This is a genomic window from Photobacterium swingsii (assembly GCF_024346715.1).
Taxonomy (GTDB): Bacteria; Pseudomonadota; Gammaproteobacteria; order Enterobacterales; family Vibrionaceae; genus Photobacterium; species Photobacterium swingsii.
Genome location: NZ_AP024853.1, coordinates 980,262 through 1,037,932, shown reverse-complemented (window position 1 = coordinate 1,037,932; position 57,671 = coordinate 980,262). Strand labels below are relative to the sequence as shown.

Sequence of the window (57,671 nt, the reverse complement as noted above, 5' to 3'; positions counted from 1 at the left end):
CACGTATTGATGGGGCTGGTGAGTTAAAAATTCTTTGGAAGATCATTCTTCCTCAGTGTAAAGCCGCCTTAGCAACCTTATTCCTGATCACCTTCATTACTAACTACAACAGCTACATGTGGCCGAGCTTGGTGATCACCTCACAAGAGCTGAACCTTATCGCCACAGGTATACGCCAATTTTTTATCGCAGAAGGTAACTATGGCCTGAATTGGTCACAGATTATGGCAGCCAGCACGATTGCTGTTTTACCCCTGCTTGTGTTGTTCATCTTATGTCAGAAAACGATTCTAACGGGAATCACCAACGATAACGGTGTTAAAGAGTAATATGGATATGAAACTAAAAACCTTAGCAGTTATATGTTCGTCATTGGCTTTCACAGGCAACGTGTTGGCGAAAACAGAAGTAGATTTTTGGTATTCGGGTGGTGTGAAGCCTCAAAAAATGATGACTAAGCTGATTGATGAGTTTAATGCTAGTCAAGATGAGTACCAGATCAAAGGTGCGCTTCAAGGTAACTACGCGGAAACTTATCAGAAGTTGCAAGCAGGTATGGCCTCGCGCACGGCTCCTGAGTTTGTATTGCTAAAAGCCGAGCAAGCCTCTGCCATGTCAAAGCGTAACTTAGTGCGTGATATGTCGGTGTACATGGACGATGCTTTTAACTTCAATGACTTTCTGGGGGCTTTCCGTCAGCAAGTGACCAAAGCCAATGGTGAGGTCTACGGCCTACCGGCATATGGTACAACACAGGTGTTCTACTATAACAAGCAGGTGTTAGCCGATCATGGCTTTACGGCAGATGACCTAAAAACCTGGCAAGGTGTGGCGAAAGTATCGAAAGCGGTTCGTAAAACCGATGCGAACGGCAACGTCTCATTTTACGGTTGGGAGCCGATGTGGGGCAAAGACAATATGATTGATGCTGCTTTCTCAAATGGCGCTAAAGTCATAAGTGATGATGGTAAAACCGTCATGGTCGACTCAAAAGAGTGGGTTGAAGTGTGGGATGGGTTCCGTCAATGGATCCACGATGACGATGTGATGCGTATCCACCACGGTGGTCAAGGGTGGGAGTACTGGTACAAAACCATTGACGATGTTATGAAAAACCGCGCATTGGGCTACACAGGCTCATCGGGTGACCAAGGTGATCTCGACTTCACCCGTTTAGCGGCAACGACCCAACCAGGTTGGGGATCGAACCCTTCTAAACCTCAAGCGGCGGCACAGATCTTCGTGATGCCGACAGGGACAGATAACAAAGCGGCGCAAGGTGCATTTGAGTTTATGCGTTTTTACACCAACGCAAAGAATACAGCGCGTTGGTCAATGTTTACGGGGTATATCCCTGTCCGTAAGAGTGTAGAAGACGTCGAAGAATACCAAACTTATACCAAAGAAAACCCTCATGCGCTTATTCCATTACAGCAAGCGGGCTTTGCACAAATGAACTTCTTTGACCCAACCAACGGTAAGATATTGGATGCGCTTGCGATTGCAGCAGACCAAGTTCAAATCGAAAATATTCCTGCGGAAAAAGCCCTGAAACAAGCGGCGAAACGCGCCCAGCGTGCATTAGATCGTGCAAATCGTTCGTAACCTTTAATTTTTAGTATTAACCCGCTATTCAGCAATAACTTACTCAGGTACGCCTTGAATTTGGCGTACTTGGGTAGATTTTTGCGAGTGAGATTGAGAAGCAAGATGTTGAAATTGAATGGTGAACTCCCCTTTGGTCACCGAAAGTTAGTGATTGATGTGCCTGCGAATACTCAAGCGATAACCTTATCGGGTACGACAGTCAAAAAAGGCTTTATGTACGCATATTTGTTTGATGCGAACCAGCGTTTACGCGGCTGTCAGTTATGGCAAAAAGCGCAAAAGCATTTAACACTCACAGCGCATAACGCATCACTTGGTGGTATTGCTGGTGAGCTGCCAGCAGGGGAATGGCAACTCCATCTCTATAATCTAGAAGGTGAAGATAGAACGCCAAAAGCCATGCAGTACCTGTGTGAAGTTGAATGCGAAGTGGAATGTGAAGGAGCTTTCGAGCCGCAACCTGAGCCGAATGATTTGATGGGGCTAAAATCGTTAACCCCCTCGTTAACCGCAGACAATACAATAGCGTTCGATTACAGCAAAATGAAACGAACGGAGTCGGCTTGGTATAGCGGTGATTTGCATGCCCATACCTGTTTATCTGATGGTCATAATAGCCTTGCCGCCGCGACCGAGATCATTAAACAGCAAGGGCTCGACTTCTTCTTTTTGACTGAACACAACATCTGCCATCCAATGCTACCTGATCTCGATAATGTGCTGATGTTACCCGCTGTGGAAGTCACGACAGATAAAGGCCACTTTAATGTGCATGGGCCTAAGCGTGGCCTTGATATGCGTGATGCTGACTACTCAAGCGCAGCCTTGATCCATCAAGGGCTTAGCTTAATTGATGAGGATCAGAAAGCGGGCGGTGTACAAGGTTCAATAAGCATTAACCACCCCATGATGAAGCCTTGGCATTGGCACTATAACGAGATGGAACTGGCAAAGGTGAATACTCTTGAAGTTTGCTGCGATCCTACATGGGCAACCTCCCCTCAAGCGACGGAAGAAGCCTTAACCGTGTTAAGCGCCATGTGGAATGCTGGCCATCGTATCGCGGGGGGGGGGTGGCAGTGACTCACATTTAGCCCCGCATGAACGTAATCCACAAGCGCACGAGCCTTCGCTTTACGGCGATCCAACGACCTATGTGTATGCACATGGTTTAAGTGGAGAAAGTATTTTGGCAGGACTTCGTGCAGGGCAAGTGTATGTTGAACGAGGCTGTGGGTTAGCGTTTGAGATCAATCAGGGAGACATGCTACCCGGTCAAGCTATTACTAGCCCGATGGTGACATACCGTTTGTCGGTCGAGGATGAGTTCCATGACTATTTCGTTGAGCTAATCGCGGATGGCAAGGTCATTGGCCGTCACCCACTGAAAGCCCATTGTGATGGGGTTACTGAGTTGAATATTGATATGACAGAGCACGCATGGCTTCGTCTTGATATTCGTCGCGCAGGCCGACAGCAAAATGAAAGGGAATTTATAGGCTTAATTAACCCTGTTTTTAATCCTGCTTTTCCTCAATTTTCAAAACCAACCCTCGCAACGTGGGGGGAGCTGGTAGACACATTAAGCACCTAGAATTTTAAAAAATAGCATTCAAAAAATAGAAGTTAAAAACAGATGGATAATAAAGTAATGGATATTAAAGGCTTACTGTTTGATAAAGATGGCACCTTGTTAGAGTTTCATCAAATGTGGCTGAAGGTGTCTCAAGGTGTTGTTACTGCACTCTCGCACCGTTATCGCACTGAAATGCAGATGCATTTACTCACGGAAGAACACCTATTAGAAGCGATAGGGATCCACGGTGAATATGTGGATAACCATGGTTTATTGGCTGCGAACCCTGTCGAAGATACCGCGGAGGCTTGGTTTAAAATGCTCACACCAAGCTGCGAGTTAGTTGCTTTTACTACTCAAGTTAAAGCGCTTTTCAATCAACAGGTTGAAGATAATCCATCCTTGATTCAGCCATTGCCTGGGGTTAAAGCCACCCTCATTAAACTGAAACAAAAAGGCTTTAGACTCGGTATCGCAACGGCAGACACCAAAGATTCAACGATTTATAGCTTAGAGAAAGCGGGGCTAATTGGTTTGTTTGATTACCTCGGTTACTCCGATGGCGATATCGCGCCTAAGCCAGCCCCTGCATTGTTGCAAGGCTTTTGCGAACGTTGCGATTTAACACCTGCTCAAGTGGTGATGTTTGGTGACACCGTTTCTGATATGGCGTTTGGCTTGAACGCGGGGGCAGGGAAGGTTGGCGTATTAACAGGCACGGCAACACAGGATGAGCTTGCCCCTCACGCCGATTTCATCTTGGCCTCAGTGGCTGATTTTGAACCAGAATGTTTAGCGAGATAAAGCAATGGCTGAAGTAGTGCTTCGACAAGTAGAAAAAGTGTATCCCAACGGCTTTAAAGCGGTACAAGGTGTTGATCTGACCATCAAAGAAGGCGAGTTCATGGTCTTTGTTGGCCCGTCTGGTTGTGCCAAATCAACCACGTTACGCATGATAGCGGGCTTGGAAGAGGTGTCGGGTGGCGATATTTATATTGGCGACAAACGCGTGAATGATTTACCGCCCAAAGATCGTGGTATTTCTATGGTGTTCCAAAATTACGCCCTTTATCCGCACATGAGTGTGTACGACAACATGGCATTTGGGCTACGTCAGCAAAAGCTGGATCAGCATAAGATAGATCGTCGCATTCGTGATGCAGCTGAAACATTAGAAATTAGCCACTTATTAGCCTCTAAACCTGGCGAGATGTCGGGTGGACAGCGTCAGCGTGTGGCGCTGGGCCGTGCTATGGTGCGAAAACCTGATGTGTTCTTGTTTGATGAGCCCTTGTCTAATCTGGATGCCAAACTTCGCGTAACAACCCGTGTCAGCATTGCGCAATTACACAATGAGCTCAAAGACGAAGGGCAAAATGCGACCATGATTTACGTGACGCACGATCAAGTTGAAGCCATGACACTGGGCGATCGCATTTGCGTACTGAATCAAGGGCAAATAATGCAAGTCGATACGCCAATGAACTTGTATCAACGACCAGCCAATAAGTTTGTCGCAGGCTTTATTGGTTCGCCAGCCATGAATTTAATTAAAGCGAATATTGTGCTGGATAATAATCAGTATTTTGTCGAGCCTAAAAGCGGTTCTCGATTCTTATTGCCGGCAGATAAAGCACGCCAAGTTGCCGAGAAGGTCGGGCAAGAAGTGTGGTTTGGTTTGCGTCCTGAGCACATCAGTATGGTTGATCTTGAGCCGCCAACGCCAACACGGCAAGACATCGAAATGTCACCTATCAACGTAGTTGAGTCGATGGGAAATGAAGTGTATTTGTATTTCAATGTGGGTGATGACCAACTCATCGCCCGTGTGCCTTACCAAGCGGATAAAGCAATTCAGCATGGTGATATCCAGCCGTTGCATTTTGATATGTCACACTGTCATTTATTTGATGTTGAAACTGAAGCGTCACTGCTGGTGGATTAGCACCACCATCATCTCGAACTGAGGTGGTAGCTACAGATAAAATAAAACCGTGGTCAGTGTTCTGCCACGGTTTTATTGTGAGGTTTTGTTAGGTGGATGCCTGCTGTTGGTCGCGGTGAGTCAGCGTGTTAATTCAAGTTCAATGCAGACTATTCAATAACAGCAATATCGTAAGTGATCTTTTTACCCGCAATCATGATTTCCACTTCATCATCAACCTGACGGTTTAACAATTCTTCGCCTAATGGCGAGGTGGGGGTAATGATCACGACTTCGCTCTCTTGCTGGCTTTCCTCGCAACGCATCATGATTTTCATCCCGCCCGCAGAAGGCCCAAAGAACACCCAGCGTGTGTTGTCGTCTTCGTCAATTAACTGCACTAAGCTACCTAATACAACTTGTTCACTTGCTTGTTCATTGTGAAGATCCAGTGCAGTAAAGGCTTGGATGTCTGCTAAGCATTCCGCTACGCGTTGCGATTGACCATGGGCAAGGTAAGAGGCTTCTAATGCCAATGTGTCATATTGGTTTTCTGCTACATTTTCATCGTTAGTTGCTGTGTCGTACGCACGTTGAGCGGCTTCTACCGCCCCTTGGTGGACGATCTGCAGTTGTTGCAAAATACGAGTATGAAGTAATTGTTTATCCATTGGGTGTCGCGGGTCCAAAACAGGTGAATACAGGGCTATCCTAACTGAAAATGCATGAAAGCGGCAGAGGCTTTATTGTTGTGATAGAACACAAAGAATAGTTAGCCGCTGGCTTTACGTGCGGTTTTAAAAGATTGCGTGGGTTGCCCATCACGTAGCTGTTGTAACACATTGTCCTTCGGACCGTCAGTAATGACACGGCCTTGCTCTAAAATAATAATTCGATCAACTACATCAAGCATGCTGGTTTTATGGGTGATCAAGATGAGCGTCTCGTGATCTTGCAGGTTAGCGAGTTGTGCTTTAATACCACTTTCAGAGCGGTTATCCATACTGCTGGTGGGTTCGTCCATTAATAGCACTGGTGGCTCGCCTAACAAGGCGCGAGCAATGGTAATAGCTTGGCGCTGTCCTCCTGATAATGCATTGCCGCCTTCACCCACTTGTTTCTCTAGCCCTGCACTGTCGCTTTGACTAAATTGCGTAACGCCTGCACGCTGCGCTGCACGCAGAATATCACTGTCACTGGCCAGTGGTCGACCTAAGGTAATGTTGTCGCGAATTGAGCCGAAAAACAGTAAATTTTCTTGGGGTACGCAACCTATATTTTTTCTGACATCGATGTGATGGAGCTGATTAATATCGGTATCGTCTATCAGTACAGAACCTTCTTGCGCTTGATACAGTCCCATAATTAAACGTTCTATGGTGGTTTTTCCTGAGCCAATCCGACCGATTATCGCCACTTTTTCACCCGGGTTTATAGTGAAACTCACGTTACGCAACGCGGGTTGTGCTGTTTTAGTGTCGTCTGTTGTACTGTTATTGGGGTAAGCAAAACTGACATTATCAAAGGTAATTTTACCTTGTAGGACAGGGCGATGAATGTAGCGTTTATCGTTATCTTGCTCAGAGGGCATTGCCATTAACTGTTCTAAAATCGTCATGGCGGATTTGGCTTGGTTATAACGGGTTGAGAGTAATGATAGTTGTACCAGAGGACCGACAGCGCGACCACTAAGCATAGTGGCTGCAATTAATCCGCCCATGGTTAATTGTCCTGCTGCAATCAGGTAGACACCAAAAACGATCATGGCAACAGAGACAAATTGCTGTAAGAAGCCAGCACTGTTTTGGACTGAGTCGGTTAGCCGACGAGACTTAATCCCCCAATTTGCCAAGTGTGCGACCGCTTCTTCCCAGCGGTATTGGAACTGATGTTGTGCGCCGAATAATTTCACGGTTTCTAAGCCATGTAGGCTTTCAATTAAGTTGGCGTGTTTTTGCGAAGCTAAGCGAGAACCTTCTTCGATACTCTCTTTGAGAGGCTTTTGGATGAACCAGCTATACAGCGCCAATAGAATGACCGCTACCAGCGGTACATAAGCCAGAGGCCCTGCGACGAGGGCGATGACCACGAGAAAAAGGATCGCAAAGGGCAGGTCGATCAAGGTTGAAACTGTGGCTGAAGTGAAAAACTCTCGGATGGATTCAAATTCTTGCAGGTGGCGAGCAAAAGCACCAACGGATGGCGGCTTAGCTTCCATTTTGATACCGAGCACCTTGCTAAATATCTTAGCGGATAGCAGTAAGTCCGATTTTTTTCCTGCGATGTCGATAAAAAAGCTACGCATAAGCTTCAAAATAAGATCGAAGATGAAGATGATCGCCATGCCACTGGCCAATACCCAGAGTGAATCAAACGCTAAATTCGGCACAATCTTGTCGTAGACCAAGCGGGTAAAAAGGGGCGTTGCAATCGCAAAGACATTGATCAAAATGGATGCGATGAGTACGTCACGGTAAATAGATCGCGATTCCCACAAGGTGCTCCAAAACCAATGCCCTTTGCGGGTTTTTAATAACTCAGGTGAGCGCTCATCGTAGCGAAATTGTTTTTTAATCAGGAAAAGCTGACCACTGTAATTAGTGTTCAGTGAATCAAGCGAGATAGTTTGCGGTTCAAGTTGCAAATGTGGGTGAACAATATCGGCTTCTTGGGTATCTGGATTAATGCTGAGTAAGACACAGGCATCATTGTGATTGAGCACTAAAATTACGGGCAATAATAAGGGGGAGAGGGCGTTCAGTGACACTTGGTTGAGTTTGGCGTGAAGCCCGCCTTGTTCAGCGGCACGCGGCAATAAATGAGGGCTCAGCCAGCCATCGTTGAGTGGTAAGCCCGCGATTAATGCATCGGGTGAGTTCGCTTGGCCGTAATAGCGGCAAAGGTAGGTAAGGCTATGAAGGAGAGGATCTTTCATTGCTAATCCTCTTGCACTGCTTGCTGGGTGACATAGCCTTGGAAGCCATTGATCATTAACGCAGATAGCTTTTCACGTTGATCTTGGGTTTCAATGCGTGACGCAATCGCGATGATCCCTAATGCCTGTGCATTACGGGTGATAGAAGATAAAACATCGGCTTTTAAAGCATCATCGATGTGCTGCGTATAGGCAAAGTCGAGTTTGACGTAAGCGGGCTTAAAACGATGTAGGTAACTGACTGAACTAAAGTTATGACCGTAGTTATCAATACCGAATTGAAAGCCGTTTCGATGAATGATGTCGCACAAGAGCTCAATGTTATCGAGTTGATTTAAAAAACTGATCTCAGGTAATTCAAAGAGTAGGCGGTCGCGATACTGAGGGTTGGTTTTCAAGAGTGTTCCTAGCCAGCGCATGAAGCCCGCGTCACTGATACTGCTCTGAGTAATATTGACGGCGATTGGGTCAAGTTCAGGATTGTCGACCAACATGGCGGTGATCTTGGCGATCACGTAACGATCAAATTCAGGCCCTGCGCTGAGTTGCTCGATTGCACCAAGGAACTGGCCTGCGCTATAACTTTTTTGCCCATCGTAAATGGTACTGAACGCTTCTTGATGAAGCACTTTATTGTTTTCATCTGTTGCGGGTTGAAAGGTCAGTGAGAGCTGATCGTGGCTGATCGCGTGATCAACAAGGCGCTTCCATTGTTGTTTGCCCAGCCGTAGCGTTTGATCTAGGCTGTCGATGAGAAATAAGTGCTCAGTCGCTTGTTGTCGAGCTTGGTTAACGGCATTGTCAGCTTGCGCCAGTAGGCTACCACTGGTGTCGCTATCGCTGGCAATAACCAGTCCAACAGCAGCATGTAAGGGAGCAATATTAAGTGGATCGCTTTGTAAGGCGGCTGATTTTTGCAAAACGGCACGACCAAGCTGCGTTAATTCACCACTACTACAATGAGGGACAAGCAGCATAAACTCAGCGTGGTTGAGCCGAGCAATTGTGATTTCGTCGCTGGCTAAATCTTTTAAGCTATTTGCTAGTTTAACGGTTAGCTCATCACCCGCTTCATAGCCCTCTTTTTCATAACTATCAGCAATGAAATCAGCCCGCAATAAAATGACGCCACCAAAGGTTTTGTGTGCAATGAGCGTATCTAATTTGGTGATTAAGTAGTGGCGATTGGCTAGACCAGACACGGGATCTTGGTATGCTCGCACCCTGAGCTTATCGGCCTCTTGCGCTTGATGATCTATGTATGATTTAAGCTGCAGGCTCATGTGGTTAAAGGCCGTAACCACATCTTTTAATTCGCGGATATCGGGCACCAATAAAGGCTGCTTGAATTCATTATTAGACATGGCTTTGGCACTGTTCTGAATCGCCGTTAGTGGTGTGAGAACGCGGCGAAGAAAGACAGAAACCATGACGGCTCCCAATAAGCTGGTGGCGATAAACCCAAGAAAGAGCTGCACACTGGCTTGCCATAGTTTGAGATAAGCAAAAGCAGGGTTAGTTGTGACTGTGAGTTTGGCGACTTGCATCCAGCCGCTTGTGAGAACGCGGCTTTCACTTAACGGTTCTAAATTAATGAGGTAGGTAAAAAGCGGTGGTACACCTTGAATTTGACTTGGGTATTGGCGTTCAATCCTGTAGTCGCCCTCGATAAGTGACAGTGTCACTGATTGGTAGAAGCCACCATCAAAGGTCGCATTGATAAGTGACTCTGTTGCGACCATGTCTTTTTTATCAAGATAGGGGGTGAGCGCCATACCGACAGAGTTAATGGTATTGTCGAGTTCATTTTCTTGTTGCAGCTGTAAAAAGTCTTTGGTGGTTTGAAACTGCACCACGAATACGCCAAAGATCAGGACGATTAGCAGTAACAGCATTCCACTAAGCAGTTGTCGATATAAAGTCATGGTCGTTACTCATCCAAATTGATAGCAGGGCGTCGCAATTCTTGTTCGTTATTGCGGAGACGCACATCGTTCCATGCACTGAGCTTAGCGGCATCGCCAGCCAGTTGACCTTGCCCTTTTTGTTTCATGAGCCATAGTTGGCTACCGTTAAAGCTGTAGATTGGCAGCAAATCGAGTCGCTCTGTTGCTGGTTTAATTTCACCATCAAGGTTGTCTAACAAGAGCGGTACCGCTGCGGGGTGTGGGTAATAAGCGACAACCATGTGAAATTGGTTGAGCGTCAGGGCTTTTACATACACTAACCGTAATTTTTCGTCGTCGACACCGAGCGACAGCAACGAAAAATATTTAGCGATACTAAAGTCTTCACAATCCCCACCACCAACACCAATAAATTCATTCGGGGTGGCCCAGTAGTCTTTCTTACCCCATAGTTTATCGTCATCAATAAACTGTAATTGGTTAAAGAATCGGTTGATGCCTTCTAGCTGAGTGGATTCAGAAACCGATTTTTTATCCGACCGAGTTGCTGTGTGCGTGTTCGTTAATTGGTGCAAAAGGTGTCGCCACGCTGTCGCTCGTTTTCCTGCCCTCTCACCGTAAAACTGGCGGATTAAATCGATATTTTGTCGATCAATGGCTGTTAACGGCTCGCGACTTTCATCACTGGCGACTAAGCGCTGCGTTAACAATGTTCCTATTATTAACGAATAGCATAAAACATTGAAAAAACTAGCCATTGTGAGCGCAGTAGATGAAATCTAATTTTGGCGAAGAGTAAAAATAGTCCATTCTTCAACAACCTTATCTGAGGCGGTTTTGACTTGCGCAGTGACTCTGCGACTCAAGGTATTGGTGACTTCTTGGCTTTCAGCGCTAACGGGTTCTGTATCACCGAAACCGACTGTCATGATGCGATTTTTCGTAATACCACTATCAAGCAGAGACTGTTTAACGACTTGGGCACGACGCTGTGACAACCCGACATTATAATCACTATTGCCAACAGGACTTGCATACCCTTTTAGTTCGATATAAGTGGATGGATGCGCTTTAAGAAATTGGCTCATCTCGCTGATTTGGTTTTGATATTCTGCCGTGATTTGGGTGGAGTCATTAGCGAACAAGATATGAATTCGACCTTCTTCTGGGTTCGCAACATAGGTAGGACAACCATCATTATCGACAATCGCAGGGTGCGGTGTGTTTGCGCATTTATCGCGGGCATTGATGACGCCATCGTCGTCGTCGTCACGTAAATCTTTTGATTGTTCCGCTAGCGGCATGTCATTGGGTACGGAGGTTGCACACGCTGCGAGCAGCAGTAGGCATGGGAAGAAAAGTAGAAATTTCATTGTAATACCTCCTTGCATTACTTAACGGATGTGAGCCATTGCTCTGGTACATCTACGCGTAATTCAGACAATAACAGCCCTGTTGCATTGAGTAAGCGGTACTTAGAATAAATGCCATTGTAATGGGCATCTAGATAGGCTTTACGTGCTTCAAACAGCTCATTTTCGGTGTTTAGTACATCAAGCAGGGTACGTTTACTGATCTTAAATTGTTTTTCATAAGCAATAACGGTGCGGGCTGATGCATCGACATGACGCTGTAAAAATTCGGTCTGATCATTGGCAAGCGCCATCGCGCTCCACGCGAGGCGGGTCCCTTCTTCTAGCTGACGAAGTGCCCGATCGCGTACGTCTTTAGACTGGTTTACTTGATATGCCGCACGGCGACTTTTGGCTTGATCGCTGCCACCGTTGTACAAGTTATAGCGCATTCTGAGCATGGCCTTAAATTCATCGTTGCTGCCAGGCACGCCGTCTAATTCTTCACCCCATTGTTGTGAGGCTTCGACGTAAAAAGTGGGGTAGAAGGTCCCGGTTGCTTGATCGTATTGGGAGTGCGCGGCATCAATGTCATTGAGCGCGACTTTGACGACAGGGTTGTTTTCCTTGGCTTTCGTCATTGCATCGTCAAGCGATGTTGCGATGAAATTGATGTCGACTTCTGGCTTTTCTAGCGCAGTAGGGTACTGGCCAACAATACGGACAAATTCAGTAATTTGGTCGTTTAAGTTACTTTGTGCCGAAATCAAATTGGTATTGGATCGTGCTAAACGCCCTTCAACTTGGGCTAAATCCGCGGTTGAACCTATGCCCGAATCGGCGCGCTTTTTAATGTCGCCATAAATACGCTGGTGGACATCGAAATTGGCTTGTGAAAGCGATAAGACTTCTTGTGCTTGAAGGACATCTAAATAGGCTTGCGTGGTGCGCAATGCACTATCTTGTGCATCAGCAAGCAGTTGATAGCGTTGTGCTTCGGTCTCGGATTTATTCCGTGTGATATCCTTGTAGGTAATGGCACCGTCCCACAATAATTGCTGTACGCTCAATCGCACTTCGCGGGGTTGAAAGTCCCCTTTGCTGCCTCTCTCGTTATTGTAGTTTTCATACCCAGCCCCAGCATCAAGGTTAACATCTGGCAGGTAATCACCTTGTGAGGCACGTATTTGTTCATTACGAATCATAAACTCATGGTAAGCATGGCGTATATCTGGGTTACTCGCGAGTGTTTGGGCGATAGCTTGTTCTAAAGATTGCCCTAATACATTTGGGGAGTTGACTAGGCTGTACCCCATGCAAGCCAAGGCGACAATAAAAGCTTTTTTCTTCATGTTCACTCTCTTAGCGCATTTCGTTGAGCAGATATCACGGGCTTTAATAAATAATCGAGTACCGTGCGCTTCCCTGTGATGATGTCGGCAGATGCCGTCATTCCTGGGATGATAGGCAAGATTTCACCACTGCCGCTGAGTAAATAATTTTGAGCGGTGCGGATCCTGATTTGGTAGAAGCTATTGCCTTCATCGTCTTTAATGGTATCGGCACTGATGGTTTCTAGGGTGCCTTCTAATCCCCCAAAGACAGTAAAATCATAGGCGCTGAATTTGATCATTGCGCGAAGTTTTGGTCGCAGGAAGGCAATATCTTTTGGCGCGATTTGCGCTTCAATCAGCAAGTTATCGTCGGTGGGGACTATGGTAATGACATCCATGCCGGGTTGAATGACACCACCAACCGTGTTGGTATGCAGTGTTTGTATGATGCCAGTTACAGGGGAGGTGATGGTGGTTCGATTTACCCGATCTTGAAGCCCTATCTGTGAGGCCGATAAGCTGGCAACTTTGTCGCTAATCTCGTTAAGCTCGCGTTGTAAGTCAGAACGAAAATTTTGCGCAATGTCGATACGCTTTAATATAGCCTCTTGAATGGCGGCTTTGATGATAGGCAGCTGTAATTCAGCCGATTTAAGCTCTCGGCGGGTATCGTTAAGTTGGCGCTGTAGTTTGAGCAGTTCAATTTCTGGTACCACTCCTTCATCGGCAAGCGGTTTGGTGATGGCTAATTCTTTGCTGGCAATGCCATAACTGTTACGTAAGCTGCTGACGCGCGATTGGGTTTCTATTCGTTCACGTGCTTTTTGGTTGATCTGCTGTTCGACCACGGCAAGCTGGCTTTCGAGTTGTGACAGCTGGTCGGTAAACTCATTTTTCTGCCGCTGAACTAAGCGAGCTTGGTGTTGAGTTAGTTCGCTGGAAAAGGTTAATGCTTGTCGTTTGATCACTATGCTTTTTTGCCAATTTGTTTTCGCTTGTGATTTATCAATGCGAATGCTGGCGAGTAAGGCATTCAGGCGAACACTGTCGGCTTGTGTCCCTACCAGAGATTGGCTTTGTTCGTTGAAGTCAGATTGAAATTGAGTGTCATCAATAATCAGTAGTTCTTGCCCCTGCACAACTGCATCGCCTTCTGTAACCAGCAGGGACTTAACTATGCCCCCTTCAAGGTTTTGAACCACTTGTAGTTGCGAAGAGGCAATGACTTTGCCGCTCCCCACAGTGACCTGATCAAGCTGTGCTTGTGAAGCCCATACGAAAGCAATAACGAAAAACAAAACAATTACCCACAGCATCCGCCGTGCACTTTTAGGGGTGTTAAGCAACAGGGCTGCGCTTTGATCATCGATATAATCAAGTTGCTCAGTTGTTAACGGTTTGTCTGCCTTATTTGGCGGGCTTTTGTGTTTACTCGTCATGTTTTTTATAAAAATATCCGCTCTATTTTTATACGTTAGTTATATAAGTATTAAACTAAGTATGCCTTTTTTGACAATTTACCGAGCTTGATTTGTCAACTTATTAATAAAGGAGAAGTGAACGACACCCCGCTATAACAGCGAGTTGCAACACCTGTTTGCACGATAACCTGGTTGATTTCTTAGTGATGTTGCGAAAGAGTCGATGAATCTTTATGTGTCAAAGCAGAATGAGTATCTTATTTTCAGCGGTTATACGTGGTTTTGCTCGATACTTGCTTAAAATGTAAATACTTTGTTATGTTATTTGGGTGGTTTATCAACATGGAATGTTTATGAAAGCGTATGAAGCAAATTTTGATGGGTTAGTGGGTCCTACGCATAACTACAGTGGTTTGTCTTTTGGCAATGTCGCTTCAGCGAAAAATCAAGCAGCGCCTTCAAAACCGAAACAAGCGGCGAAACAAGGGTTAGCAAAAATGAAAGCCTTGGCCGACATGGGGTTAGTGCAAGGCGTATTGGCACCACAAGAACGGCCGGATATTTTTACCTTACGCCGACTGGGTTTTAGTGGGTCAGACAGTGATGTTATTGCACAAGCAGCTAAACAAGCGCCTAAAGTGCTGGCGGCATGTTGCTCTGCATCGAGTATGTGGACAGCAAATGCTTCAACGGTCTCGCCTTCTGCCGATACGGCTGATGGGCGGGTTCATTTCACACCTGCTAATCTCACCAATAAATTCCATCGCTCGATAGAGCATGAAACAACGGGCCGAATATTACAGGCGACTTTCGCTGATGAGCGTTATTTTGCCCACCATGCCGCGTTACCCAGTGTTGAGCATTATGGTGATGAGGGCGCTGCGAACCATACCCGTTTTTGTCAGCAATATGGGGACAAGGGCGTCGAATTTTTTGTTTATGGTCGGCATGCGTTTGATAGCCGTCACCCTGCTCCAAGTAAATTTCCCGCTAGGCATACCTATGAGGCTTGCGAGGCCGTCGCACGATTACATCAACTCAGTGAAAACCATACGGTGATGGCGCAGCAAAACCCAGCCGTGATCGATCAAGGGGTATTTCATAATGATGTGATTGCGGTAGGTAACCGCAATGTCTTGTTTTGTCATCAGCAAGCATTTTTAGATCAACAAGCGGTCTACGATGAACTTACGGCGAAAGTCGGGGACTCGTTTAAAGTGATTGAAGTGCCGACGAGTGCAGTATCGATTGATGATGCGGTAAATAGTTATCTATTTAATTCACAATTACTGAGTATGCCAAGCGGTGAAACCGTTTTAGTATTGCCAGATGAATGTCGTCAAAATAAAAATGTGTGGGCATACGTAGAGTCGATGCTTGCGCAAAAACAAGGTATCGATAGGGTTGAAGTTTTCGATCTTAAACAGAGTATGGCAAATGGCGGTGGGCCTGCTTGCTTACGTTTAAGGGTGGTTTTAAACGACAATGAATTAAAAGCAGTCAATGCATCTACCTTGATGAATGAGGAATTATTTGAACGCTTAAATACTTGGGTTGATTTTCATTATCGTGATGAGCTACGAGAATCAGACTTAGCCGATCCGCAATTATTGATTGAGTCACGTACTGCGCTGGATGAATTGACTCAAATTCTCCAATTAGGCTCAGTCTATCCATTCCAAAGAGGCTGAGCGGATCCGCTCAACTAGCCTATATCCCAAGAGATAGTGGTTTAACTGGTGCGTAAGAGAAAGAGGTGCTTTTGCCTCTTTCTCTTATAATGCTGACAGGGTCACATTCTATTATTCAGGGTTATCCCTTTCTTCTATCTATACTTCATTCAATCATCGAATTGATCATAGGACGAAATCGATACCGTCCTCAAAATTGATGCTACCTCAATAAATTTAATGAGAATAAATATCATTTACTGTAGTTTCAGTTAAAACAAAGCCGCAGGAATCTAATCATGAATACAATCATCTCTCAGTGGATTACCCGAGACCCAGACCCTAAAACTCAGCAAGAACTTAAAGGTTTGATCGACGCAGGTAATGAGGCTGAACTGCAAGCTCGTTTTTCGGGACGCCTTGAATTTGGAACCGCGGGGTTGCGTGGTGTCGTGGGGGCTGGTCCTAATCGTATGAACCGCCTTGTAATTCAAGAAACAGCGACAGGCTTAGGGCAGTACTTGCTATCGCAAATTGAAGAAGCAGATCACCGTGGGGTCGTGATTGGTTATGACGGCCGATTAGACTCAAAACAATTTGCTCAAGATGCGGCGGCGGCGCTAACAGCGATGGGCATTAAGGTATATTTAACGAGTAAAGTGGCTGCAACGCCGTTAGTGGCTTTTGGTGTAAAACAGTTGGGAACGGCAGCTGGCATAGTGGTGACCGCAAGCCACAATCCCCCTGAGTACAATGGCTTTAAAGTGTATTGGGAGAATGGCGCACAAATCATCGCTCCGCATGATTCAGGTATTGCTGCTGAGATTGATAAAGCTGCTGTTCAACCTTTGCACTTGATGGATCTTGAGCAAGCTGAGCATCAAGGTTTGCTTGCATGGTTAGGTGACGATTTTTATCAAGCGTATTTAGATACGCAGTTAGCGAATCCGCTGCTGCAGAATCATCATCAGCCAGAAGCCGTTTCGATTGCGTACACTGCTATGCATGGTGTGGGGGCTGATATGGCTGAAACCATGCTTAACCGCGTGGGTTTTGAGCATGTTTATAGTGTGGCTGCCCAGCGCGAACCGGATGGTACTTTCCCTACGGTGAATTTTCCGAACCCTGAAGAAGCCGGGGCGATGGATTTAGTCATTGCAGAAGCCAAGAAGCATAACGCAACGTTAGCGTGTGCCAATGATCCTGATGCTGATCGTTTTGCGGTTGCTGTGCGTGACTTACATGGTGAGTATAAAATGCTAACAGGGGATCAGGTTGGTATTTTATTTGGGCACTACTTGCTAAATGTAGCGAGTGGTAGCAATGAAAACTTAGTCGGCACGACCATAGTATCGTCAAGTTTGCTTGAAAAGATTGCTCAGGCTCATCAGGCTAACTTCTATCAAACACTGACAGGCTTTAAGTGGTTGACCAATGTGGCGATGCAAAAGCAAACCGATACCAGTCAATTCTTATTCGCTTATGAAGAAGCATTAGGCTACACAGTGGGTAGCAAAGTGTGGGATAAAGACGGTCTGACAGCGTTAGTGGCGTTTGCACAAATGACCGCAGAGCTAGCCGCGAAAGGGCAGTCTATTTGGTCGCAACTTGAATCTATTTATCGTCAACATGGTTTTTATTTAAATGCGCAGCGTAGCATTGCTTTAATGCCTGATTCTCCTGCAATCGGTAGCATTCTACGTGCCTCGCCGCCAGCTCGCATTGCTGGTATTGATATTGTCCAAACAGATGATTTGCAAACGGCTCAGCGTACATTCTCTGGCTCGTTGGCTACGAAACCTGCAGAGTCGATAGATTTACCGACCAGCGATGTTTTGATTTATCACCTTGAGAATGGGGCGCGTGTGGTTGTTCGTCCTTCAGGTACTGAGCCGAAGGTAAAATGCTATTACGAAGTGGTTGAGCAGATGTTAGAAGATGAAAGCTATGAAGAGGCGAAGCAACGTGCAGAAGCACAAATGGCAGCCCTTATTAGTGAGCATCAAGCATCACTATAAAGAAAACAATTAAACGTTTTGAGTAAGTAGAGCGCGCCTTATCGAGATGATAGGCGCGCTTTTATATTTATGTTTATTTCTATAGATGAGTATGGCGTTCTTCTAGTAGCTTGATGAATAAGCGAGCGGCAATACCGATAAGATCATCAGGGAAATCAAAATCAGGGTTATGCAATTCAGGATGCCCCTCGCCACTCCCTAAACAAAATAATGTCCCTTGCCAGTGACTGAGAAACTCACCCACATCCTCTGACCATCGCATTGGGTGTGTTGGAACTTCAATTGGATAACTTAAGGCTGTAGCCGCAGAAATCAGCTGTTGAGTACATGCCGGGTGGTTATGAGTGGCAGAAAAGGGCTCAACCCACTCAATTGTCGACGTCAGTCCTTGATCTGCAGTTTGTGTATCTACAAAGGCTTGTAATTGCTTTTGCATACAGGCGAGGGCATGGTCACTGTCGCTACGTATGGTTGCCATGACATTGGCTTTGCCTGGAGAGGTACCAAATCCTGGGTTGCCAATTTTGACATGAACCAAGGTCACCAAGCAGAAGGCATCATCAATACTGTCTGGAAGATCTTCTAGGTAAGCCATGATGCGACTAACCGCAGTTGCAGGGCTACGGCCATTTTCTGGTTTAGCAGCGTGGGATGTTTTCCCCCGCAGCGTAATGTTTACTCCTGTTGATGCACAGGCAAATGCACCTTCTTTTACCACGACAGTGCCAAGCGGGTAGCCTGGTAGATTGTGGTAAGCGTAGACAGCATCGGGTTTGAATTGTTGTAGCCTAGGATCGGCGAGCATCATTTTTGCCCCAAGGCCGATTTCTTCTGCGGGCTGGAAAAGCAAAACAACACGGCCCGTTAGCGGGGGGTGTTGGCTGAGGTGCTCGGCGACACTCAGTAAACTGGCAGTATGGCCATCATGGCCACAAGCGTGCATACAGCCTGAATGTCGTGAGGTATGATCATGTTCTGCTTGTTCACTGATCGGTAGGGCATCAAAATCTGCCCGTAATAAGGTTTCTTTGCCTGCATTCCCACTATTGATGTCAACGACAATGCCGTAGCCACCTATATTGGTATGAGGAGACAGCCCAAACTTTAAAAGCTGATCGATAATAACCGATGCTGTCTTTTGTTCTTGCAGTGATAGCTCTGGGTAGCGATGTAGATGATGGCGAAATCGAACTGGGTCAAAAGCGCCTGATAGATGACTAGACATAGCACCTTCATGGTTAATCAATAGGAGCACACTGTAACGAGCACAATGGAATGAATGTGTGATCCGATTCACGAGGTAGCAGAAACATCGCTGTCGAGAGAGGGATTTAGCTTTGTTATGATGCTTGAGTCCACATTTGGAGAGAATAAGATGAAGTTGTTTGTACCATCTGGCTTTTTGGTTTTAACGTTAGCGATAGCCCCTGTAGCTTGTATTGCTGACCCTGTTCATACGGCACCCACTAATGCACTTACGGTGCAGCAAGCACTTCGTATGTTGCAAGATCAGGGCTACTACGATTTTAAGAAAATTAAGTTAGAGCAAGATGAAGACGAGATTGAAGTTGAAGCTCGTAACAAAATAGGCCATAAAGTTGAAATCGAACTAGATCTTTATACAGGGCAAGTATTAACGATCGAACATGATTAACGGCGAGTACTCGCTTCTTTCCTTGTTACTGATGAGTAACAGCGTAAATGCTTATTGATTTGCTTGCTGTTACTTATAATTCCTTGAGTGTATTTTCTGCTGCAAATTAACTCCTGTTTGGCATTCTTTGGTCGCATACTACCTCTCTTTTTTGTTTGTTATATGTTGTAATTTAACAAGATATTACTGTTAATCCTGTGTTGTTACCGATTGGCGATTTTTTCAATATCGAATTGCTTTTAATTTGTTCTTTGTCCCAATTTTTATTTGGCTGCATTGTAGCAGTGCGTAACAAAGCTGACATATTTCCATCATCACTTTGTATTTAACCCTAAGTTAGAATTGTATTTATGTATCCTTGTGGTTATTGAATGTTGTAATAATCATTACAGGGATGCGATTGTTTTTAACTTTATTTTCAGTGTTAATTATCTGCTCTTGGCACAAAGCTTCGATTTAATTATCGCAAAATGCTTTTAAATCAGTGGTTAAGGCTGGGTTGTGAGGTTGAGTTGGATGTTTGTGTTGTCATTTGGTGTCGCATTTATTGGAAATATTCATCAATATTCAGTGCAAGGATATTCTCAACAACCTACAGAGTGTGATATATATGACAACGATTGCTTAAATTAATAACACGGAGGTACACCATGGCTGGCGTTTTAGGAATGATTTTGGCAGGCGGAGAAGGATCTCGTCTTCGTCCGTTAACGGATTCACGTACAAAACCTGCAGTGCCATTTGGTGGCAGTTACCGACTAGTTGATTTTGCGTTAAACAACTTTGTTAATGCAGACTTAATGAAAATCTACGTTCTTACTCAGTTCAAATCTCAGTCTCTTTATGTCCACATGAAGAAAGGCTGGAACATCACAGGTATTACTGATCGTTTCATCGATCCTATCCCTGCTCAGATGCGTATGGGTAAACGCTGGTATGACGGTACCGCTGACGCCATTTATCAAAATATTCGATTTATCGAACTCGCAGAGCCAGAGCAAGTGTGTATTTTTGGTAGTGACCACATCTATAAAATGGATGTGAAGCAGATGCTTGACTACCACAAGGAAAAGGAAGCACAACTTACCGTTTCAGCTATTCGTATGCCACTGCATGAAGCAAGCGCATTCGGTGTCATTGAAGTGGATGCAGAAGGGCGCATGGTAGGTTTTGAGGAAAAACCTGCAAATCCAAAATCGATTCCAGGCGACCCAGAGCACGCACTTGTGTCTATGGGTAACTACGTTTTTGAAACTGACGTATTGTGCCGTGAGCTTGAAGAAGATGCTGAGAATGAAAATTCTAGCCATGACTTCGGCAAAGACATCATTCCAAAACTGGTTCCTCAAGGTAAGGTGTTTGTTTATGACTTCAACACCAACGTTATCCCAGGTGAGCAAAATAACGGTTACTGGCGTGATGTAGGTACGATTGAATCGTACTGGCAGGCACACATGGATCTATTGTCGGAAGATGCACCATTCTCACTCTACAACCGTCAATGGCAACTACATACCTTCTACCCACCGCTACCTCCTGCGACTGTACTTGATAGCGAGGAGTGTAAGGTTGATATCAATAACTGCATGGTATCAGCAGGCAGTTATATTCGTGGTGCGCGCATTCATAAGTCAGTCCTTGGCTTCCGTACCAATGTGGATTGTTGTAGTACGATTTCAGAGTCCATTATTTTGGGTGATGTTAAAATCGGTGCAAACTGCTCAATTCGCCGTGCGATTATTGATAAAAACGTCATGATTGCACCAGGGACAGTGATAGGTGAAGACCTAGAGGAAGATCGTAAGAAATATCACGTTTCAGACGAAGGAATCGTCGTTATCCCTAAAGGAGCGAAAATTGGCTACTAAGAAAAAAGTGGTAACGAATAAGCCGTTAAAAATCTTATTCGTATCATCTGAGGTTGAAGGTTTAGTGAAAACAGGTGGGCTAGCCGATGTGGCTAAGTCTTTACCTGCGGCATTACAAGCAATGGGGCACGATGTCCGTATTGCCATGCCGTATTATCGTGCGCTTGCTCAGCGTGAACAGGTTGAACCTAGCATTAGCACTGAGCTAAATGTTGCGTCCCAACCAGCACCTGTACCGTATCAGGTTATGCCGCTTAATAGCGGTGATGTGTCGGTATATGCGATTGATGCGCCACAGTATTTTGATCGTGCAGAACTCTACGCTGAAAATAATGAAGCTTATGCCGATAATGGTGAACGCTTTGCCTTTTTCAGTGCAGCGTCGCTTGATTTATGTGAAAAAGTAGGCTTTCAGCCAGACTTTATTCACTGTAATGACTGGCATACAGGTTTGGTTCCCTTTTTACTGCGTACTCGTTATGCCGATAGTGCTTTCTTTGCCAATACAAAGAGCGCGCTGACTGTCCATAACGCGGTATTCAAAGGTGTATATAATTACGATCAATTCAGCTTGATCCCTGAGCTAATTCAGCACCGTTACATGCATTTAGAGATGGACTCTGCCCATATCAGTATGTTGAAAGCGGGTGTTGCGTACGCGAATAAAATCAACGCTGTTAGCCCTAATTATGCTTCAGAATTACTGACATCACTGGGTGCGCATGGGATGGACTTTGATTTCAACCAACGTGCGAGTGATCTTTTCGGTATTGTAAACGGCTGTGACTATAATGACTGGAATCCAGAAACGGATCCCTTCATTAAGCAACATTACAAAGCGAATAAAATCAGTATGACACGTGGTAAAAAAGCCTGTAAACGTGATTTGCAGCAGCAAGTGAATTTACCCGTTAACGATGTCCCTCTGTATGGCATGGTATGCCGACTTACTGAGCAGAAAGGTATTCATTACTTATTGCCTATTTTGCAGCAATTCTTGTTGCATGATGTGCAGGTCGCAATTGTAGGTACAGGGGACCCACGGCTTGCTGCTCAATTGCATGACTTAGTGAAAGCGAACCCAGAAAAGCTGTCATTCATTGAAGCCTACGATAATACATTGGCGCATAAAGTCGAAGCTGGAGCTGACTTCTTCTTGATGCCATCAGAGTTTGAACCTTGTGGTTTGAACCAGATGTACAGCTTGGCATATGGCACATTACCAATTGTACGTAGCGTTGGTGGTTTAAAAGATACTGTGATTGATTACGATCAGACGCCACAGGTTGCAACGGGCTTTATGTTTGATGCGCCAACAGCTGAAGGTTTGCTAATAACATTACAACGTAGTTTGCTTTTATATTGTCAGCAACCGCAAGAAATTAAGCGCATGCAGCAAAATGCAATGGCGTGTAAATTTTCTTGGCAAGAATCAGCTGAACGATATGTTGAAATGTATTTAAGTGATGCTACCGATGGTACTCAGACAGAAATAAGCTCAGAATCATTGTCACAATAAAAAATATATTTTTTAGAGGAGCCTCCAAATTTTGGGGGCTTTTTTTATTTTTATACCCTTAATTTATAAATTAAACCGTATTAATGACGTAGATGGTATTGCTGTGTTCAATTATTCCTTTTGCGATTTATTAAATGCATTAAAAATGTCATAATCGCTTTTATTTTAAGCTGTGAAATAAATACGGTTATTGGTCATTTTTTAGAACATTTACACACAATTATAACATTAAGGTTAAAAATAATGAATTTAACACTTAGGCAAAAACTGGCAGTATCTGCAAGCATTGCGATTATATTAGGAGGCTTAGTTGTCACCGCTTTGTCTTTTATCTCTTCCTTGGGGCGGTTAGATCAAGACTTAAGCACGCGTTTGAAAGGTGTCGCATCGGCTTACAACCACTATGTTGTTGATTGGTTGGATGCCAAAGGCACCGCACTTTCAGCTATGCCGACACGAATTTCAAACGATTCGGTGCAGCAGCATTTAGAACAAGTGCGTGATTCCGGTAAGTTTGATAATGTCTTCCTTGCGTATAGCGATGGTTCACAAGACAATGCTAATAAAGTGATTTTACCTCCGGGTAATAATGACCCGCGCGAATGGCACTGGTTCCAAAATGCCATCAAGCTAAATGGCAAAGTGACAGTAGAAAATCCAACGGTTGCCGCGGCGACTGGTGCGAGTGTCGTTTCTATGGGTAAAGCCATTAACATTTTCGGCCAACAAGCAGTGCTTGGTGCCGATGTGGAAATGGTTGATATTATCAAGCAGCTTGATGAAGTCATTTTACCGGGCAAGGGCTACATGTTTATTGCCAATGATGAAGGTAATATTTTTGCCCATGCAGATACATCGTTGTTGAATAAGCCTGTAAATGCCAAAGATCGTGATTTAACCTTTGATTTATTACAACGTCTTGCACGTTCAGGTCAGGTCTCTCAACAAGATATTACTGGCAATGAGAGCTATGTTTTTGTTGCGCCGATTCAAGGTACTAACTTAAACACGGTGATTGTGATCGATCACGACTCTGTGGTTGCGCCTTTATACACTTCTTTGTATGAACAGTTATTTACCACGTTGCTTGCAGTGATTGTGTGTGTGTTCTTATTCAATATGCTTTGCGCATACCTATTTAAACCACTGCAGCAAGTATCAGGTGCTTTAGCCTTGATTGCACAAGGTGGTGGTGACTTAACTCAGCGTATTGATATTGATACCAATGATGAAGTAGGGGATCTTGCCCGTAACTTTAACCGTTTTGTTGCAAGTCTTCAGACATTAATTGGTCATATTCGTGCGCAGGGTGAGGAATTAAATCACACCTCAGAAGCAGCAGAGAGACGTGCTGAGCAGTCTGCTCTAGAGTTAAACCGCCAACAAGATGAAATCACCCTAGTTGCGACCGCGGTAACTGAGATGGCATCTGCGACGCAAGAGATTGCATCACATGCAGAGCAAACGGCGCGTGCAGCACAAGATTCAACATCCCATACTACAAGTGGTCATGCACTGGTGACCCAAAGCCGTGAATCTATCAATAACCTAGCAACAGAAGTGAATGAAGCAACCCAAGTGATTGGTGAACTTAATAGTCACGCACAGGGTATTAATAGTATTCTCTCAACGATTCAGGGCATTGCTGAACAAACTAACTTGCTTGCATTGAATGCGGCTATTGAAGCTGCGCGTGCTGGTGAGCAAGGCCGTGGTTTTGCCGTGGTTGCAGATGAAGTGCGTGTGCTTTCACAACGTACTCACACCTCGACGGAAGAAATTCAGAGCATGATTGCCACCTTGCAGACAACAACATCGAAAGCTGTTGGTCTGATGGAAACCAGTACGCAATTAGCACAGTGCTCGGTAGACGATGCGGATCAGGCGACAGCTGCGTTGGATCAAATCAGTGGTTCAGTCGCTTCGATTAGCGATATGGCGACGCAGATTGCGACGGCTGCGGAAGAGCAAACGCATGTAACGGATGAGATCACTCAGAATACAACTACGATCAAGGATGTGACTGATCAGCTTGCGGTAGATGCACAGTCATCGCGTGAGCAAGCGCAGAGCTTAAGTAAACAAGCTTCTGCTCTAAACGATAAAGTGGCTGCTTTTGTTGTGTAATACCAACACCGTTTAATTTGGCTAAAGATAAAACGCCCGCTCTATTATCAGAGTGGGCGTTTTTCATTATATGGCTTTATTGCAGTAGGTGAACTTAATACTAACGACGATGCAGGATTGTCATCGAATGGGCAGACTGCATATGCGTGGTGCATACTGTAGGCTGGCTAGGGTTTAAGTCAGCAGTATCGCAAATGATTTCCCATGGGCTTCCTTTAGGCAGACGAAAGCGTGTTGGTACCTTATCTGGGTTAATTAAATACAATAACTCAGAACCACAGTGGTATAACCCTAAATGCAAAATGATTGGTGAATGCTGATGCCAGTCATCGACATTTAAGCGTTGGCTATTGGGTTTCATCCAATTGATACGATGTTCACCACGACTTTCGCCGGAAAAGCCTTCAATGAAAGGCACCATAAACTGGCTGCGGGCAGCAATAATCTTTTGTAACCACTGCTGAAAGTCATCTTGTACCTTATTTAACTGCCAGTTTGCCCAACTGATTTCAGAATCTTGGCAGTAGGCGTTATTGTTCCCTTTTTGGGTATGTGACAAGCTATCGACTGCCAGTAAATGCGGAATACCAAAGCTAAACAATAAGCTAGTGATCAAGTTACGTTTTTGCCGTTCGCGCAGGTTAATTATCGCAAAGGTATCTGTTGGCCCTTCTATACCATGGTTGAACGAGCGGTTATCGCCGTGCCCATCTCGGTTGCTTTCTTTGTTTGCTTCGTTGTGTTTGTGGTTGTAAGACACTAAGTCTTGCAGGGTAAAACCATCGTGGTAGCTAATGTAATTTACGCTTAGCTTATCGGGCCATTTTGAGGCACTAAACAAATCACGTGATCCCATTAAGCGTGTTGCGAAATCTCCTAAACTGGTTTTATGATTCCAAAAGCTTCTGGTGATATCGCGAAATTTGTCATTACACTCATTCCAGCGCATAGGAAAGCCACCCAATTGATAGCCATTAGGGCCAATATCCCAAGGTTCAGCAATGAGCTTGGTGGATTGTAATACGGGATCTTGGTGGATGCTTTGAAAGAAGGCCGAGCGTCGATCGAACAGTGGGCCTCTACGACCTAATGTTGCGGCTAAATCAAAACGGAAACCATCAATTTGGTACTCTTCCACCCAGTGCCGTAACGAATCCATGACGGTTCGGAGCACTGGAGGGTAGTTAAGATCAACGGTATTGCCACACCCAGAGTAGTTTTCAAATTCACCTTGCCCATTCATTAAATAGGCTTTGGGTGCGAGTTGTTTAAAGTTGAAGATGGGACCACCATGGCCACTTTCAGCGGTGTGGTTATAAACAACATCAAGAATGACCTCGATACCGTGTTGATGCAGGGTACGCACCATGGTTTTTAATTCGGTAATGGGATCGCTAATCGCAAATTTGGTGTCGGGGGCAAACCAACACAGTGGGTTGTATCCCCAAAAATTGGTGAGCTCTTTATCGTGAAGGTGTGCTTCATCTAGGCTGGTGGCAATTGGCATCAACTGAAGTGTCGTGATACCTAATGACTTAAAGTGTTCAATACATGCTGGGTGACAAAGGCCTAAATATTTACCTTGCAGCGCTGCGGGTATATCAGGGTGGAGCTGAGTAAAGCCTTTGACGTGTAGCTCGTAGACAAGTGTGTTAGCTTGTTCTATCTGTGGCTTTTCAGTATTTTGCCAGTCAAAGCCATGATGTCTAATGACAGCGGTTGGCACAGTTTCTGACAGCGGATTGTCGGTTAACTGGTGTGCATAAGGGTCGAGCAACCACAGCGTTTCTTTTGGTGATATCACGCTATAAGCGTAACGCATACCAGCTTGGATTCCACTGACATGAGCAGAGTAGATATGGCTATGGTTTTTATATAATGGAATAGAGTGATGGTCGTTATTGTCATCAAAAATAACGAGCGTGAGCCCTTTGGCGTTTGGAGCGTGAATTGCAAAATTACACCCCGTCGCTGTGAGAGTTGCACCAAGTGGAGCCGCGGTGCCTTTGGTTACTTGCCAGTCCATGGAGTCCTCAATACGCAATAAAGGCTGCCAAGGCAGCCTTTGTAATATTCACACTATCATTTGCAGATAATAAGCTGCGAAATAGCGTCATGATAGTGAATGAATAAGTGTCCTAATTTTCATTATTTCTTAGCTTCGACAGCATTAATGAAGGTTGGGCGTGCGTCGGCAATCCCCAGTTTTTCAGCTTCATCAAGCAGTTTCATAGCTTTATTTAGATCACCATTATTTACAGCATTTTCAATGGAATTCAAGTAGTAAGATGATCTTTCTTCTGGGCTAGGTGCGTAGTCGGTCCGTTCAGCTTGATATTGGGTGTTATCTGCGACAGTTGTCACTGTTAGCTCTAGTGTGCCGATATCAGTATGGGTAGCAATTGGATCGGCAATCGCCGGTGGTTGGGTGTTACGGGCAATGGCAGAAGCCTTCGCTGGGTGCAGTAAAGTGGTTGTCTTAGCCAGTGCATCAGGTGTTGTTGATATTAAGACTCGAACTTCTTTGGTGTCTGCTGGTGGCATGAAAGTGATAGCGCCAGACAGGTGATCGTCCGTCAGCATGGCTGCAGGTACATAATTAAAGTTGTCTGCAGGGATGGTCGTAATAAGTTCGTTTTTTTCGTTATAGACAGACACCACAGGAGCATAAACTGTTTTTTTAGCGAAGCTATCCAGCTTAATAGTTAATGCCCCTTGATTAGCTGGCAACGTAAAGGCGGCGATATGGCCTGCACTATTGGTATCAATTAACTTTTGGCTGTTGGCATCGATAGTAAATTGGCTGCTACTCGGCGCATTAAGCGGGAGCCATTGCAGGCTTGCTAATGATGTATTCACGGTATTAACAGCGTTGGTTGGCGCTTGGGTAGTGACGGTTTCTGTATTTGTGACACAACCACCAAGTAAAGCGGTAACCATGAGTATGGAGAGTGTTTTTTTCATTATGTCTTCCACCTTTGTATGAGCTGTATTTGGTTTAATCTGCTAATAAAATAGCGATAGACTAAACCAAATACAGCCAGTCATTGAGACTGGCTGATAATTTAACTTATTGGGTTAGCGCAGTGCTTACCACCAAGCTTCAGCTTGGATACCAACATTGTATTCAGATTTGCTGTCGCCGAATGCATTGTCGTTTTCGTGATCTGTGATGTAGCTTGCAAATACACGGATTTCAGGACGTGCCCAGAAGCTAGAGCCCGCAGACCATGCTTGTGCAACTGTGAACTTGCTCAGTGCTTTATCACCAAGATCTGAACCTAATACAGCATCACCATCAGTTACGATAGGGTTGCTACGTAGGTCTGCATTTTTCTCAGCTGTGTAACCCGCTTCTACGATGGTACGCATAGTGTCGTTCCATTTGTACATAGGGCGAACAACAATGCTGTACACGCTGTGGTCATCTTGGTTTTCTTTGAAGCTAGTGTTTGCATACATTAGCTGGTGACCGATTTCAATTTTCTCTGATGGTGCAGCAACACCCCAGTTGATTAAACGGTAACCCTTGTCAGCGTTAGTAACGGCTTTCACACCCATACCTGCGCCGTAAGTTGTCATTTGTTCTGCACTACCGTTAGTACCGTATTGAAGAACTGTTTTGTTGAAACCACCGAATAGATCGCCTTGCGTTAACTCAGCGGTGAACATGTAGCTGCTCTTAGTGTCTAGGTCTTGTGATTTAGCTTCGTTAGGAAGGAATGCATTCACACCCAGTTCTAGTGAACCATTTTCCCAAAGACCTAAACCTGCGTAACGAACATCGATGATGTTGTTGTTAACAGATGTTGTTTTTTGCGTGTCTTTATCAATGATTTGACCGTAAGTTGGGCTTTTTTTATCTTGGTCGATAACTTTTTCAGAGCCAACTGTCTTAACATCAACGTCGTCACGGATCCAAGCAAGAGATAGCTTACCTGGGCCTGCAGTTAGGTTTTCAACACCACCACCTGCACCAGATGTGTTCCAGTAGTAGAAGTCAGTGATATGGATATCGTGACGTTGGTAGTAACGCTTACCAGCCCAGATTACAGCATCAGCATCTGACTCGATAAGACCTTTTGCTTGTGCATTAAACTGAACGATTTGTGGGTTTTGACCACTCCATAGCTTGTCTGAAGTTGAACCACCTGCAAGCATTGAGTCTAGGTAGAATGACTTACCGTCTTGGTTGTAAACTTCTTTACCTAAACCGATTTCACCGTAAGCGTCATTTTCGTTACCTAAACGACCGATACCGTTTTTCGCTTGAGAGATCATGCCGCCATTGTCGCCGCTGATACCTGCACCAGCACGCATGTAACCATGGAAATCAACGCCATCAGATGCCATTGCAGATGCTGATACTAAAGCCGCAGATACAGCTGCTGCTGTTAGGCAGATTTTGCTCATCTTCATTTGTAACTCCTTAAGTGAAACATTATGTTCTTGTTGTTTTTCCGTTATATCAATTAGGCTGATGGAACCGCCCTTTTTATAATTCTTTGCAAAGCCATGACGAGACTACAGTTGGCTTTGCAAAGAATTGGCGGGAACCAGGGTTTATCCCGCCGACCGTTAGGCCAATCTCAAATGTGCATGTGAGAAAAAGGTGAACTCAGCAATAAAACTCTTATCCGTATTTGGATGAATTCATTGTGCTCTTGCTGCTAATTAACAGCATCCTCCTCCGAGATATTAATTTCAGGAGGAGGAGGGAGGAGGAGTGCGCAGATCACACTTTGTTATTTCATAAAGGAAAATAGAGCTGAAAGGCTTATTAAACGTGGTGAAGATCACTTAAATAAAAAAGGTGTGATCATTGTCATGTAATTAATTTGAACTTAATCACGTCAGAATTCATGCATTAGGGGGATGAGGAGGGCTTATTAAACGTTTAGCGATTTATTATGAATAAAAATTGTGACAAGACGGAGTTTGTTAATGAATAACGTGAAATTATTAGTGTGATCAATTCACTATTTATTTTCTGTTTGGTGTTGAAAATAAAACCTTGCTCACGGTTTTATATTTATATCGACTAATGGATACAATGAATCAGAAAGGCATTTGAAGATGAAAAACAAATGCCTTTAATTGAATTTAATTTCTGATGTGTTGATGGTTCAAGTAACCGGGTTCATAAACACCATTATTATAACTCCCAATTTTCGACAGCTGATCGTTGGTCGATGCTGTGCGATGCGCACGTGTTTCTATCGGGTAGTTCACATAGTTAGGCTCTATGACTCCCGTTTTTGCTTGATGGTTTATGGATAGCTGTGTGCTGGCGGTATTACGCGATCTTTCACGAGCGTGACTGTAGTTGGTGTAACCGGGTTGATAGATACCTTCAGCGCTAAAGTTACCTATATTCTGTAAGTCAGCTTGAGCAATAAAGCTGCAACTTAGGGTGAGTGCAGCAAGTACGGGTTTAATAAACATACTGAATCCTCATACTGTAGTGATTCAGAAAAAAAGACCGCGTTTGTTGTGTTTTCTTTCACAGTGCGAAACCTTGAACAAACGCCCTATGCATGGACGGTAATGCATAAGGCGTTTGGTATGTTAATCGTGGTGAAATGAAGGATGTCATTCATCAAAAAAAGCTCGCCCTTCAATGGAGTAGGGTTCGTTACTATCGTAGAGGTTTGTTTTTCCTCTGTATTCAGTCAGCTTCTTTTCGAGTAAAGTGGCTTCATAGTAATTACCTTCTTCATATGCCATTGCAATACGGAGTTCGATGTCTTCGAGTCTCTCTTTATTGTGCATTAGAAATCCTCCAATGATTTTCAGCTACCTAGTTAAACTGATATCCAAGATCAGTTTATGTCACTTCTTGTGTTTTTTCCTCTTGGCCGCATGACGGTTTTTGCATGACTTTTATTCGGTTCACTGCACCATTTATCTTGAAAAAAACAGGGTAGTAAACGGTATAACTGACGAGTGAAAATTTTGATGAATATGATGAAATAGTTAGTTTGTCTTCGGTGTGGGAAGCCTTGATTATCGCGGTATCCAGTTGGATTTATCGCTGTAAGGAGACACAGTGAATACTCGTAACAAACACTTTGAATTAATAGATAAACCCACTTTTTGGGGCGCGTTAGGTATGTTGATATCTGTTGTGCTTCCACTACTCATTTTTCCTAAAGAAGGCGCAGAATGGATTGCCATTGCTAAAACCTTCATGACAGATAAGCTAGGCTTCCTTTACTTAGGTTTAGGCCTTGCATCATTCTTCTTCATGATTTATATCGTTTTTTCTGATATCGGTCAGATTAAGCTCGGTGATAGTGATGAAGAGCCTGAATTCAAAACAGCCTCTTGGGCCGCGATGTTATTTTGTGGCGGTATCGGTGCCAGCATCTTGTTTTGGGGGGCAATAGAATGGGCCTATTACTACCAAAGCCCACCTTTTCAGTTAGAGCCTGGTAGTGAAGAAGCGGTACGTTGGGCTGCAACGTACGGTATTTTCCACTGGGGGCCAATCGCATGGGCTATTTATTTAGTGCCAGCGATCCCTATGGCTTACTTTTTTTATGTGCGTAAGCAACCTGTTCTAAAAGTATCTGCTGCGTTAATGCCTGTTTTGGGTGAAGCACGTAGCCATGGCTGGATAGGTAAAGTGATCGATGTACTGTTTATTTTTGGCTTGCTAGGTGGTGGCGCAACTACCTTGGGTCTTGCTGCACCTTTGATCACTGAGGGGGTTAACTACCTATTTGGCATACCGAAAACCATGACGACACAGATAGGGGTACTTTTTGTGTGTACCGCTATTTTTGGTTATTCCGCGTACGCTGGTATGGAAAAAGGTATTAAGTTACTAAGTAATATTAACTTTTGGGGAGCGATTGGCTTACTTGCGTTTATTCTGATTGCTGGCCCTACTATTTTCATGTTGGAAACGGGTCTAGATTCATTAGGACGCATGCTATCAAACTTCTTTGTGATGGCGACATGGGCAGAACCTTTTGGTGGCTATGGTTCATTTGAAAATACCCATTTCCCACAAGATTGGACTATTTTCTACTGGGCGTGGTGGTTGGTGTTTGCACCAAGTATGGGCTTATTTATCACTCGTATTTCACGCGGTCGTACGATTAAACAAATGGTCACAGGCTCGATCTTCTTTGGATCCATGGGCTGTTTCCTATTCTTTATGATTTTGGGTAACTATGGTTTATCGCTACAACTGTCTGGCACGTTAGACGTTGTTGGCATCCTCAATACGGAGGGCGCGAATAAGGCGATCTTCTCGATCTTACAACAGCTGCCTTTTAGTACCCTTGTTATTGCTGTATTTACTCTGCTTTGCCTTATTTTTACTGCCACAACCTTTGACTCTATCTCTTACATTTTGGCCTCTGTGGTACAAAAGAATGTAACCGGTGATCCAATGCGTTGGAACCGTCTGTTCTGGGCGTTTGCATTGTCATTTATGCCTGCGGTTCTGTTGTTCATGGGCGGTTTATCTACCTTGCAAACGGCAGCGATTGTGGGTGGTTTGCCACTGCTTGTGATTGCAGTGATGCTGATGATATCGGCTGTTAAAGCAGCGACATTGGATTTAACCCATCAAGATGGTTATGAAGATCCTGTGATCAACATTGAAGATCTGCCAGAAATCGATCCTTGGTCAAAAGAAGGTATGGCGTTCTCGAAGTTTGAACAGCTAAAAGACGTTGCAATCGAAGCGGCCGTGAATGAGCGAACCGCACTGAATGCAATTTGGAAAACTAAGAAGGCGATTCGTGCTGCAGCGCTTGCAAAAGGCGTTCATGAGAGCGAAGAGGATGCCATCTCACAAGATTTATTGGATGAATTGGATCGTTTAACCAATGAAGCTATGCTGGCCAAAGAAGAAAAAATTGAAGCGTCTGAATTAGCGCAAGCCGCACGTATTGAGTTTAATGATTTAGTGAAACAGCGTGAGTTAGTTGAGACAGAAGACGTCGCCGTTTCTTCTTAATCTATAGCATCACGACTGAGGTTTCTCAGTGTAATATTCAAGCCCCGCCTTATTACTTTAGCGAGTGATGGTGGGGCTTTCCTATTTTCGCTACATAGGCGGGAGGGCGTTTAATGACTTATCGCAACTGGTTATCTATGCTAATAAATGTGTCTGCATTGTAGGCAATAAGCAATGCCCCTTCTACATAGTGCGATCAGGAGCTTGTATGAAATCTATTCAACTATTGTTCCCTATTGTGCCAGAGCAAACCATAGATGCCTCTCTTCACCAAGCATTGAAGCTAGCCGATCAATGTTCATCGAATGTTACTTTACTCACTGTAATTGACGATCTTGCGGAGTTTAAAGAAATTTATCGTTACTCGGGTACCACACTCAATATTTTGGATGAAGCGACCAAAATTTATTATGAGGCGCTTAATCAACAGGCCCAGTCATTGAAACGTCAGTATGGCAATATTCGGTTTCAAACCAAGATCCGTATTGGTGTGCCTTATATTGAAATCATCAAAGAAGCCAAAGCCTTGAATGCGACTATGGTAGCGATTGATTCTCATCGTGCAGATAAGACGATTGCCTGTCAGAGAGGCAGTAATACACTGAACTTGATGAGAAAGTCTGAAGTGCCTATTTGGTCTATCAGTACCGATGGCGCAGGGATACAGCGAGTGGTGGCTGCGATTGATCTCACGAATCAAGACTATCAGAGCTTTAATCATAAAATCATTGCGTTAGCATCTGATATTTGTGCTGTATTTGGTGCAGAGTTGATCCTATGCCATGCTTGGCGTTTGGAGTCTGAAGGGTTTTTAAGAAAGTGGAGTCAGTACGAAGATATTGATATTGCGCTCTTGTCCAAGAGTATGCGAGATGATCGTATGGCGCGGCTACAGTCTTTGTTAGAGCCTTATGAGAAGAGTACCATCACGACGCATGTGAAATTGCTTGAGGGCGAAACACGTGAAGTTTTGCCTGAATATGTCGTCAATAATGACGTCGACTTGGTGGTGCTTGGATCGCTTTCACGAGAAGGTATTGCCGGTTTTTTAATGGGCAATACTGCGGAATCGATCTTGAACCAGCTTGATTGTTCGGTGGTGACATTAAAACCCGATACATTCACTTCACCAGTACTTTCTGATAATGAATAATGACTTCATCACTGCGGGTGAAAAGTATTGATAACTGCGCTCGGAGTGTTTTGTTTAGTTACACATAGAACAGATCGAAAAAGGCTGGTAGTGACCAAACAACCAGCCTTTTCGGTTTTGTGCAGATTTGCTAGCACCCACAGGGGATAAGGTGAAATGCTAGCAAAGTCAGCAGCCGTTATACGCCTTCTTCTTTAAATAGACGTTGGCACGCTGAACCATCGCTGTGGAATAGGTGGCAACGGTGAGCAGGAATACCAATTTCGAAATTATCGCCTGCATCAATGTTAAGCGTGTCACTCTCGCGGTAAATAAAGTCGGCATCAACACCGCTTAAATTCAGGTAAACTTGTGTTTCGTGGCCAAGTTTTTCAACAACTTGTACTTTACCTTCAATGCATGCGTCGCCTTCAGCACAAGGTACTAAGTGCTCAGGGCGGATGCCCAGTGACATGCGCTCACCGCGTGTTACGGTTGTGCCGTCAACAGGGATCCAGAACGCTTTACCATTGGCTAGCTGTACCATGACACGGTCTTTTTCAGCTTGTTCAATGAACACGCTCATGAAGTTCATTTTTGGTGAGCCAATAAAGCCGGCAACAAAACGGTTTTGAGGGTAGTGGTATAGTTCTAACGGTTTACCTACTTGCGATACAAAACCGTCATCAAGTACAACAATCTTATCGGCCATGGTCATGGCTTCAATTTGATCATGCGTTACATAAATCATGGTACTACCCAGTTGTTTATGTAGCTTAGATAGCTCGATACGCATTTGAACACGTAGTGCTGCATCAAGGTTAGACAGAGGTTCATCTAATAGGAATACATCAGGTTGTGCGACCAGAGTACGGCCAATAGCAACACGTTGGCGTTGACCACCTGATAAGGCTTTAGGCTTACGCTCTAACAGGTGACCCAGCTGAAGAATTTCAGCAGCGTGATCAACACGCTTTTTAGTTTCACCTTTATCAGCTTTTGCTAACTTCATGCCGAATGACATGTTGTCGAATAGGTTTAAATGCGGATAAAGCGCATAAGATTGGAATACCATACCCACGCCACGCTCTGACGGCGGAATATCATTCATTCGTTTGTCGCCAATGAATAAATCACCTGACGTGATATCTTCTAGGCCAGCAATACAGCGAAGTAGCGTTGATTTACCACAACCTGATGGCCCAACGAATACAACGAACTCTCCTTCAGCAATGTCGAGATCGACATTCTTGGAAATCAGGTTATCTCCATATGCTTTACATACATTTCGTAAAGTGACACTCGTCATCGAGCCATTCCTCTAAGTTTTGTTGTCGCCTGTAAGCTGCATGGTATTCGTACGGCTGCTTACGGGTAAAGAATTTTATGAGTCTGTTGAAGAAAAAGCGGTAGCGGATACACCTGGCAGATGTTACTCCGCTACCTTACCAATCACACATAGCTTACTTCCCCAAGAAGCTATGTGGTGTTTAATTCTAGTGGTATGTCGACACCAGAATCACGTCGGTCAAAAAACAATAACAGTCAATGCGGTTAAACATCTTCAACAACCCAATTGGGTATGAGGCTATTCTCATCAAGATAGCCATCAATAACATCCTCCTTGGGGGAAATTAAAATAGGCTGACAGAGGGGGAGGAGTACCTAGATCACAGTTTGAAAAGTCAGGGGATGAGGTTTTTTTTATACCCCAATAACATGTGCTTTCTATCACAAAATATAGAGGTTATTAGATCCCCGTCACGGAGTCATGTCGACCGTGATCACGCTTTTGATTTATTGCATTCGGGGGCGTAGTAGACAGGAGGATGTGACTTGCTCGCCAGTAATGGATGATTAAGACTGAAATTGCGGTGTGAGCGGTATGCCATACCCACAAATATAACAATCACGAAGGATGTTAAAAATGAAGAAAGTCCTCAGTACTGTAGCGCTTTGTACCCTAGCTGCTCTTGGTTCAATCAGCGCACATGCAGCAATTGAAGAAGGTCAATTGACCATCTGGATCAATGGCGACAAGGGCTACAACGGTTTAGCTGAAGTAGGTAAGCAGTTTGAAGCAGACACAGGTATTAAAGTGACTGTTTCTCATCCTGATAAACTAGAAGAGAAGTTCCCACAACAAGCATCTACTGGCGATGGTCCAGACATCATTTTCTGGGCACATGATCGCTTTGGTGGTTACGCACAAGCGGGTCTTCTAGCTGAAGTAAAACCATCGGCTGAGTTTAAGAAGCAGTTTGTTGACTTCACTTGGGATGCTGTGTCTTACAACGGTCAGTATGTTGGTTACCCTGTTGCAGTAGAAGCACTTTCTCTTATTTACAACAAAGCTTTGATCAAGACGCCACCTAAAAACTGGGAAGAAATGGCAGCACTCGATAAGGAACTACAAAAGGATGGTAAGAAAGCCATCATGTGGAACCTACAAGAACCCTTCTTCACATGGCCAGTACTTGCAGCTGACGGCGGTTACGCATTCAAATTTACCGCTAACGGCTATGATGCAAAAGATGTGGGCGTAAACAACGACGGCGCAAAACGCGCGATGACCTTCGTGAAAAAATTGGTTGATGGTGGTGTGATTGCACCTGATGTTGACTACTCAATTGCTGAGTCTGGTTTCAACAAAGGCGAAGTAGCAATGACAATCAATGGTCCTTGGTCTTGGGGCAACATTGATAAAGCTGGCATCGATTATGGTGTTGCAGTGCTGCCAAAACTTAATGGTAACCCTTCTAAACCTTTTGTTGGTGTACTAACAGCTGGTATCAGCACAGCGTCACCTAACCAAGACTTAGCTGTTGAGTTTATTGAAAACTACCTACTGACTAACGATGGTCTACGTAAAGTTAACGATGATACGCCACTAGGCGCTGTTGCGTTGAAATCTTTCCAATCTGAGCTAAGCGAAGATACACGCATTGCAGCGACAATGGATAATGCGATGAATGGTGAGATCATGCCTAACATTCCTCAAATGTCAGCATTCTGGTACGCAGAAAAAGCGGCTATCGGTAACGTAGTAACAGGTCGTCAATCTGTTGATGACGCACTAAACACTGTTGCAGAACGTATTACCAAGTAACACTACCCATCCCGAGGGGAGGCATGCTTCCCCTCGAAAGAAGCACTGTGAGGATCACTAATGCAGTCTCATCAAACTGCCGACATGGCGATAGACGATTCCGATATGGAAAATTCAAAAAAAACTAGCCTTGATCATAAGAAATGGCTGAAGTGGGCCACGCTAGGATTAGTCAGCCTAATTAACGGCTACGCCACGATTCTTATGTATGCTCGCAGCGAATATGCCTTCGCGTTATTAACGCTCTTTATTACTGCGCTTGGCGTGTACGTTTTTGCACGTAAAGAAACCTATGCCCACCGTTATATTTTCCCGGGTGTGGCAGGGATGATCCTATTTATTATTTTCCCACTGCTTTATACCATAGGGTTAGCGTTCACTAACTACAGTGGTGCTAATCAGCTGACTTTTGATCGCGCACAGAGTGTATTGCTTCAACAAAGTTTCCAAAGTGGTGACAGCTACAAGTTCACCATGTATGAGCAAGATGGTAAATACAGTATTGCGGTACAAGATGGTGAACAGTGGTATGTGACAAGTAATATTGATCTTGCACAGTTGCCAGAAGACGACGTGCTATTAACGCGTAGTGAAGCACCACAAGGTAAAAAAGCACCGCTTAAAACGGTTATTGGTAACCGTGCAGCATTGTCCGAAATTACATTAGCAACAACAGAAGGCACAGAACTTAAAATGTCTGGCCTACGTACTTTTGCTGAAATTACCCCACTTTATCTGTTGCAAGATGATGGCGAAACACTGGTTAACCAACGTGAAAGCATCACACTAAAACCGAATTGGGATATTGGTCATTATCAACAAGTTGATGCTAATGGTGAGTTTGTCGGTGAGCCACTGTCACCTGGTTTTATTGTTAACATTGGTATGGACAACTTTACCCGTATCTTCACTGATCCTGGTATTCAAGGTCCATTCTTAAAAATCTTTGTTTGGACAGTTGTGTTCTCTGCACTGACTGTTGTGCTCACACTCGCTGTGGGTGTGGTTCTGGCTCAAATTGTTTCTTGGGAAGCGCTAAAAGGCCGTGGTGTTTACCGTGTGCTCTTGATTCTGCCTTATGCGGTGCCAGCTTTTATCTCTATTTTGATATTCAAAGGTTTGTTCAACCAAAGCTTCGGTGAGATCAACCAAGTATTAGAAGGGCTATTTGGCTTAAGCCCTGCATGGTTTACTGACCCATTCTTAGCCAAAACTATGATTATCATAGTGAACACTTGGTTGGGTTACCCGTACATGATGATTCTTGCAATGGGTCTATTAAAAGCCATTCCGGAAGATTTGTACGAAGCATCAGCGATGGACGGTGCAGGCCCAATTGATAACTTCTTCAACATTACAATGCCACTGCTTGTTAAACCAATGATTCCACTATTGATTGCGAGCTTTGCGTTTAACTTTAACAACTTTGTACTGATTCAGTTATTGACCAATGGTGCACCAGATATGATAGGCACCAGTGTACCTGCTGGTCATACCGATTTACTTGTTAGTTACACCTACCGTATCGCATTTGAAGGTGCAGGCGGTCAAGACTTTGGTCTGGCAGGTGCTATTGCAACGATCATCTTCCTATTGGTGGGTGGCCTGTCACTACTGAACATGAAATTCACTAAGCTTGAATCTGAGTAAGGGATACAGAACATGGCTATGGTTCAACCTAAATCATTAAAATACAGACTGTGGGCGACTCACATTGGTATGTGGATCTTCCTTGGTATTATGATGTTCCCACTATTGATGGTTATCGCGATTTCTTTCCGTGAAGGTAACTATGCATCAGGCGAGTTAATTCCAAGTAACCCATCATTGGAGCACTGGAAACTGGCATTGGGCATTGCGGTAGAAAATGCAGATGGTAGCGTGACACCACCTCCGTTCCCAGTACTAACTTGGTTGTGGAACTCAGTGAAAGTGGCGGGCTTAACCGCGATTGGTATCGTGACACTATCAACAACCTGTGCTTATGCCTTTGCTCGTATGAAGTTTGTCGGTAAAGCAACGATTCTTCGCGCAATGTTGATTTTCCAAATGTTCCCAGCGGTACTGGCGCTTGTAGCTCTGTACGCATTGTTTGACCGTCTAGGCGCATATGTGCCATTCCTCGGTATGAACACGCACGGTGGGGTAGTATTTGCCTACATGGGTGGTATAGCACTGCATGTGTGGACAATTAAGGGCTACTTTGAATCGATTGATGGTTCATTGGAAGAAGCTGCGGCTCTGGATGGGGCAACACCATGGCAAGCATTCCGCATGGTACTACTGCCATTGTCTGTGCCAATCCTTGCGGTAGTGTTTATTCTATCCTTCATCGCTGCGGTCACCGAGGTGCCAGTCGCGTCACTACTTCTTCGCGATGTAGGCTCTTATACTCTTGCGGTAGGTATGCAGCAATACTTGTACCCTCAAAACTACTTATGGGGTGATTTTGCGGCTGCAGCGGTACTGTCTGCATTGCCAATTACAATTGTGTTCTTATTAGCCCAGAAATTCCTTGTTGGTGGCCTAACGGCTGGTGGCGTAAAAGGTTAAATTAGTAAGTTGCAATACACAAAACCCGCCATCAGGCGGGTTTTTTTATGTCAGCGCCACGAAGGGGTCATGTAACTTGCTGTTATTCGCTGCTTGTCTTATATCAATACTGAAAATAACAAGTATCACTCATACGTATATAATACATGAAAAAGCCAATTTATTTATTCGTTTTCGGGGAACTTATACGACGTAGAAGTCACTAACTAAGTGATGATAAAACTACCTGTTAATATGAATTATTTTGTTTTATCTGGTCGATTAGACTGCTACTATAATTCTTAGATAGTATTTGTTCTGCTCTGCTAAACCATTGATTTTATAAATTAATGACTGGTTAGCATAGTTGCATATGATTCGAATAATAATAAGGCCGACCTTTTTCACTTAGAGGAAAGCCACTCCCAAGTATAGGGCTTAACAATGGTTTGGTCGCCGATCTGTTAAGATACCGTACTTACCTTTATATTGGCGTTGCTGCATAGCTGGACCTATGCTGACTTAGTAACTAAGACAAGATAGGTTTTATTGGTAACCGAAACCCGATGTTTTCATCGGGTTTTTTTATGGGTGTTCTTTCACTTTCTCTTTAAATTAGAAAGAAAATTGCATGCCGAACTTGTAGCCAATTTCTGTTTTATGGCGATTGGCTAGCTCAAGACCCGCGACTAAGCCAAAGACACGGCCAAACTGAAAGGTATTATCAAAAGCGATACTTTGGCGTGATTGCTCAAGCATCTGATGTTGTACATCAACACTCAAATTCCAATGGTTGGCAATTTGTGTGCGTATACTTACCTGGCAGTAGGGTGCAAGTTCTGAGTGACTGGTTGTGTTGTCACGAGATGCACTGTAGTTAACCACACCACAGCTCATAGGAACGCTAAGAAATGGACTGCGGTAAGGAGCAAAGCCTACACCAGCCTGCCATTGGTCGATATCAGCGCTAAACCGTGTAGTAGCATCTGCATAGCCTTCAAAATACACACCAGAGAAAAGTTCAGCTTTCAGATCAAGGTAAAAACCACCAAGGTTTTTCCACTCGTCATTGTGATATTTATCGTTATAGTAAGGCGTCATCGCTTCGGTTGCATAACGTGTATGCTTGTAGCCAAAACCAATAGCGCTGAAATTGTCGTTGATGTTGCTTGATGCGAAAGTTGGGGCTGCAAAAAGGGAGATAAGAAGTAGCTTTTTCATCCGTAAAATCTCGAACTACAATAAACAAAACACGCAGTATGTGGCGAGTAAATGCAATTTACTAGCAGTAAAGTGTGATTAATTGCGGTATCGGTCAGCCATGTTTATCGTGTTGGTATGAAGGGATGTTGGTTGTGTTTTGCTGCTTAAAAATAAGGCAGTTTAAGACAGTGGAAGCAGGCTAAGAAACTTGAGTGGTTAATGCTTTATGAAGGCACTCCCTTGCCTTTCTGATTAGAGTATGACGCGGTTCCGACCTTTCTGCTTCGCTTTGTATAATGCTTGGTCGGCTGCTTTTAGGACATTGTCAGGGTTATGATCGGGAAAACTGTCTGCTACACCAATACTCACTGTGACATTGGTTGAGTTGGCTTTTTCTTCTTTTTTCCGCATTTTCTCACCTTTTTTGGCATTCTCGGGGCGCGTCGCATGATCGCGGATCACTAAGTCATAATCAGCTATTGCTTGACGGAGTTCATCTAAAAATGCTTTGCATTCATTGGCTTCTTTTCCCTTATACATAATGGTGAATTCTTCACCACCGTAACGGAAAATTTGGGCGCCCCCTTTGGTCTGTCTCATAATTTGTGCGACGAGTTTAAGCACATCGTCACCTGTTTTATGGCCATAGGTATCGTTGAATTTCTTAAAGTGATCGACATCCAACATGGCGAGGGTATAGGTGCGGCCTAGGTGTTTTAATTCCGTCTCTAATGCACGTCGTCCCGGTATACCTGTTAACTGGTCTACAAACGCTAATTCATGGCTACAGGTAACGAGATTGAGTAATAAGATCAAGGCTGCAATAGAAAACGCTGTGCTTGATATAAAGCTAAACTGAAACAGTACAAACGTCATACATGAAAATAATAGACTAACGAATACTGTTTGATCTGAGCCTAGGTTACGCTTCAGTATGGTTGAAGCGCTGCTTAAAGTGATGGCTATTGAAAATAGAAAGAGCACGATAGGCATAGGTGAAAAAGTGGGGATAGTAAAAAGGTAACTGTCCCATAGCCAGCTTAAATCGCTGTGACTAAAGTGGTTAACCACTAAGGCTGACCATGCAATTTGCATTACAATGAAGAGTAAGTAATAGCCGCCAAACCGTGAATGTAGCCGCTTATCGGGCAGTATGTGTATTTGTAGCAAATTCAATGGTAAGAGTGCAGAGAGCAACACATATACGAGCTTAGTGTCGTTATTAGAAAGCGGTGCTTGTAAGTAATTCTGAATGACGTAATACGCCACACCCATTAAGAGTGCGGTTAATCCTGTTCGGCCTTGGTTAAAAGGTTGGCTTAGTAAAATAACTAATGCGAACAAGACATAAGGAAGCGTGAATAGCAGCGACTGGTACGTAATAAGCGTATATTGCGCGAACTCAAGCAGGAAAAGGGTACTCAGTGCTAAAAAAACTGGTAGTCCAAATCGAAATCCTGCGCTTCTAAATACATTAAATGATAGTGGCAACATGTAATCGCTTTCCCTTAACGGGTACTTCTCAAATTCATAATCTTCCTTTTTGCATTGTGGTTACTCGTGATTCCAATCGTAACGGGTTATTCGGCATTCCCAGGTGTGCTGTAAAGTAGGTGGTTGACATTCAACCACCCTAAATAATATTTAGGCATTAATGAGGTATGTGACCTCATGAGTGATTTATCGGCAGGCTGTGAACTTACTTGATGAGGTATGGAAATAAGTGTCTTTTTTGCTCTGCTGTTAGATTTTCGACGCACTCAATATTGCGCTCAGGAATGCCTTCTGGGTCCGGGTAATGCTTTAACACCTTTTCCATGCTTTCTTCTCGAATAAGGTGGAAGATAGGGTAAGGAGAACGGTTCGTTAGGTTTTCAGCATCATCAGCTTCCGTCCCATAGAACTGATAGTCAGGGTGGAAACTCGCGATCTGATAAATCCCTTGTTTATTTAACTGTGTGACTAAGCCTTCGACGAGATCAAGGAATTGGTTGTAGTCATCAAAATCAGCCAACATATTAGGTGCAACAACCAAGGTTGTCTCTAATTCCGTTGCGGGTGTCTCATCAAGATGGCGGAGTTCTTGGTAGATATCTTCTAGCAGTGCAGCCTCATCGTTGTGCTCACTAACATGAATTTTGATTTGTTTATTTCGGTTGGGTTTGGCAGCAAACGGACACAGATTTAGGCCGATTACGACATCTTCTAACCATTGTTGTACAACTTGAGCAACGTTTGACATGGCTGATATTTACTCTTATTTATTTTTTGATAAGGGTAACAGTAAAACAGGCGATAGACGAGATAATCCCTAGGTATGAAGACAAATTTAATCGATGTAATAGCCTTGGTGAATATTCTGTATGAGGAGTGTCATTGAGTACAATTACATCAAGGGTCACATTGTTTTGTTGTGGGAATTGATGGTAGGGTACAAAAAAGCCGACATGATGTCGGCTTTTTTCCATAGCAGTGGAAGATTATGCTTTTTCTTCTACGCTGACCTCAGCTTTAGGTGCTGGGAATTGCTGTACAGGGCGCGCGACAAGTTGACGTGTTGCAGTACGCACTTCAGTCAGTTTAACTTCAAAGCTATCACCCAGTTGATATTCGCGTACTTTATCAATATTGACGACGCCAAGTTCACCGCTACATTCGATGCGCTCTTTGTTATCAACAATTAATGAACCAGGGATAAATGCCGCTGCACCATTTTCGATTAGGCGAACACGCATGCCTGCACGGTTAATATCAAAAATTTCGCCTGTAAAGACGGTTTCTTCTTTTACTGCGTTTGACAATAGGCGCACGTATAACCAATCAGATACATCGCGTTCTGCCATGCGGTGGAAACGACGGTGCGCGGCGATTTCATCACCCACAGTGTCGTCCGGTTTCTGGCTTGCTTCGTTACCTGTAATGACAGCTTTTAGTAGGCGGTGGTTAATCATGTCACCGTATTTACGGATAGGTGATGTCCAAGTTGCGTAAACATCTAAGCCCATTGCATAGTGAGGTGCAGGTAGGTTGCCTACTTCACTGTATGCTTGGAATTTACGGAGGCGGTTGTCCAAGTACGTGGTGTCTTGTTCATTTAGCCAACGACGAAGAGCACTGAAACCAGATAAGGTTTCAATTTCTTCTTTAGTAAATGGCGCTTCTGCTTTGGTCAGGAAATCCATCGCAGTGTCAATTTTCTCAGGGTTGAAACCTGCGTGAGTATTGAATACACCTAAACCAAATTTATCGCGAAGCACACGACCCGCACAAATATTAGCAGTGATCATTGCCTCTTCAACCATGCGGTTAGCAGTACGGCGAGGGTCAGTATGAATAGCGATGACATCATTGTCTTCGCTAAGTTCGAAGCGGTAATCTGGGCGATCTGGGAATACGACCGCATTGTTTGCGCGCCAGTCACTGCGTGCATTAGCAAATGCGTGTAGAACATCGATTTGCTGACGGATAATGTCATTTGGGGCAAAGCCTTCACATTCGCCATTCTCGATCAGATCAGAGATATTATCGTAGGCAAGGCGGGCTTGAGACTGGATCCATGCTGCAAAGAAAGTGATGTCATCACTGATCACGCCATCTTTGCTTACGTTTACGCGACAACAAATAGCTGGTCGCTTTTCGTTTTCCATTAGTGAACAAAGTTCATCACTTAGTTCGCGTGGTAGCATTGGAATGTTACGACCAGGTAGATAGATAGTGAAGCCACGTTCGCGGGCCTCTTTATCCATGTCGTTACCCACTTCAATGTAAGACGTTGGATCGGCAATCGCGATGGTAATGTCGAAGCTGCCGTCTTCTTTCTGTTCCGTGTATAGCGCATCATCCATATCTTTGGTTGATTCGCCATCAATGGTAATGAAAGGAACATGAGTAAGGTCTTGACGCTCAAGGCCTTCATCGAGCATTGACCAGCTTTCTTGTGGCGCAGGCTCTGCATTTGGTAGGTTATGACGAGCAAGCGTTACCCACCAAGGTGCAATTTTATCACCGCTGTCTGTGATTTTCTCTTTCACTACACAAGAAAATGCCTTGTTCTTAGCATCTTTAGTGGTATCAAGCGGGTGATTGTTCAGGTTGGCAACAACCCAATCGCCTTCTTTTAGGCTTTCTGGATTCAGCCCTTTGATTGCACGCGCTTTAATTGCATCTTTTAGTTGCGGGTGATCCGGCATGACATGCAAACGACTACGAATCAATTTAACACGGCCGATAAAACGCGTTAGCGATTGTTCTACAAGCTCTTGTGGTTCAGCAACTTCGCGCTCTTTTTCAGTTCGAATAACTGCAATTACACGATCGCCATGCATAACATTTTTCATGTATGTCGGCGGGATGAAAATACTGTCTTTACTGTTGTCGAGTTCTAAAAAGCCAAAACCGCGATCTGTGGCTTTGATCGTCCCTTCTTTTTTAGGAAGGGTTTCTTGAATTTGCTTCTTTAGCTGGGCTAGTAGTGGGTTGTCTTGAAACATTTTACCTGGTCTCAGAATGTGAACCATCACACTATACGGATTTATCGTAAATGGCACAAATAACAACGAAGATTGAGGAATATTCTCCATTGAGGTTGAAAGCCCGCCACCAGAGAGTGTTTGAATTATCGATAATGAAAGAAAATATGGCGTTGGAATGACATATTTATGTCGTATCAATCGTTTTTATAACAAAGCGTCTGTGCTGAGTTCACAAACTAATTAAAAGTTACTAGTTCAAGCGAAATGCAAGCGCAATACTTTGCATAGGTAATTGTCTTTGCAGCAATTTAATCGGGAATGCAAAGCGCAGTAAAAGCCGAAATAAATAAAAATAATAATACCTACCTAAATAAGTGATGAGCCATATAAGTGTTATGACTAAACATGCTTTTCATGGAGGGGGTAAACGTTGGCGCTAGGATAATTTATGACTGTCTGTGATGTGACTGGGCTAAATGATTTAGTTGAACAGCTTGCTCGACAAGCGAATATGGAGCGGTGGTGTCATTGCTTAATGTCATCACTACACAAAGATTTAAAGCTGAATTCAATCACACTCTTGGTTGAACAGGATGATCGTACTTATGTGTTTGCGAGTTGGAGCGGGAAATCGGATTATCGGTATTACAATCAGCCGTTATTGATGACGGAATATAATGGTGTGCCGATGGGGTTGTTTGAGCAGGCTAAACAGAATCATGAGTTTGTTCGCGCTTATGTGAGTAAGCCTTACAAAGCCTTGTGGAACATTGAAGACAACCTGTGGTGTCAGATTTTATTGCCGATTCAAATGCATGGTCGTAATGTCGCTTATATCTATGCAGAAACAGCGGATTCTGCACGTTTTGAATCAAGCCTTCATTATGTCGAAAGATTGCTTGTCGTATTAGCGTCCGATATTAGCGCGCGCGTATTACAGCAAGAGGTGATTCACCATAATATTACTCGGCGTAGCATTGAAGCAGAGCTAGAAGTTCGAAAGCAGTCGATCACGAATTATTTAGGCTTAATGCGTAACCTTCACGAAGTCACGCTGAAGCTATCACAAGCAACCCAACTCGATACACTTTATCGGCAAGCCATAGAGTTAGGGCGGGCTTACCTTGGTATCGATAGAATGGCGATATTCCTGACGGACTTTGAATCGAATTTGATGCTGGGCACCTATGGCACATCTCCAGAAGGTCTGCTGGTGGACAGAAAAGCCTTTAATAGTCAGATTCCCGATCACCCATTGGTTAACGAGGCATTGAGTCATAAGAATCATGTTGTCGTTAAAGAAAACGCACCACTGTATTATGGCAAGGAACAAGTCGGTACTGGCTGGAATGCCATGATTGCGATGTGGAATGGTGTTGAATGTATTGGTTGGATTGCTGTTGATAATTTGATTAATCAACGTGCACTAACAGAACATCAAAAAGAAATACTAAAGCTCTTTGGTGCTGCGATAGGGCAGCAAATTGTGATCCGCCGAAATTATGATTCAATCAAAGAACTTAATATTGATCTTGAGAAACGTGTGATTAGACGTACGCAAGAACTTCAAGCAACTAATCGGGCACTTGAAGAGGCCAATCGCAGTCTTGAACAGCTGTCTATGCAAGATGGCCTTACCGGTATTGCTAATCGACGCTTCTTTGATCTTCGTTTTGCTCGGTACTGGGCGGTTGCAACAAAGAAGCAAGTGCCACTGACTGTCATGATGATTGATGTCGATAATTTCAAATCATATAACGATACAAATGGTCACTTAGAAGGTGATCATTGTCTTAAGCGAATCGCCTCTCGGCTTGAAAGTACATTAGCACCTTATAAAAAGTCGATAGTCTGCCGATACGGCGGTGAAGAGTTTGCTTGTTTACTACCGACGGTTGATAAAGCAATGGCAAGCTTGATTGCTGAGGATTTACGGTGTGCGGTTGCAGAGCTTGGGATCCCACATCGCACACAAGATACACCCTATGCCACTGTTAGCATTGGTGTGCATACGACAATACCTGCGGGGGAGTTTAGTATGAGCGAAGCATTAATGACCTTAGCTGATAAGGCGTTATATGCAGCAAAAACACAGGGCCGTAATTGTGTCGTGTCTTGGTAGTAAGGCTAACTATCTATTTACTAGCGAAAAGCGGCGAGACGAAGTTGGATTAAGCCGTTTAATGGATTAAATCTTTGATGGGAACCTCTGCTTAGTAAAAAAAGCAGAGGTTTTTTGATCTTATTCTCTTTCTAATCGTTTGTTAACACGCAGCTTATTCAGTGCTACTAGCAAGAACAAGGCTATTTTTACAGCACTCTTTGCCTTAATCCGCTCAAAACGGGCGTTTAACAGTCAATTTGTGACAGTGTTCAATTTTTTCTGGATTTTTATCAAGTAATGGCGCAGAATACGCGCCTCTCATCGTCGAGGCCCATGCTTGTGGTTGCTGTTGCAGAACTCTTAAAGCAGAAGGGGCCCCGTTTTACGTTAGATTATTTATTGGGATCCCAATGCAAGAATCTGTTACAGAATTTCGTCAGTTAGATCTGGCCGACACACTACTATCCGCACTTGACTCAATGGGCTTTGTTGCGCCTACTCCTATTCAGGCTGCGTCGATTCCTTTGCTTCTTACTGGTGTTGATGCACTAGGTAAAGCACAAACTGGTACTGGTAAAACTGCTGCGTTTTCCCTACCACTACTTAACAAAGTAGATCTTGCTCAGCACAAGCCTCAAGCAATTGTTATGGCTCCAACGCGTGAGCTTGCAATTCAGGTTGCTGCAGAAATTAAAGTTCTTGGTCAAAACATCAAGGGCCTAAAAGTTTTAGAAATCTACGGTGGTGCATCTATCGTTGATCAAATGCGTGCACTTAAAAATGGTGCTCACATTGTTGTTGGTACACCTGGTCGTGTTAAAGACCTTATTTCTCGTGATCGTCTGCACCTTGATGAAGTAAGTACTTTTGTACTTGATGAAGCAGATGAAATGCTGAAGATGGGCTTCGTTGACGACGTAACTTGGATCATGGAACAAGCTCCTGCATCAGCGCAGCGCGTATTGTTCTCGGCAACTATGCCTCCAATCGTTAAGCAAATCGTTGACCGTTTCCTACGTAACCCTGAGCGTATTGACGTTGCTGGTGAAAACCGCACTGTTTCTCAAGTAGAGCAGCAGTTCTGGGTTGTTAAAGGCGTAGAGAAAGACGAAGCAATGAGCCGTCTTCTTGAAACTGAAGATACTGACGCGTCAATCGTATTCGTTCGTACTCGTCAAGATACTGAGCGCCTAGCTGATTGGCTATCTTCTCGTGGCTTTAAAGCTGCAGCACTTCACGGTGATATTCCACAGTCGCTACGTGAGCGCACTGTAGATCACATCAAACGTGGTGTTATCGATATTCTAGTTGCAACTGACGTTGTTGCTCGTGGTCTTGATGTACCGCGTATCACACACGTATTCAACTACGATATCCCATTCGATGTAGAGTCATACATCCACCGTATCGGCCGTACAGGTCGTGCTGGACGTACTGGTAAGGCGATCCTTCTTGTTCGCACTAACCAAATCCGTATGCTTCGTACAATCGAGCGCGTAACTAAGTCTCGTATGGAAGAAATCCAACTTCCTAACCGTGACCTTGTTGCTGCATCTCGTCTTAACCGTCTGGGTGAAGAACTAGCGGCTCAAAAAGAGCAAACAAATGTTGATGCGTTTGTAGAGCTAGTTGAGAAGCTACAAGAATCTATTGAAGTTGATGCTGCGACACTTGCTGCAATGCTTCTTCAGCGTCAACAAGGCAACCGTCCGTTGTTCTACAACGGCCCAGACCCAATGATTGCTGCTATCGAGCGTGAAAAACAACGTCGTGATCGTCGTCGTGATGATCGTGGTGGTGAGCGTGGCGAACGCGGTGAACGTCGTGAGCGTCGTTCATACAACAACGCTGACTGGGATACTTACCAGCTTCAAGTTGGTCGTGAGCAAGGTGTTCAGGTTAAAGATATCGTTGGTGCAATCGCAAACGAACTTGGCCTAAGCAAAGAGTTCATTGGTGCAATTAAACTTGCTCCGGAACACACTTATGTTCAACTTCCTAAGAAGATGACAGCTGAAGTATCTGCACAACTTAAGAAGCTACGCATTCGTCAAAACGATGTTAAAGCGGTAGTTGTTGAAGGCGAAGTACTTCGTGAGCACCGTGGCGGTAACGGCGGTGGTCGTCGTGACGGCGGTAACCGTGGTAATGGTCATCGTGGTCGTCGTGAAGGTGGCAATGGTGAACGTCGTTTCGACCGTAACCGTGGCGGTGACAACCGTGGTGGCTACCGTGGTAACCGTGATGGTGGCAACGGCGGCAACCGTCGTAGCAATGCTGACCGTAAACCACGCACTGACGCATAAGTTTAACGCTTAAGCTTATTGAATAAAGAAACCGGGCTTTTTAGTCCGGTTTTTTATTGCCTGTCGTTTGGTGTTTGTGACGGTGACTGAGTTTAGTTGAAGTTAGGCTAAGAACTTACTGATGGCTAAGTAACTGTGCGTGTTAGCTTCTGGCATGAGATCTGGTAAGTTTAAAAAAGCATGGATCGTATTAGGTTGCTCAAGGTAAATCGCTTCTATGTTGTGGGCAAGTAAGCGGTGATAATAGCGTCTACCATCATCTTTGATTGGGCAATATTGTGCCGATAGCACTAAGGTTTTTGGATGCGCTTGTGTCAGCGTCCCAAAAAGAGGAGAAGCACTGTGCCTATCATCTTGTTCTGTAAAGTATTGATCAAAATACCATTCAATTTTCTTCGTTTCTAATAAATATCCCTGTCCATGCAAATCCAAAGAAGGGGCACTGAGGGTATAGTCCAAACTTGGATAAATAAGCACTAGTCTATTTATCATCGGATTGTCTTTGTATTGCAGCTGCTGTGCCAGTGTTGCTGCCATGGCTGCCCCTGCAGAGTCACCAACTAACAGCAAGGAATCACTATGCTTGATGCCCACAGTTGCGAGTGTATCGTGTATATGCAGAAGGCTATGGTATGCATCGTCGAGGCCTGCTGGATAGGGGTACTCAGGGGCTAGGCGATAATCAATTGTGACAACTATTGCTTGGCAGTGATGTGCAAGCTGTCGGCTGATGGTGTCGTAAACATCAATACTGCCACACAAATGCCCACCACCATGTAATAGCAAAAGCACGGGAAGCTTCTCATCCTTTTGCCATTTACTGTTCTTTATTGATTGCTCGCGTAACCTATTTTGTTTATACGGCTGGTAAATTCGACAGCCAATAGCGCTGTCAGCGATATGAGTGTCTACGATAGCAGCCATATCGATACAGGCGCTTGTGTGTTGCTTTGTCAGGGCGGCAAGTCCATCACGGACCCTCTGAGGCGAGAGCGGTGAGGAAGGGGCTTGTTGATGGATGGCATTAAGCCAGTTGCGTAAATGGCTTGCCATTGGCATGAGCAATTCCTTTTTTGCGTTCTAGGTCAATTTCAGGTGTCCGTTTAACCAGATATTCTTTGAAGTTAGCGCAGCGTGTCGGCATGTGTCGACGTGGCTTGAAATATAAACTCAATTCAAATTGGCTCGTGGCGTAATTGGTTAAGATCGGAACCAATTTACCGGCTGCAATTTCTTTTCCTATCAAGCAGTAGGGTAAGTAGGCGATGCCTCCACCGGCTATCGCAATGTTACGCAGGATCTCGCTATCATCCGCTTCTACGGTCTGTGGGATATCCACCGAACTGTATTCGCCGTTAAGTTCGAAAATCCACTTATTACCGCCGACTAAGGTGGTGGCATATAAGCAGAGGTGTTGTTTGAGCTCCAGTGGGTAGATAGGCTCGCCAAATTGCTTTATATAATCAGGTGAACAGCAGGCAATCAGAGGCTCTTGTAGTAAAGCTCGCTTGACCAATAAGCTATCTTTGTCTTGAAAACCACGGTATGTCGCATTGGCGCGAACCGCAAAATCGACCTCATGGGTGTGGTCAACATCGAAGGCTGTTTCTATGACTAAAAAATTGATATCAGGGTGAATTTGAACATATTCCCCTATGATAGTCGCTAGGTAGTGTTTGGCAAAAAGTGGCGTGCTGGCAATACGGATAGTCCCGCGATCTTCATGGCTAAGGTTCTGTACTTCATCGAAAACCTCGTTGATCTGGCCATGTATTTGATTGAAGCGATCAAATAAACGTTGCCCTGCTTGGGTCGGGCTAATTTTTCGAGTTGTTCGTTTTACTAGGCTAACCCCCATGTTTTCTTCGAGTTCATTAAGCCAGCGACTACCCGCAGAGGGGGATATACCATATTGTTTCGCGGCTATACTGAGCGAGCCTGCGCGAATGACATGAAGAAAAAAAACCACCTTGTCTAACATTTTGCTTTCCATAGGTAATCTAACGGTGATGAATAACAGCTGTGTATCCAACTGCCAGCAACCTACTATAGCAAAAAACCAGTATGCATCTTATTGCAAAAATATTTCATCTCAGCTCTGTGAACATGTGCTGCAACTTCACTCGAAATAAATATGAAAATCTGAATTGCATCAATGTTGGTAATTAAATTGCATAACTGGACTATCATCAGATGATAAGAAATGTCTCGTAGTAAGCATTTGAACTAATTGTTTTTGAACGACTTGTTTTTCAATTATGTATAAGGGATGGAGTTATGCTGACGAATAAAGTGTGTATTGTGACAGGCGCAGCGCAAGGTATAGGTCGATGTATTGCTGAAACCTTTGCCAAGCATGAAGCTAAAATGGTGTTTGTTTGCGATATGAATGCCAGCGCGATGCAAGACTTAGCGCAAACTTACACGAATGTACGCACCGTTGAGCTGAATGTTTGTGATAGGCCATCGATTACTCACTTCATTGACCAAGTGAATGCTGAATATGGCACTGTTGATGTACTCGTCAATAATGCAGGGATCACGCGTGATAATTTGATAGATAAAATGGCTGAAGATGAGTGGGATCTGGTCGCTGATGTTAACCTTAAAGGTGTTTTTAATATGACGCAAGCCGTTGCCCCACTTATGATGGCGTCGGGTGAGGGATCTATCATTACCATGTCTTCGGTTGTTGGCACGGATGGTAATATTGGCCAAACAAATTACGCTGCAACCAAGGGGGGAGTCATTGCAATGACAAAAGGTTGGGCAAAAGAGTTCTCGCGTAAAGGCGCGCAAGTGCGTGCTAATTGTATTGCCCCTGGTTTTGTAGAAACGCCAATGACCGTTGACTTACCCGAGAAGGTTCTCGATTTTATGAAGGCTAAAACACCACTTAAACGTATGGGAAAACCACAAGATATTGCCAATGGTGCACTTTTCCTAGCGAGCGATAATGCTTCATTTATTACCGGCCAAACGTTAAAAATTGATGGTGGTCTGGTCATTTAATTGCAGCAATAAGAGATCTCTTAAAGGGCGCTTCGGCGCTCTTTTTTGTTTCCTGCGAAAGGAAAAGCGTCATTTTTTCTTTCTGGGCATCCATTTGTCAAAGCTAAGATTTATCTTATTCGATTGTATTTTCTTGTGGTATAAAATATCATGCATTTAAAATGCAACTTAAGTAAGGTCTTCTATGCGCTCTCTTTTTCTCCGAATGCGGTTTATCCATTGGGTTGGTGCTTTGGCGCTTTTTATCAATGCCGCTTTCTTTACTGAGGCATTGTTTTCACAAATTCTCCAATACGTAATCGTTGCTGTTTTGGTTATCCACGACATTGATGAAAAATACTGGGGCGTTGAATCACTCAAGCGGGTAACGGAATACATGCACCGCTTTGAAAATAAAGATCTCTCGGTTGCCTGTGATGTGGATAGTCGCTATAACAGCGAACTTGGCGCAGTGTTAACTGTGATTAATTCGTTTCGTCAAAATGTAAATAATGCGTTGATCGGCATTCAGCAACAGGCGGCGAAAACCGATGAGGTTGCTGATTTATTAACGACGAAAACAAGTAATATTTCAGCACGTATTCAAGCCCAAGATGTTTTAGTCGAAAACGTCACAGCACAATTTCATCAACTTGATCAAACCGCGTCCGAGCTTCAAGCAAAAGCTGCGGCGACAGAGCAGCAGGTTATGAAGACAAGGACTGGATTATTGCAATCGAACGACGCTATGGGCGATATGGCAAAAAGTATCGGTTCTTATATGGAGAGTAATCTTACTCTTGATGAGAAGTTTAAATCCTTGCTTGATCAAACCAAGTCAGTTGAAGGTGTTGTCTCTGTTATTGGTAACCTCGCGGATCAAACTAACCTTCTAGCATTAAATGCTGCCATTGAAGCAGCACGGGCAGGGGAACATGGTCGAGGTTTTGCAGTGGTTGCCGATGAAGTGCGCCAGCTAGCGATGTCGACACAAAACAGCTTAGATCAGATTAATCAAATTATTGGTGGGATCTTAACGGCTGTTAATGAGGCAGGAGCACAGATGCAGGCACAGTCTGCCGAGCTTGCAACGTTATCGGAATACTCTCAAACGAGTCAAAATGAAGTGCGAGAAGCCTGCGATAATATTGAAGGGATTTTAACCTTATTAGGGCGTGATCGGGCACAAGATAATGTGGATGTTAAGTACATAAGCCAGCTAGTCAAAGAGGTGGCGACAGAGATTGATGAGTTAAAGCAATTGTCGAGTTCCAATGCATTTGATTGTAGTGAATTAGAGCAACAAGGCATGCGTTTATCTCTGGTTACTGAACAAATTGTCGAGCAACTAAGATCATTCAAGACCAATCAGCAAGAGCCCCCTATTTCTTAATGCCGCAGCTAGCTAATGTAAAAGTGTTAAATTGAGCGCTGAGGCGCTCTTTTTAATTACCCTCTGCGAGCCGTTGCCTATAACATTTCCTCCTTATTTTTACCTGCTTGGTATCCAAACATATTTAATGTCTTGTAGCATCTCTAACTATTAAATATGGTATGATGTTCTGTATTTGTGATATTGAGTGCACAAACAATGAAAAAACTACAAGAAACCGCTTTTGATGAGACCATTGCTTACCTTTCATCAGCAAAATCATTGAATTGGACCCAGGCTCAGCGAGCCAGTTTTATTTGTCAGCTAGAAGCCTTGGATGCAAGTCATGCGATGGCCTGTCTTTCTCTTAATTCTCTGCGATCAATGATAAGTAGTATGACTGAAAGTATCTCTTTCTACTCTAGCTTTCCAGCGGGAGTAGCCCCCTTGCATGCGAATTCTGAAGATCTGTCATTACATGTTTATGCGGCATTGGCTTTGTATCAGGAGTAAGTCATGCAGTGTGCAACACTTAGCGATTACTTCACAGCGTTTGAAAGAATTGAACAACAACAAAGGCAAGATCAGCAACTGGCTGAATTGGATGCATTATCACTTTACTATCAACACTTTGATCAGCTATATCCACAGCCTACTCAGTCATCACAAGTCAACGACGTAAGGTGGCAGATGCAATATCAAGGCTATACGGATGCGCTGAGCCATTTGTATCGTCAGGAGTTTACGGATGGCTGCGAGATTAATGTATGGGAGATCAATGGCCTAAAGCGTGATGAGGTACGAAATACTGCCGTCTTGAGTTGGTGGCTAGATATGAATGCGTCGCATGGCTTAGGTAATGCACTACTTAAGCAAGTCATTAAAGATCATCTTCCTGAAGTAGATATTTTTCACTTAGAAGGTGAACCGTACAGAGTTTACCCTGAAAGTCTGCCGCTTGCTGATATTCAAGATAGGATTGATATCGAAATTCTTTCAAACGCCTTGTTAATGTTTTGGGAAGTGAAAATTGACGCCCCAGAAGGCACGGAACAACTCTCCCGATACCATCACTTGTTACAAACAAAGTGCCGTCACTTAGCGCTGGATTCGAGTCAAGCGTTGGTTTATCTCACGACAGATAAACAAGTTAAGTGCCACACAATGCCTTTTACTTATGGCTTGACTTGGAAAGAGCTACGTAAAAGTTTTTTAACCGTTTTAAAGCACCTTCCGCCGAGCCTGCAATCACGCCAACTACTTGGTCAATATTGCCAATTTATACGAAATTTTTGAGGTAAACATGAAATATAGCCAAGATCTTGCTCAGCTAGTTATCGCTAATCTTGAAAACCATGAACGCGCTAAGAAAGTGCTTGCTGAGGTTGATGAGGTTGTTTTAGGGCGTATTTCTCTAGAGATAAAAGAGCTATTAACGCAATTTCAATCTTCATTAGATTTAGAGTGTGATTTTGATTTGTACGAGAACGCCTGTATCGATTTCAGCTTTGCACCTTGGCTCGTTCAGGATGAACGTTCCGTATATTTTTCAGTTCAACCGTCAGAAGATAATGACGATGAATGGATTTCTCACATTTGTGGCTTAAATGGCAGCAGTAACTACCTAGCGCTTCGTTTTTGTACGAATTATCGAATTTTGGGTATGAAAGCACTCCCATTCAAAGCCCGTTTGAAAGACGCATTATTTGATAAAACCGCACTGATAGATAAAGGTTTTAAGTTATCGGCGGATGGGTACTACGTTGAGTATATGATTAAGTTTAATCATACCGATATTGTAGAAGGTTACCCACATGATTTAGAAAAGGCGATGATGCCTTTAGTTGCCGCAATGGATACGTTGAAATCAGCCATGCCTGAATTTGATAAGCTGCAGAAGATATTAACCGCGCATGTCGTGTGAATCCAGCTTAAAGATGAATGGGCGGTGAGTAAATCATTCTGTCGCCGCCCTTTAGCTTCGACGAGGCTACTTTCTCTATGTTGGCTGTTATAAACCTTGCCAGAAATTTAGCGATCGCCCTATATCACCTTATCTCTAATTTAATCACCTAGTCGCTTTACTTCATCAGCAATTATGACCGAGATTTTAAATGAATTAATCGACATTTTAGAAACAATCAACGATTAAAGTTATAAAGAATTTGTTTAATAGCCATTCTATTTATATAGAAGCTTTTATCGACATAGGTTATTAACGGTATTGTTAATTAACCTAGTTGTTGAAATATGCGATCAAGGTAGGTGTTTTATAATTATCATAAGATCTTCATCACTATTGCTGTTAATGAAAAGATATAACATGCTTCTGAATGGTTAACAAATAAATATAATTAGGAGTAATGTCGTTAGTAACTAATCTGTAATTTAATTGAAAACTGAGTAATACGTACATCTTTCTAAAGGAATATTTATATAGGTCTTTAATTATCACGGACTTCGGGTTTTTATGCCTGAAATATGAGGAAGTATTATGTCTATCGCGTTTTCCCGTCAGCCTTCTGCTTTTAAATTAATGTGCATTATAATAATGCCCGCTATGTTATCTATGTATGGCCTTGTTGCCATTGTCACCGTTTTTATGGTGAATGATTTGGGTATGTCAGAAAAGGATGCCTTTTTGATAAACGGCGCAGCTTCTGCGTTTTCAACGATCATTTATGCCATCGGTGGGTACTTGGCTGATAAGGTTATTGGTGTTAAAAGGTCATTGATTATCGGTAACTTAGGTATTGTAATTACCTTGTTGCTTCTCAGCTATGCTGCTGCAATTGGAAGTATTCCGTTGGCAATGATAGGTATTGCGGGGGGCGGGGTGAGCCGTGCATTAGCAAACAACTGTCCGTCTAATTTAATATCTAAAGCTTACAAAAAGGATGATATTAGAATTGATAGTGCGTTTACCCTTTATTACATGATGATTAATGTTGGGTCATGTATTTCATTAGTTATCACACCACTTATTGCACATAAATATGATTATTCAACTGGGTTTGCGATTGCAGCTTTATGGAATGTCATTACTATTTCTATTTTTCTTTGGAAAAGAAACTTGGTCAAAAACCTTGGTGCGCAGGCCGACTTTGAAACCATTAAAGTTAAAACTTATATTGCATTATTTTTAGGATTAACGGCGTTAACATTATTGGGTAGTTGGTTAATAACGCATTATCAACTTATGCAAATGCTATTAATTGTTGCGTTAGGCATTGCGCTTGCATTTTTTATTAATTATATGCGAAAAGAATCCAAAGCTCAGCAGAAAAAAATGATGGCAAGTTTAGTGTTATTAGGTTTTTCAGTGGTGTTTTTTATCCTGTATAAACAAATGCCAACCTCACTAACATTCTTTGCTATTCATAATACTCGCCATGAATTCCTAGGTATTCCATTTGATCCTGTATCCACTCAAGCACTCAATCCGTTCTGGATTATTATTCTTAGCCCATTACTTGCTATCTTTTATGAAAGAACCAGTGCCAAAGGCCATGGTGCGTCCTTGCCCTTGAAGTTTGCAATGGGGATGATCTTTTGTTCGATG

At 43.8% G+C, this 57,671-nt stretch carries 44 protein-coding genes and 1 pseudogene (2 of these 45 cut by a window edge); 25 read left to right on the top strand and 20 right to left on the bottom strand.

What is annotated here, in order from left to right; all coding sequences use genetic code 11:
* The 6 genes from OCU77_RS21965 to OCU77_RS21940 all read left to right on the top strand — a co-directional run.
* Positions 1-329: the 3' end of a carbohydrate ABC transporter permease gene (locus OCU77_RS21965; protein WP_239685833.1), read on the top strand. It extends 640 nt beyond the left edge of the window; 329 of the gene's 969 nt are visible here — the last part of the coding sequence; the start codon falls outside the window, past its left edge; it ends in the stop codon at positions 327-329.
* Between the two features lie 7 nt (positions 330-336).
* The gene (locus OCU77_RS21960) at positions 337-1,605 is read left to right on the top strand and encodes an extracellular solute-binding protein (protein WP_048897662.1); all 1,269 of its coding nucleotides are present in this window, start codon (positions 337-339) and stop codon (positions 1,603-1,605) included.
* A gap of 105 nt (positions 1,606-1,710) precedes the next feature.
* Positions 1,711-2,691, top strand: coding sequence for a CehA/McbA family metallohydrolase (locus OCU77_RS21955; protein ID WP_244915163.1), 981 nt, complete (start codon positions 1,711-1,713; stop codon positions 2,689-2,691).
* On the top strand, positions 2,654-3,202 hold the full coding sequence (locus OCU77_RS21950; protein WP_244915164.1) for a CehA/McbA family metallohydrolase domain-containing protein: 549 nt from the start codon (positions 2,654-2,656) through the stop codon (positions 3,200-3,202). The genes OCU77_RS21955 and OCU77_RS21950 overlap by 38 nt, the downstream gene beginning before the upstream one ends.
* A 42-nt stretch (positions 3,203-3,244) precedes the next feature.
* Entirely contained in the window at positions 3,245-3,988 is a 744-nt protein-coding gene (locus tag OCU77_RS21945) for an HAD family hydrolase (RefSeq protein ID WP_239685837.1), read from the top strand.
* Between the two features lie 4 nt (positions 3,989-3,992).
* Positions 3,993-5,129 carry an ABC transporter ATP-binding protein gene (locus OCU77_RS21940; protein WP_048897515.1) on the top strand — a complete coding sequence of 379 codons (1,137 nt, stop codon included), beginning with the start codon at positions 3,993-3,995 and terminating at the stop codon, positions 5,127-5,129.
* Positions 5,130-5,278: 149 nt separating this feature from the next.
* Here the strand turns inward: OCU77_RS21940 and OCU77_RS21935 are convergent, their stop codons facing one another.
* From OCU77_RS21935 to OCU77_RS21905, 7 genes are all read right to left on the bottom strand, one after another.
* Positions 5,279-5,779: a GreA/GreB family elongation factor gene (locus OCU77_RS21935; protein WP_048897516.1), complete on the bottom strand. Its 501-nt coding sequence runs from the start codon at positions 5,777-5,779 to the stop codon at positions 5,279-5,281.
* Positions 5,780-5,880: 101 nt separating this feature from the next.
* Complete coding sequence (locus OCU77_RS21930; protein WP_107302591.1) at positions 5,881-8,043, bottom strand: type I secretion system permease/ATPase; 2,163 nt, start codon at positions 8,041-8,043, stop codon at positions 5,881-5,883.
* A 2-nt stretch (positions 8,044-8,045) separates the two neighbouring features.
* Positions 8,046-9,968 (bottom strand): bifunctional diguanylate cyclase/phosphodiesterase, encoded by a 1,923-nt coding sequence (locus OCU77_RS21925; RefSeq protein WP_048897517.1) that lies wholly within the window; start codon positions 9,966-9,968, stop codon positions 8,046-8,048.
* 5 nt (positions 9,969-9,973) lie between these two features.
* Positions 9,974-10,708: a transglutaminase-like cysteine peptidase gene (locus OCU77_RS21920; RefSeq protein ID WP_084711697.1), complete on the bottom strand. Its 735-nt coding sequence runs from the start codon at positions 10,706-10,708 to the stop codon at positions 9,974-9,976.
* Positions 10,709-10,729: 21 nt separating this feature from the next.
* On the bottom strand, positions 10,730-11,323 hold the full coding sequence (locus OCU77_RS21915) for an OmpA family protein (RefSeq protein WP_048897518.1): 594 nt from the start codon (positions 11,321-11,323) through the stop codon (positions 10,730-10,732).
* Between the two features lie 17 nt (positions 11,324-11,340).
* Positions 11,341-12,654 (bottom strand): TolC family outer membrane protein, encoded by a 1,314-nt coding sequence (locus OCU77_RS21910; protein ID WP_048897519.1) that lies wholly within the window; start codon positions 12,652-12,654, stop codon positions 11,341-11,343.
* 2 nt (positions 12,655-12,656) lie between these two features.
* Positions 12,657-14,075, bottom strand: coding sequence for an HlyD family type I secretion periplasmic adaptor subunit (locus tag OCU77_RS21905; RefSeq protein WP_048897520.1), 1,419 nt, complete (start codon positions 14,073-14,075; stop codon positions 12,657-12,659).
* Positions 14,076-14,410: 335 nt separating this feature from the next.
* Here OCU77_RS21905 and astB point away from each other — a divergent pair, with 335 nt between their 5' ends.
* Both astB and OCU77_RS21895 read left to right on the top strand, forming a co-directional pair.
* Entirely contained in the window at positions 14,411-15,748 is a 1,338-nt protein-coding gene (astB, locus tag OCU77_RS21900) for an N-succinylarginine dihydrolase (protein ID WP_048897521.1), read from the top strand.
* Between the two features lie 278 nt (positions 15,749-16,026).
* Complete coding sequence (locus tag OCU77_RS21895; protein WP_048897522.1) at positions 16,027-17,745, top strand: phospho-sugar mutase; 1,719 nt, start codon at positions 16,027-16,029, stop codon at positions 17,743-17,745.
* Positions 17,746-17,824: 79 nt separating this feature from the next.
* Here the strand turns inward: OCU77_RS21895 and OCU77_RS21890 are convergent, their stop codons facing one another.
* Positions 17,825-18,970: an amidohydrolase gene (locus tag OCU77_RS21890; protein ID WP_048897523.1), complete on the bottom strand. Its 1,146-nt coding sequence runs from the start codon at positions 18,968-18,970 to the stop codon at positions 17,825-17,827.
* Between the two features lie 150 nt (positions 18,971-19,120).
* Here OCU77_RS21890 and OCU77_RS21885 point away from each other — a divergent pair, with 150 nt between their 5' ends.
* The 4 genes from OCU77_RS21885 (at position 19,121) to OCU77_RS21870 (ending at position 24,913) form a co-directional block, all read left to right on the top strand.
* A complete protein-coding gene (locus OCU77_RS21885) occupies positions 19,121-19,399 on the top strand; it encodes a PepSY domain-containing protein (RefSeq protein ID WP_084711698.1) in 279 nt (92 codons plus the stop codon).
* Positions 19,400-20,049: 650 nt separating this feature from the next.
* Positions 20,050-21,267, top strand: a complete 1,218-nt coding sequence (gene glgC, locus OCU77_RS21880; protein ID WP_048897524.1) for a glucose-1-phosphate adenylyltransferase — start codon at positions 20,050-20,052, stop codon at positions 21,265-21,267.
* Positions 21,257-22,786, top strand: a complete 1,530-nt coding sequence (glgA, locus tag OCU77_RS21875; RefSeq protein ID WP_048897525.1) for a glycogen synthase GlgA — start codon at positions 21,257-21,259, stop codon at positions 22,784-22,786. The genes glgC and glgA overlap by 11 nt, the downstream gene beginning before the upstream one ends.
* A gap of 243 nt (positions 22,787-23,029) precedes the next feature.
* Entirely contained in the window at positions 23,030-24,913 is a 1,884-nt protein-coding gene (locus OCU77_RS21870; RefSeq protein ID WP_193391640.1) for a methyl-accepting chemotaxis protein, read from the top strand.
* A gap of 100 nt (positions 24,914-25,013) precedes the next feature.
* Here OCU77_RS21870 and glgX read toward each other — a convergent pair whose 3' ends face one another.
* The 5 genes from glgX to OCU77_RS21845 all read right to left on the bottom strand — a co-directional run bounded on the left by glgX (position 25,014) and on the right by OCU77_RS21845 (position 30,685).
* Entirely contained in the window at positions 25,014-26,939 is a 1,926-nt protein-coding gene (gene glgX, locus OCU77_RS21865; RefSeq protein WP_048897526.1) for a glycogen debranching protein GlgX, read from the bottom strand.
* Between the two features lie 122 nt (positions 26,940-27,061).
* Positions 27,062-27,877, bottom strand: coding sequence for a MalM family protein (locus OCU77_RS21860; protein WP_048897527.1), 816 nt, complete (start codon positions 27,875-27,877; stop codon positions 27,062-27,064).
* Positions 27,878-28,003: 126 nt separating this feature from the next.
* A complete protein-coding gene (locus OCU77_RS21855) occupies positions 28,004-29,326 on the bottom strand; it encodes a maltoporin (protein WP_084711712.1) in 1,323 nt (440 codons plus the stop codon).
* Between the two features lie 690 nt (positions 29,327-30,016).
* On the bottom strand, positions 30,017-30,358 hold the full coding sequence (locus OCU77_RS21850; RefSeq protein WP_048897529.1) for a hypothetical protein: 342 nt from the start codon (positions 30,356-30,358) through the stop codon (positions 30,017-30,019).
* Positions 30,359-30,505: 147 nt separating this feature from the next.
* Positions 30,506-30,685 (bottom strand): hypothetical protein, encoded by a 180-nt coding sequence (locus OCU77_RS21845; RefSeq protein ID WP_048897530.1) that lies wholly within the window; start codon positions 30,683-30,685, stop codon positions 30,506-30,508.
* 277 nt (positions 30,686-30,962) lie between these two features.
* Here OCU77_RS21845 and OCU77_RS21840 point away from each other — a divergent pair, with 277 nt between their 5' ends.
* Together OCU77_RS21840 and OCU77_RS21835 are read left to right on the top strand one after the other, a co-directional pair.
* Positions 30,963-32,888 (top strand): BCCT family transporter, encoded by a 1,926-nt coding sequence (locus OCU77_RS21840; RefSeq protein WP_048897531.1) that lies wholly within the window; start codon positions 30,963-30,965, stop codon positions 32,886-32,888.
* Between the two features lie 208 nt (positions 32,889-33,096).
* Positions 33,097-34,041: a universal stress protein gene (locus OCU77_RS21835; RefSeq protein ID WP_048897532.1), complete on the top strand. Its 945-nt coding sequence runs from the start codon at positions 33,097-33,099 to the stop codon at positions 34,039-34,041.
* Positions 34,042-34,219: 178 nt separating this feature from the next.
* Here the strand turns inward: OCU77_RS21835 and malK are convergent, their stop codons facing one another.
* The gene (gene malK / locus OCU77_RS21830; protein WP_048897533.1) at positions 34,220-35,329 is read right to left on the bottom strand and encodes a maltose/maltodextrin ABC transporter ATP-binding protein MalK; all 1,110 of its coding nucleotides are present in this window, start codon (positions 35,327-35,329) and stop codon (positions 34,220-34,222) included.
* Between the two features lie 618 nt (positions 35,330-35,947).
* Between malK and malE the strand changes: the two genes are divergently transcribed.
* From malE to malG, 3 genes and pseudogenes are all read left to right on the top strand, one after another.
* Positions 35,948-37,129 carry a maltose/maltodextrin ABC transporter substrate-binding protein MalE gene (gene malE, locus OCU77_RS21825; protein WP_048897534.1) on the top strand — a complete coding sequence of 394 codons (1,182 nt, stop codon included), beginning with the start codon at positions 35,948-35,950 and terminating at the stop codon, positions 37,127-37,129.
* A 147-nt stretch (positions 37,130-37,276) separates the two neighbouring features.
* Positions 37,277-38,779 (top strand): annotated as a pseudogene (gene malF / locus OCU77_RS21820) (maltose ABC transporter permease MalF); the annotation flags it as partial.
* Positions 38,780-38,791: 12 nt separating this feature from the next.
* Positions 38,792-39,682: a maltose ABC transporter permease MalG gene (gene malG, locus OCU77_RS21815; protein WP_048897535.1), complete on the top strand. Its 891-nt coding sequence runs from the start codon at positions 38,792-38,794 to the stop codon at positions 39,680-39,682.
* Positions 39,683-40,276: 594 nt separating this feature from the next.
* Here malG and OCU77_RS21810 read toward each other — a convergent pair.
* The 4 genes from OCU77_RS21810 to OCU77_RS21795 all read right to left on the bottom strand — a co-directional run bounded on the left by OCU77_RS21810 (position 40,277) and on the right by OCU77_RS21795 (position 45,354).
* A complete protein-coding gene (locus OCU77_RS21810) occupies positions 40,277-40,882 on the bottom strand; it encodes a hypothetical protein (protein ID WP_048897536.1) in 606 nt (201 codons plus the stop codon).
* A 234-nt stretch (positions 40,883-41,116) separates the two neighbouring features.
* The gene (locus tag OCU77_RS21805) at positions 41,117-42,358 is read right to left on the bottom strand and encodes a GGDEF domain-containing protein (RefSeq protein ID WP_048897537.1); all 1,242 of its coding nucleotides are present in this window, start codon (positions 42,356-42,358) and stop codon (positions 41,117-41,119) included.
* Between the two features lie 205 nt (positions 42,359-42,563).
* Positions 42,564-43,106, bottom strand: coding sequence for a DUF1415 domain-containing protein (locus OCU77_RS21800; protein ID WP_048897538.1), 543 nt, complete (start codon positions 43,104-43,106; stop codon positions 42,564-42,566).
* 238 nt (positions 43,107-43,344) lie between these two features.
* On the bottom strand, positions 43,345-45,354 hold the full coding sequence (locus tag OCU77_RS21795) for an exoribonuclease II (protein WP_107302593.1): 2,010 nt from the start codon (positions 45,352-45,354) through the stop codon (positions 43,345-43,347).
* 430 nt (positions 45,355-45,784) lie between these two features.
* Here OCU77_RS21795 and OCU77_RS21790 point away from each other — a divergent pair, with 430 nt between their 5' ends.
* Together OCU77_RS21790 and OCU77_RS21785 are read left to right on the top strand one after the other, a co-directional pair.
* Positions 45,785-47,458, top strand: coding sequence for a sensor domain-containing diguanylate cyclase (locus OCU77_RS21790; protein WP_107302594.1), 1,674 nt, complete (start codon positions 45,785-45,787; stop codon positions 47,456-47,458).
* A gap of 392 nt (positions 47,459-47,850) precedes the next feature.
* Positions 47,851-49,746: a DEAD/DEAH box helicase gene (locus OCU77_RS21785; protein WP_048897541.1), complete on the top strand. Its 1,896-nt coding sequence runs from the start codon at positions 47,851-47,853 to the stop codon at positions 49,744-49,746.
* A 102-nt stretch (positions 49,747-49,848) separates the two neighbouring features.
* Here OCU77_RS21785 and OCU77_RS21780 read toward each other — a convergent pair whose 3' ends face one another.
* Both OCU77_RS21780 and OCU77_RS21775 read right to left on the bottom strand, forming a co-directional pair.
* Positions 49,849-50,805: an alpha/beta hydrolase fold domain-containing protein gene (locus tag OCU77_RS21780; protein ID WP_048897542.1), complete on the bottom strand. Its 957-nt coding sequence runs from the start codon at positions 50,803-50,805 to the stop codon at positions 49,849-49,851.
* Positions 50,771-51,727 (bottom strand): LysR family transcriptional regulator, encoded by a 957-nt coding sequence (locus OCU77_RS21775; RefSeq protein WP_107302595.1) that lies wholly within the window; start codon positions 51,725-51,727, stop codon positions 50,771-50,773. The genes OCU77_RS21780 and OCU77_RS21775 overlap by 35 nt, the downstream gene beginning before the upstream one ends.
* A 296-nt stretch (positions 51,728-52,023) precedes the next feature.
* Between OCU77_RS21775 and fabG the strand changes: the two genes are divergently transcribed.
* The 6 genes from fabG to OCU77_RS21745 all read left to right on the top strand — a co-directional run.
* Positions 52,024-52,758 carry a 3-oxoacyl-ACP reductase FabG gene (gene fabG, locus OCU77_RS21770; RefSeq protein WP_107302596.1) on the top strand — a complete coding sequence of 245 codons (735 nt, stop codon included), beginning with the start codon at positions 52,024-52,026 and terminating at the stop codon, positions 52,756-52,758.
* Between the two features lie 184 nt (positions 52,759-52,942).
* Entirely contained in the window at positions 52,943-54,130 is a 1,188-nt protein-coding gene (locus OCU77_RS21765; protein ID WP_048897543.1) for a methyl-accepting chemotaxis protein, read from the top strand.
* Between the two features lie 198 nt (positions 54,131-54,328).
* Complete coding sequence (locus OCU77_RS21760) at positions 54,329-54,622, top strand: hypothetical protein (RefSeq protein ID WP_048897544.1); 294 nt, start codon at positions 54,329-54,331, stop codon at positions 54,620-54,622.
* 3 nt (positions 54,623-54,625) lie between these two features.
* The gene (locus OCU77_RS21755; protein WP_048897545.1) at positions 54,626-55,405 is read left to right on the top strand and encodes a PD-(D/E)XK nuclease family protein; all 780 of its coding nucleotides are present in this window, start codon (positions 54,626-54,628) and stop codon (positions 55,403-55,405) included.
* A 7-nt stretch (positions 55,406-55,412) separates the two neighbouring features.
* Positions 55,413-56,033 (top strand): hypothetical protein, encoded by a 621-nt coding sequence (locus tag OCU77_RS21750; protein ID WP_048897546.1) that lies wholly within the window; start codon positions 55,413-55,415, stop codon positions 56,031-56,033.
* Positions 56,034-56,603: 570 nt separating this feature from the next.
* Positions 56,604-57,671, top strand: the 5' portion of a protein-coding gene (locus tag OCU77_RS21745; RefSeq protein WP_048897547.1) for an oligopeptide:H+ symporter. The gene runs 429 nt beyond the window's last position; the window shows 1,068 of its 1,497 coding nt (coding positions 1-1,068); it begins with the start codon at positions 56,604-56,606; its stop codon lies off the right edge, out of view.

Excerpts from the sequence above, each read along its gene's own strand:
- OCU77_RS21920 (WP_084711697.1), bottom strand. The coding sequence starts at position 10,708 with ATGGCTAGTTTTTTCAATGTTTTATGCTATTCGTTAATAATAGGAACA.
- OCU77_RS21795 (WP_107302593.1), bottom strand. The coding sequence starts at position 45,354 with ATGTTTCAAGACAACCCACTACTAGCCCAGCTAAAGAAGCAAATTCAA.
- OCU77_RS21905 (WP_048897520.1), bottom strand. The coding sequence starts at position 14,075 with ATGACGAGTAAACACAAAAGCCCGCCAAATAAGGCAGACAAACCGTTA.
- OCU77_RS21960 (WP_048897662.1), top strand. The coding sequence starts at position 337 with ATGAAACTAAAAACCTTAGCAGTTATATGTTCGTCATTGGCTTTCACA.
- malE (WP_048897534.1), top strand. The coding sequence starts at position 35,948 with ATGAAGAAAGTCCTCAGTACTGTAGCGCTTTGTACCCTAGCTGCTCTT.
- OCU77_RS21800 (WP_048897538.1), bottom strand. The coding sequence starts at position 43,106 with ATGTCAAACGTTGCTCAAGTTGTACAACAATGGTTAGAAGATGTCGTA.
- OCU77_RS21790 (WP_107302594.1), top strand. The coding sequence starts at position 45,785 with ATGACTGTCTGTGATGTGACTGGGCTAAATGATTTAGTTGAACAGCTT.
- malG (WP_048897535.1), top strand. The coding sequence starts at position 38,792 with ATGGCTATGGTTCAACCTAAATCATTAAAATACAGACTGTGGGCGACT.
- OCU77_RS21945 (WP_239685837.1), top strand. The coding sequence starts at position 3,245 with ATGGATAATAAAGTAATGGATATTAAAGGCTTACTGTTTGATAAAGAT.
- OCU77_RS21935 (WP_048897516.1), bottom strand. The coding sequence starts at position 5,779 with ATGGATAAACAATTACTTCATACTCGTATTTTGCAACAACTGCAGATC.
- astB (WP_048897521.1), top strand. The coding sequence starts at position 14,411 with ATGAAAGCGTATGAAGCAAATTTTGATGGGTTAGTGGGTCCTACGCAT.
- OCU77_RS21785 (WP_048897541.1), top strand. The coding sequence starts at position 47,851 with ATGCAAGAATCTGTTACAGAATTTCGTCAGTTAGATCTGGCCGACACA.
- OCU77_RS21895 (WP_048897522.1), top strand. The coding sequence starts at position 16,027 with ATGAATACAATCATCTCTCAGTGGATTACCCGAGACCCAGACCCTAAA.
- OCU77_RS21925 (WP_048897517.1), bottom strand. The coding sequence starts at position 9,968 with ATGACTTTATATCGACAACTGCTTAGTGGAATGCTGTTACTGCTAATC.
- OCU77_RS21775 (WP_107302595.1), bottom strand. The coding sequence starts at position 51,727 with ATGTTAGACAAGGTGGTTTTTTTTCTTCATGTCATTCGCGCAGGCTCG.
- OCU77_RS21915 (WP_048897518.1), bottom strand. The coding sequence starts at position 11,323 with ATGAAATTTCTACTTTTCTTCCCATGCCTACTGCTGCTCGCAGCGTGT.
- OCU77_RS21760 (WP_048897544.1), top strand. The coding sequence starts at position 54,329 with ATGAAAAAACTACAAGAAACCGCTTTTGATGAGACCATTGCTTACCTT.
- OCU77_RS21755 (WP_048897545.1), top strand. The coding sequence starts at position 54,626 with ATGCAGTGTGCAACACTTAGCGATTACTTCACAGCGTTTGAAAGAATT.
- malK (WP_048897533.1), bottom strand. The coding sequence starts at position 35,329 with ATGACGAGTGTCACTTTACGAAATGTATGTAAAGCATATGGAGATAAC.
- OCU77_RS21890 (WP_048897523.1), bottom strand. The coding sequence starts at position 18,970 with ATGTCTAGTCATCTATCAGGCGCTTTTGACCCAGTTCGATTTCGCCAT.
- OCU77_RS21950 (WP_244915164.1), top strand. The coding sequence starts at position 2,654 with ATGCTGGCCATCGTATCGCGGGGGGGGGGTGGCAGTGACTCACATTTA.
- OCU77_RS21780 (WP_048897542.1), bottom strand. The coding sequence starts at position 50,805 with ATGCCAATGGCAAGCCATTTACGCAACTGGCTTAATGCCATCCATCAA.
- OCU77_RS21885 (WP_084711698.1), top strand. The coding sequence starts at position 19,121 with ATGAAGTTGTTTGTACCATCTGGCTTTTTGGTTTTAACGTTAGCGATA.
- OCU77_RS21750 (WP_048897546.1), top strand. The coding sequence starts at position 55,413 with ATGAAATATAGCCAAGATCTTGCTCAGCTAGTTATCGCTAATCTTGAA.
- glgC (WP_048897524.1), top strand. The coding sequence starts at position 20,050 with ATGGCTGGCGTTTTAGGAATGATTTTGGCAGGCGGAGAAGGATCTCGT.
- OCU77_RS21930 (WP_107302591.1), bottom strand. The coding sequence starts at position 8,043 with ATGAAAGATCCTCTCCTTCATAGCCTTACCTACCTTTGCCGCTATTAC.
- OCU77_RS21765 (WP_048897543.1), top strand. The coding sequence starts at position 52,943 with ATGCGCTCTCTTTTTCTCCGAATGCGGTTTATCCATTGGGTTGGTGCT.
- OCU77_RS21855 (WP_084711712.1), bottom strand. The coding sequence starts at position 29,326 with ATGAGCAAAATCTGCCTAACAGCAGCAGCTGTATCTGCGGCTTTAGTA.
- fabG (WP_107302596.1), top strand. The coding sequence starts at position 52,024 with ATGCTGACGAATAAAGTGTGTATTGTGACAGGCGCAGCGCAAGGTATA.
- OCU77_RS21805 (WP_048897537.1), bottom strand. The coding sequence starts at position 42,358 with ATGTTGCCACTATCATTTAATGTATTTAGAAGCGCAGGATTTCGATTT.
- OCU77_RS21850 (WP_048897529.1), bottom strand. The coding sequence starts at position 30,358 with ATGTTTATTAAACCCGTACTTGCTGCACTCACCCTAAGTTGCAGCTTT.
- OCU77_RS21835 (WP_048897532.1), top strand. The coding sequence starts at position 33,097 with ATGAAATCTATTCAACTATTGTTCCCTATTGTGCCAGAGCAAACCATA.
- OCU77_RS21870 (WP_193391640.1), top strand. The coding sequence starts at position 23,030 with ATGAATTTAACACTTAGGCAAAAACTGGCAGTATCTGCAAGCATTGCG.
- OCU77_RS21845 (WP_048897530.1), bottom strand. The coding sequence starts at position 30,685 with ATGCACAATAAAGAGAGACTCGAAGACATCGAACTCCGTATTGCAATG.
- OCU77_RS21940 (WP_048897515.1), top strand. The coding sequence starts at position 3,993 with ATGGCTGAAGTAGTGCTTCGACAAGTAGAAAAAGTGTATCCCAACGGC.
- OCU77_RS21910 (WP_048897519.1), bottom strand. The coding sequence starts at position 12,654 with ATGAAGAAAAAAGCTTTTATTGTCGCCTTGGCTTGCATGGGGTACAGC.
- OCU77_RS21860 (WP_048897527.1), bottom strand. The coding sequence starts at position 27,877 with ATGAAAAAAACACTCTCCATACTCATGGTTACCGCTTTACTTGGTGGT.
- glgX (WP_048897526.1), bottom strand. The coding sequence starts at position 26,939 with ATGGACTGGCAAGTAACCAAAGGCACCGCGGCTCCACTTGGTGCAACT.
- OCU77_RS21955 (WP_244915163.1), top strand. The coding sequence starts at position 1,711 with ATGTTGAAATTGAATGGTGAACTCCCCTTTGGTCACCGAAAGTTAGTG.
- OCU77_RS21810 (WP_048897536.1), bottom strand. The coding sequence starts at position 40,882 with ATGAAAAAGCTACTTCTTATCTCCCTTTTTGCAGCCCCAACTTTCGCA.